Here is a 57,671-nt window from a genome sequence, read left to right as displayed (position 1 = left end):
AAGTGGTCGACGGCGGCGGTAAATTCGACCAGGGCTATCTGCGCGCCGCGCGCCCGGTCCGGGAGGACGACTGGTTCTTCTCCTATCACTTCCACCTCGATCCGGTGATGCCCGGATCGCTCGGCGTGGAGGCGGTGATCCAGGCGATGCAGGAGTGGGCGGTCGACACCGGCCTGGCGGCGGAACTGGTGGCCCCGGAGTTCGTGCTGCCGGTCGGGGTGCCGATGTCCTGGCGGTACCGCGGGCAGATCCTCGCGGACGAGAAGGAGATGTCGCTCGAGGTGCACATCAAGAGCGTCGAGCGGCGGCCCGGCCGGGTCCGGGTGATCGGTGACGCGAGCGTCTGGAAGCCCGGGATGCGGATCTACGAACTGCTCGACGTCGCCATCGAGCTGCGGGGCGTGGGCGCCGGAAACCGGTGACAACAGAAGAATGCGCCCTCGCCGCGGAATCCACTGCGGCGAGGGCGCTTTCGTCTTCGGAAGGAAACAGCTCCCGAATCACGGTGTTTCGTTGATCCACTCCGCGATCAGCTCGCTCAGCACCGGCCCGTCCTTCACCCAGGTGAAGTGATTGAGGTTGCGCACACCCGAGTTCGCGTCCAGGTGCCGGCGGGTGACGTTCGCCGCGCGCAGCCGGTCGGCCAGGAAGTCCACCGTCGACTTCGGGCCCAGCGGATCGGATTCCAGCGACAGCATCAGCACCCGCGCCGGATTGTCGCGCAACAGGCGGTCGTAGTTCACCCGGGAGCCGCGCGGCCGGTACCGTCCGGTCGTCGCGTGCCGCGACCAGTCGACCATCACACCGCCGGCCATCGGCCCCGCCATCAGCTTGCCGCCCGCCCAGTGCCCGCGCAGCCGGGACACCGCGTGCACGTACTGACTGCCGAGCAGCACGATGGGCCATCGCCGCCACGGGAACGAGCGCCAGTAGACGCTGCCGGTCGCCATCGTGACCACACCGGCCAGCTCGCCGGGCACGGTCGCCGAGTACAGCAGCGCCAGCTGACCGCCGAGGCTGTGCCCGAACAGGTACAGCGGCGCCTGCGGGAAGCGTTCCCGCACAGCGGCGACGATCGCCGGCAGATCCGTCTCGAGCATCTGCCGATACCCGTAGTTCGCGGATTCGCCGAGGGCAGGCAGGCTTTCGCCCTGGGCCCGCAGGTCGACCGAGGCCGCGGACAGGCCGCGATCCCGTAGCGCGGCGAGCATCGGCAGATAGAACTTGGCCTTCATCGCGATCGCCGGGATCATGAGCAGCACCGGTGCGGCCGGATCGGCGGCGGGCAGCACGCGCACGACGAACGACGCGGCCGCGCTCGCCGGGGACGCGGCGACCGTGACCGGCAGCGACTCCAGGCCGGTGAAGTCGAGCTTGCGCCCGCCCTCCGGCTTCGCGGTCTCGCTGGGAGTGGACATGGCTCTCCTCGTCTCAGACGGATTCGGCAGGGAGCGCGGCGAATTGGGTCACATAGTCGAACGAGACCTTGCCCACCAGCACATCGTTGTCGTCGTAGAGCATCGCCTTGCCGTCGACATCGAAGCGGCGCTGATCGGTGCGGTTCAGGATCGCCCGGATGGCGCGCTCGTCGATGGTGCCGACGGCGCGGATCCGGCCGATGGCCGGCTTGAAGAACGCGGAACGCGCGTCGCGCACCACCATCCACTCGACCTGGTCGATCTGCGGCGCGGCGGCGCCGACGAACGCCACCGCGCAGGCGACGTCCGCGGCCAGGTAGAGGGCGGCGGCGTGCACGGTCTTGACGTGGTTGGCCAGCCGGGGATCGGCCGGGATCTCGGTGACGGCATGGTCGTTGTCGAGCTCCGTGGTGCGCACGCCCGCGTGGACGGCGAACGGCACCGACTCGTTGGCGATTTCGCGGAGCTTGTCGTAGTCGGGGTTTTCGGTGGCGAACCGGGCGAACGCAGCGAAGGCACGGTCGAAGAACGTAGTTTGCGTCACGCTACGCAGTATTCCGTTGTCTGACACTGTAAAACGCGCCCATAGGCAGATCCGATCGCCGGTCACCGGGTTGCCGAACGAGCATCGGCCGAGTCGGCGGCGGCCGGTAGCCTTCGAATCGGCGGCGTATTCCAGCGCGGGAAATCAACGCGGCCCGGGAAATTCGAAAGAGGCAAAAATCGTGCCCCCAGTGAGCCCGCGTTCCGAGACCGATCTGCATGTGGTTCGCGTCGTGTCCGAAACCGACGAGGTCCGCTCGTTCGACCTGGCCGCCGGATCCGGCGAGGATCTCCCGCGGTGGGATCCCGGCGCGCACATCGACCTTCATCTGCCCGGCGGCCTGACCCGGCAGTACTCGCTGTGCGGTGACCCCGGCGACCGGCGGCGGTGGCGGATCGCGGTCCTGCACGAGCCCGCCGGCCGCGGTGGTTCGCGGTATCTGCACGGGCCGGTGAGGGCGGGGACCGGGCTGCGAGCCGGTATGCCGCGCAACAACTTTCCGCTCGTCGACGCGCCGCGATACCGGTTCGTCGCGGGCGGGATCGGGATCACCCCGCTGCTGCCGATGATCGCCGCGGTGGCGGCGTCCGGCGCGCCGTGGACCCTGTACTACGGCGGACGCAGCCGGGACCGGATGGCGTTCGTCGACGAACTGACCGGTTACGGCGACCGGGTGCGGCTGTACCCGCAGGATCGCTGCGGATTGATCCCGCTGGCAGAGGTTTTCGGTTCCGACGACGCCGCGATCTACTGCTGCGGCCCGGAACCGTTGCTGCAGGCCGCCGAAGCGCAGCAGCGGGCCCGCGGCACCGGGTCGCTGCACCTGGAACGTTTCCAACCGGCCGACATCGCCACCGACCCGGCCGCCGACGGCGCCTTCGAGGTCGAGTTGCGTTACGCCGGTACGACGGTCCCTGTGGCCGCCGGGCAGTCGGTGCTGTCGGCCCTGCAACGGGCCGGGGTCGACGTGCCGTCCTCCTGCGAGGAGGGGACCTGCGGGAGTTGCGAGACCACCGTGCTCGAGGGCGAGGTGGACCACCGTGACTCGGTACTGAACGAGGAGGAGCGGGCGGCCGGCCGCACGATGATGCTGTGCGTGTCACGAGCCCGCACACCGCGGCTGGTCCTGGACCTGTGAAACGCGGTGCGACAGAGAGGATCGTGATGCGGGACCGTGTCGAGGAACTCGGCAAGATCAAACTCGCGGTGCTGGAGGGGCCGGACCCGGCCGCCACCCAGCGCCAGCACGACAAGGGCAAGCTCACCGCCCGCGAGCGGATCGACCTGCTGCTCGATCCGGGCTCGTTCCAGGAAATCGAGGGCCTGCGACGGCATCTCGCCACCGGATTCGGGCTCGAGCAGCGCCGCGCCTACACCGACGGCGTGGTGACCGGCTGGGGAACCGTCGAGGGCCGTACGGTCTTCGTGTTCGCCCAGGACTTCCGGATCCTCGGCGGCGCGCTGGGCGAGGCGCACGCGCAGAAGATCCACAAGATCATGGATCTGGCGCTGTCCGCCGGCGCGCCGCTGGTCGGCCTGTACGACGGCGCCGGCGCCCGCATCCAGGAGGGCGTCAGCGCGCTCGCCGGATTCGGCGGCATCTTCTCGCGAAACACGTTGGCGTCCGGGGTGATTCCGCAGATCAGCGTGATCCTCGGCCCGTGCGCCGGCGGCGCCGCCTACAGCCCGGCCCTCACCGATTTCGTGTTCATGGTGCGCGAGACCGCGCAGATCTTCATCACCGGCCCGGACGTGGTCGCCGCCGTCACCGGCGAGCAGGTGACCATGAACGGGCTCGGCGGCGCGGACGTGCACTCGCGCGAGACCGGCGTCACCCACTTCACCTACGACGACGAGCCGAGCTGCCTGCACGACGTGCGGCACCTGCTGTCGCTGCTGCCGTCCAACAACCGGGAACAGCCGCCGGTCGCGCCGTGCGCCGATCCGCCGGACCGGCGCAGCGAACGGCTCTACGACCTGGTCCCCGTCGACGGCAACCGCCCGTACCCGATGCGCGCGGTCATCGAGGAGATCGTCGACGACGGCGAGATCTTCGAGGTGCACGAGCACTGGGCCACGAACGTGGTGTGCGCGCTGGCCCGTCTCGGCGGGCGGGTGGTCGGCATCGTCGCCAACCAGCCCAGCATGCTCGCCGGGGTGCTCGACATCACCGCCTCGGAGAAGGCCGCCCGCTTCGTGCAGACCTGCGACGCGTTCAACATCCCGCTGGTCACACTGATCGACGTACCGGGCTTCCTGCCCGGGGTGGCGCAGGAACACGGCGGCATCATCCGGCACGGCGCGAAACTGTTGTACGCCTACTGCAATGCGACCGTGCCGCGAGTCTCGGTGGTACTGCGCAAGTCCTACGGCGGCGCCTACATCGTGATGGACTCCCGCTCGATCGGCGCGGATCTGGCGCTGGCCTGGCCCAGCAACGAGATCGCGGTGATGGGCCCCGAGGGCGCCGCCAACGTGATCTTCAAGCGCGAGATCAACGCCGCCGACGATCCGGAAGCCATGCGGCAGTTGAAGATCAAGGAATACCGCAGCGAGCTGATCCACCCGTACTACGCGGCCGAACGCGGCTTGGTCGACGACGTGATCGACCCCGCCGACACCCGCAACGTGCTGATCCGCGCACTGACGATGCTGCACACCAAACACGCCGACCTGCCCATGCGCAAGCACGGGAACCCGCCTCAGTAATCCTATCCGCCAACAGAATTCGAGCGAGACAGAGATGAACGAACCCGTCGTACGGATCGAGCGGGGCAATCCCGACGACCTCGAACTGGCCGCGCTGCTGATCGCCCTCGCGGTGGTGGCCGCCCGGCCCGCCGAATCCGCCGACGACCAGCGGGCTCCGGTTCGCTGGCTGCGCCGGGAACGCCGCACCGCCTTCGTCGCCTCCCACAGCTGGGCCGCGGCGTGATCACGAAAGTCCTTGTCGCCAACCGTGGTGAGATCGCGGTCCGGGTGATCCGCGCCGCCCGGGACGCGGGTATCGCGAGTGTCGCCGTGTACGCGGAGCCGGACGCGGACGCGAGGTTCGTGCGGCTGGCCGACGAGGCGTTCGCGCTCGGCGGGCAGACGTCGGCGGAATCGTATCTGGTGTTCGACAAGATCCTGGACGCGGCGGCGCGCTCCGGAGCCGACGCGGTGCATCCGGGCTACGGATTCCTCTCGGAGAACGCGGATTTCGCCCAGGCGGTGCTCGACGCGGGCCTGATCTGGATCGGCCCGTCCCCGCAGTCGATCCGGGACCTGGGTGACAAGGTCACGGCCCGGCACATCGCGCAGCGCGCGAACGCGCCGATGGCCGCGGGCACCGAGGATCCGGTGCGCGACGCCGCCGAGGTGGTGGCCTTCGCCGAAACCCACGGCGTGCCGGTCGCGATCAAGGCGGCGTTCGGCGGTGGCGGCCGGGGCATGAAGGTCGCGCACACCATCGAGGAGATCCCGGAACTGTTCGAATCCGCGACCCGGGAGGCGACAGCGGCGTTCGGCCGCGGCGAGTGCTTCGTCGAACAGTATCTCGACCAGGCCCGTCACGTCGAAGCCCAGGTGCTGGCCGACCGGCACGGCACCGTGATCGTGGTCGGCACCCGAGACTGCTCACTACAGCGCCGATTTCAGAAGCTGGTCGAGGAGGCCCCGGCCCCGTTCCTGCCGGACGCGGTGCGCACCACGATCCACGAGTCGGCGAAGCGAATCTGCCGCGAGGCGGGCTATTACGGCGCGGGCACCGTCGAATACCTGGTCCAGGGCGAGACGGTGTCCTTCCTGGAGGTGAACACCCGTCTCCAGGTGGAACATCCGGTCACGGAGGAGACCACCGGCTTCGATCTGGTGCGGCAGCAGTTCCGCATCGCGAACGGCGAAAAACTGGCTCTCACCGAGGATCCCGCGCCCCGCGGCCACGCCTTCGAATTCCGCGTCAACGGCGAGGACGCCGGCCGCAACTTCCTGCCCGCACCGGGCCCGGCGCGCGTGTACCGGGAGCCGTCGGGCCCGGGCGTCCGCGTGGATTCCGGTGTGGCCGAGGGCGATGTGATCAGCGGCCGCTTCGATTCGATGCTGGCGAAACTGATCGTGTGGGGCGAGACCCGCGAACAGGCGTTGCAGCGGTCGCGCCGCGCCCTCGCGGAATTCGAGATCGAGGGCCTGGCAACGGTATTGCCGTTCCACCGGCACATCGTGGAGCATCCGGCGTTCATCGGGGACGGCGAGTCGTTCGAGGTGTACACGCGATGGATCGAAACCGATTGGGCCAACCCCATTCCGCCGTATACCGACGGTGAGCCGGCCGAGGAGATCGACGCGGCGAGACAGACCGTGGTCGTGGAGATCGGCGGCCGCCGGTTGGAGGTCTCGCTGCCGGAGCAGTTCTCGGTGGGCGCCGGAGCGGTCACCGGCGCCGCGGCGGCTCGGAAGAAGCCGCGCAAACGCGGGAGTGCGGCCGCCGGCGCCGCGTCCGGTGATGCGGTGACCGCCCCGATGCAGGGCACGGTGGTGAAAGTAGCCGTGGCGGAAGGCGATTCGGTCATCGCCGGCGATTTGATCGTGGTGCTCGAGGCGATGAAGATGGAGAACCCGATCAACGCGCACAAGGATGGTGTGATCACCGGCTTGTCCGTGCAGGTCGGTGCCGCGATCACCCCGGGTAGTGTGCTCACCGAAATCAAGTAGGCGCGAACCACTCTCAATTCCTGACAGCCTCTGTGGCGGACTTCACCGCAGCACGGATATGCGTTACGAACTGATCGACCGAGGATGAAGGGTTGTCCTGCGGGAAATCCGTGCCTTCCTGCTGGTGTTTCTTACGAAGACCTTGCGCATGGAGGACGGCTTTGTCTGTCAGCCTCATGTAGAGCAAGTCATCAATGTGCTTACCGTCGGAACCATCGAGCGCGCGCCTGAGTTGAATTGCTTCGTCAGTGGACAGATGGCGGGTATGGTGGCGGTGGTGGAGGATGAGCCAGATTTCGAAGCAAGGGTTGCTGATCGCCAACTGCACACCGTTGTCCGTCGCCATCTGTCTTGCGCGGGCAAGGTGCGGATGGCGTTGTGGGGACTCGACATCGAACAGACACCAAAAGAAGTCGATATCAAGGTCGGCTCGACGTTTGTCGGCGCAGGCACTTTCCACGAGGCGCATAGGCGTCGCCCCGGCTTCTTCGATAGATATATCGACTGAAACTATATCGGTAAATTCGGGCAGCCTTTTGAGGGCATCGATGTACTCGGGTTCGGTCGACACGCCCTCCGCATAGACGCGAAAGTTGTTCGAACCGGTGTTGTCTCCGTTGTGCGCTGGAGCTTCTTTCCCTTCTTGCCTCGGTCCTTTGCGCTCATCCGATCAAGCCGAGATCGCGCAGAATCTCAGGACGGGATACGTCGGGCAGCGCACCGAAACGGCCACTGAGGTAGCCGCTTTCGAGGTTCGCTGATCGGCGAACGCGTTCTCCTGCGAAGTCTGAGAGCGCCGCGAAGCGGGTCGCCCCGTTCGACGCCTTCTGGGTCAGCCACACTTCGTCTCGGTTGAGATGATTCAAGAGATTGGTGTCGTGCGAGGTGAACAGAAGCTGAGCACCGTGCGGGTTGGAATTCTTCTGTTTGAAAAGCTTGATCAGCTGTGCCGTGAGCGTCGGATGCAGGCTCGCATCGAGCTCGTCGAAGAGTACGGTGGCGCCGGACCGTAGTGCATCGAGCACCGGTTCGATCAATTCGAACCAGGTTTGAGTTCCGGCGGACTCGTGATAGTAATCGAACGGCGCTCGTTCGCCGTCGGCAACATGAACGAGCCGAATGGTGTAGCCGGTAGCGGGCTCGCCGCGCCCGGATTCGATTCGCTTCTCCTCGATCTCGACATCCGCCACCCCTAGATCGGCAAGCTGCAACAATGCTATCGCCTGCTGGCGGTCGGATGGCGATTGAGATTTGTCGAGGAGCGCCTCATCCTCATGAAATTCCAGCTCTTCGTTGCGGGGCATTTGGAAAAGGCTGATCGTCGATCGTATATCGGTCGTGCGCTTGTATTGGTTGAATCGAAAAATGCTCGGTCGATGCCGGCCCACTGGCTGCCCCAGGTCCTTGAACCGAATAACGGACCGCGAGAATGCGGAGGTGATCGGCTCATCGAAGCGTCGCATGATCGAGAGTGCCAGTGACCGATCGGTGAGCAACGCTCGAGTGCCGGAAAGTTCCCCGAGGCCGCGCTGCAGGGTGAGATCGTTCGCTTCGCGTTCGAAGACCCGCCGCCGCCGCCCCTCCGGGTAGTGGAAGAGTGCCTCGTAGCTGACCCGATGTCTGCCGACATCGAGGAGGTACTCGAAGCGGACCCCCTCGATCTCCAGTTCGAGGGCGAAGGACGAATCCCGGCTCTTCGCGTGACCGAACGCAAATGGTTCGACCGGGATCTCGTCGTCCCACGCGCGCAAGGAATGCCGAACTGCTGTGCTGAGCCAACCCAGCGCCGCCAGCATGTTCGATTTTCCCGAGGCATTGGGTCCGAAGATGCCTGCAACCGGCACAAGGGAGGCTCCGAACTTCGGATAGGCCCGCACCTCCGGCCGGTCGTCGACTGCGATCATCGACAGCTCTACGGGCTCGGGTATCGACCGGAAGTTTTCGACTTCGAACCGAATAAGCACCGGGCACCTCGCTGCAGTTTGATGGGCCTCTTCGTCAAAACCCTACCAAATGCAGCCTTTGTCAGCCCTCGGGCTGCGATCTGCACGGTCGAGCGTGTCCCGATGGCTCCGCTGTCGTACCCGCAACTGCGTGGAACCTCGCCGTGGGTTGATGTCCACCGAGGCCAGAGCCTTCTTCAGAGCGGGCGCCGCACGCCTGACAGCCCCACGGCCCTGCGAGTCTCCTAGCGTCGGCAGTCTCAGGCGCTCGACACCGGTCGATGGCAACAGCGATTGAGCCGCGTCGGGCCGTGTCTTCCCTGGTGCGCCGAGCGCCTCATCATGGGAGCGAGGGGAGTGAAGGGCGTTGCGCCAGTATCTGGTGAAGGTTCATTGCTGCGGCAGCCGCTGACTGATCCAGGTGCCGGCGGTGGACCTCTGACCGGCGTTCCGCCGGACTCCTTCGGCATCGACCTGGCCGGGGATCGCGTACTCGCCAGCGTCGAAGAGTACGCCGTCGGTCGGACGGCACTCCTGCGATGGCAGCCAGCCCGGGTCTGATACCCCCTCACGCCATCCAGGACTGCACGAGTATCTCAGTGGCACTCCGCCTTTCGTGTCTTGCTTGTGGCTGACGGCTGCGCTGCCAGCCGATCGGAACGAGTTCACGCATGTCCCAATTCGTAGCTTCACTACAGGCTGAGCACGTTTTACGCGCAGCCCGCATCATCGACCCTGACGAAACACCCGCCGACATGGTGGAGCGCGTCACCCAAACCTTGGCCGACCAGGAAGCCGAATTTTCCGGCCGCCGATCAGCCGCCCAGTTCGCCGAAGCGTTCGAAGGTGCACTCGATCGTGGGGAAATCATCATGAGCACGCCGGTCATGATGAATGCTGGTCGCCACCCGGATCGGCCCCTGACGGCATGCACGGTACCCATCGCAGACCTCGATCCAGCGCGATCACGCCGACTGCGAGAAGAGATCATCACCCTGCACGAGCAGGGCATGGGCACCGGATTCAACCTCGACACCGCTGAAGATCCCGTCGCGATGCTGCGCTTCCTCAACAGCGTCGCCGTCGAAAGCGCCAGCCACGGCAAGGAAGAACGCCCAGTCGGCAACATGGCGATCGTCAATGTCCGGCACCCAGGATCCATGAGTTCGTCCAGGCCAAAGTCGGCGCCACGAGCGACGGCACCGCACCACGTGCCTTGCCATCCGCACCGGTGCGGATGATCCCGGAAATGGACCGTCACCATGAGCCGGCCGCCCAGAAACTGAGCAGACGGCCATCGTGGCGTTGCGGAGGTCTGAGCCGGCGATGAGGCATCCCGAGCGCCCTGTAATAGCCGATGAGCGTACGTTCGGCGGTCGGTGTCCACCCGCGAGTGGAAGCCGCTGTTGTTGTGCCGATCGTCAGTCGGCCGGCCCTCGGGCGGTCAGGACGGTCCTGAGCACGTGCTCGACCGCCGATTCGAACAGCGCTCCCCGTAGCTCGTTTCGCGCAGCCAGGTTGCGGGTGGCGAGATCGAGCACTTGATCAGGGGTCAGCCGGCGAACTACCAGGGCGGCAACGTCTTCCAGATCGAGGTCGCGGTTCGAGTCGTCCAGTCTGATCAGGGCGAACGAGACGACGATCTCCTCGTCGGTCATACTTCGCCTCCGCCGTTCGCTCGCTCGGCTATACCGGGGTAGCCGGGGCCCGATACTACGGTGTCGGGCCGCGCCGAGCCCGAATGAGCCCGCCTCGCACGGGACCGGCGCGGCCACGATGAGTTTCCGACGTCCGACTCGTCCTGACCCATATCGCCGACCGGATGTGTAAGGACGAAGTGGAATGTCTGAAGTATTCCTGACCATGGCAATGTCGCTCGACGGGTTCATCACCGGCCCGGACGACAACGCCGAGAATCCGGCGGGTACCAACGGGATGCGACTGATGGACTGGCTGAGCGGCGGAGGCGCGTCCGACGCGGACGTGTCCCATACATTCCGCCCGACGTATCCCCACAGCCGACTCGTGTTCGACGAGGCCATGGCGACCGGGGCCGTGATCGCAGGGAAGCGGACCGGGGATTTCGCCGGTTACTGGGGCGGGGATCACCACGCCGGGGTCCCGATCTTCGTGCCGACCCACCAGCCACCGGCGGAGAACCCGTACGAGCGGGTGCACTACGTCACCGATGGCATCGCCTCCTGTGTCGCACAGGCAAAGCAGGCCGCGGGCGGCCGGAATGTGATGATGCACGGTGCGTACACCGGCCAGCAGGCATTGAAGGCCGGCGTGCTCGACATGATCGACATCCAGCTTCGGCCGGTACTGCTCGGCCGCGGCCGGCGGCTGTTCGACGGGCTCCCGGCCGAGCACACAGAACTCGACCTGGTACGCACGCTGGAGGATCCCGGCGTCCTGCATCTGCGCTACGTGGTGCGCAAGTAGCCGCAAGCCACGTGCGAACTACCCGGCGAGTCCAGAATCCTGGGCTCGGCGCCGCCGGACAGGGACTCACAGCCGATCTGAATGGTCCCCGTCCGGTAATGCCGCAGGTCGCGCGAAGTCTGTTGCGCCGCACCGCATCCACCCATGCAGACTTCCGTGCGTTCGCTCATCGACTGGCGGTGGAATGGATCGCCACCGCGTGCGCTTGCGCCGAGAAGGCGGTATGGCAGCGGGAGACCCGAGGCCGAGGCCGGAGTCCGCTACCAGGCAAGCGAAGCGGGTCCGACGCCGCGGCCGAGGCCCGTGTCCGGGCGTTGTTCGACCGCCGCGCCGGGACCCCGGGCTCGCGTATCGGTACTCGGCAACGTGTTCATTCGGGGCCGTTGCCGGGGGCAGGTGGTCATACTGTGGGTGTTCGTGGTGTGCCCCGGGTTTGCCCGGGCAGTTTTCGCTCTACCGTCGTCGAATCGTCGAGAGAGGTAGCCGGAATGCTGTGTGCTACACGATTGTCGGGAAAGACGCTGCTCCGCTTGGGATTCGGTGCGATCGCCACAATGGTGGTCGCGTCGTGCTCCAGCGCGCATTCCGCCACGGAGGCGGCAGGGACGCTGGACGCCGGGTTCGGTTCGGCGGGTGCGGTGTCTGCTGATTTCGGTTCCTCGGCCGACCGGGCACGGGCGGTCGCGGTGCAGCCCGATGGGAAGATCGTCGTCGCGGGCTCGACGCAGGATCCGGTGCAGGGCGACAACTTCGCGGTCGCCCGTTTCACGCCGGACGGGCGGCCGGATACCCCCTTCGGTGACCAGGGGAGGGTTTCCACGGATTTCGGTGGCAAGGCCGATGTCGCGAACGCTGTTGCGCTGCAATCCGACGGCGCGATCGTCGTGGTCGGTACCAGTCACGGCACGGCCACCGGTGACAACATCGCGGTTGCCCGCTACACCGCCGGCGGTGTGCTCGACGCCGGGTTCGGCGACGGCGGGAAGGTGTCCACCGATCTCGGAACCCAGGCAGACCACGGCAACACGGTCGTCGTACGACCCGACGGCCGGATCGTCGTCGCCGGGTCGACCCGGGATCCGAATCCGGCGCAGGGCGACAACTTCGCAGTCCTGCGGTATCTGCCGGATGGCAAGCCCGACAACGGATTCGGTAACAACGGCCTGGTGTCGACCGATTTCGGCGGGAAGGCCGACGTCGCGAACGCGGTCGTGTTGCAGCCGGACGGGTCGATCGTCGTGGTGGGTACCAGTCACGGCACGGCCACCGGTGACAACATCGCGGTTGCCCGCTACACCGCCGGCGGTGTGCTCGACGCCGGGTTCGGCGACGGCGGGAAGGTGTCCACCGATCTCGGGACCCGGGCAGACCACGGCAACGCGGTCGTGGTGCAGCCCGACGGCCGGATCGTCGTGGCCGGGTCCACCACCGACCCTGTCCAGGGCGACAATTTCGTGCTGGTCCGGTACACGCCGGACGGTCACCTCGACACCACCTTCGGCGAGCGTGGGAAGGTGGCGACCGATTTCGGCGGCAAGGCCGACATCGCCCTCGGGCTGGGCATAGAACCGGACGGCAAGCTCGTCGCCGCGGGTACCAGTCACGGCGCCGCCACCGGTGACAACATCGCGGTCGCCCGCTACACCGCCGGCGGTGTGCTCGACGCCGGGCTCGGCGACGGCGGGAAGATATCCACCGATCTGGGCACCAAGGCCGATCACGGTAATGCCACGGTGGTGCAGCGCGACGGGAAGATCGTCGTGGCCGGCAGCACAGCCGACCCGCGCCAAGGCGACAACTTCCTGGTTGTCCGGTACAACCGCTGACCGCGACCGAGGCGCCGGGCTGCTACCGTGCTCACCGCGCGGTGGCGGCCATCGGCGCAGGTGATCGGCCGTCGGGCGGCTCGATGGCGGGTGTGCCGCGCAGGACCTGGAATCCGGTCCGTCACCGCTCCAAGGTGCGTCGCCGTCAAGAGACGGCACGATCACTTACGCAGCCTCGACAGGCACGCGCCACCGGCTTCTGCTCATGCCGAGTTGCGTGCGTACCGGATGTTGCCATCGGGCGACCGGTCGTCGTGCATGATCGCGAACGTGTCCACGACATGCGCGTCGTGGAGCCGTTATGCTCGGCGACGATCGATTGATGCTCGGCGTATCGCGAAGAGGTGGTACTGACATGCTGGTATCACGTCGCACCTGTGCAGCGGAGATGACGGCGATGTTGATGATGCCCAGGCGCGCTCATGCAGCCCGGTGACGGCCGGCCGGCATTGCGCGCGCCGGTGCCGGATGGAGCGACATCACGCTATGCGACGGTCAACGGTGTGCGGCTGCACTACGTGATCGCCGGCAGCGGCGATCCGGTTCTCCTGCTTCATGGTTGGCCCGAGACCTGGTATGCGTGGCGCAAGGTCGTCCCGGCACTGGCAGCCCGGTTCACCGTGGTAGCGCCCGACATGCGCGGCTACGGCGATTCCGAGCGCCCCGCCGACGGCTACGACAAAGTGACGGTCGCGACCGACCTGCACGAACTGATGCGATCGCTGGGATTCGGCCGCGTTCACCTCGTCGCCCAGGACATGGGCGGGCCCGTCGGCTTCGCTTATGCGGCAAGCTTTCCGGCGGATGTGCGCGACTTCGTCTTCATCGAGAGCGCTGTTCCGGGGTTCGGCCTCGAAGCGTCGATGGATGTGGCCCACGGCGGCAGCTGGCACATGGGTTTCAACATGGCGCAGGGAATCAACGAGGTGCTGGTCGCCGGGCGCGAGCGGCCGTTTATCGAGTATTTCTACCGGCGCGGCACGCTGCACCCGGACGCGCTGACGCCGACCGACATCGACGAATACGCGCGCAGCTATGCGGCAGGCGGCCTCGTGGCGAGCTTCAACTATTATCGGACCCTCCTCGACGACGCGAAAGTCAATCGCGACCGGCTCGCCGTGAAACAGCTCGCCCTCCCGGTGCTCTCGCTCGCAGCCGAGAAGGGGTTCGGTGACCTCTCCCATGCCTCGATCACGCAGGTAGCCAACCACGTCGAGCGGCGGACCATCGCCGGAGCGAAGCACTTCCTGGTGCAGGATCAGCCACAGGCGGCGGCAGCAGCGATTCTGAGCTTTCTGACGCGCACAGAGTAGGACGCCGCAACCGGATCGGCTGCGCAAACGCATCCGGTCACCTCGGCACCGATACGCTGCAATGCCGCTGCACTACTTGCCGACAGTCCTGGCCGCTGACGTGCGCGTGGTCGCGCAAGCCTTGGTGCCGGACCGCTTGCCCCTGCACGGTTGCAGCGCGTGGGTTCAAGGCGAGTATCTGACCATCCCGTATCGGTTGTGCAATCCCGAACCAATCGGTCGGATCCCGGCTCGGCTTTCGGCAGCACAGACCACGATCCTGCACAGCCGTCACGGCAACGGCAGCGGCAACGGCCATGTCCGCCAACGCCGCCTCGCGCGGATCCTGTCAAGCCGTTCTCGACATCCATGATCTCGGCGAATTCACTCGTGCCGGTTCCGGTTCGAAGCGTGGCGCAGTTCTTCGGCTCGCCTTTTCAGGGGAGTCGTTGATGTGATTCGTCGTCTTTGGTGTGCTTGGCGGTGCTGTGGCGGTCGTAGTAGCGGGCCACGCGGATCCGGTTGCCGCAGCGTTGTGGTGAGCACCAGCGGCGGCGGGGGTGAGCGGGTAGGAACAGCAGGACGCAGTCCTCGGCCTCGCACTGTTTCAGGCGGGCGATGGCCGGGCTTCCCAGCAGTTCCACGGCGGATTCGGCGAGAGCAGCAGCGAGCCGGGTGCCGGCGGAACCGGTGCGGTGCACGGTGGCGGTGAGCGTGGTGCCGTCCCAGTGCAGCTGCCGGATGGCGGGTGCGGCGGATTGCGCATTGTCGAATGCGCGCAGTGCGGCCGCGGGTGGTCGCCGGTCGTGCAGCAAGGCCTCGCACACCGCGGCGATGTGCTCGCGGATTTGCCGCACCTGCCGCAGATCTTCGGCACTCGGATGCTCGGGCGGGGGTTCTGGGAGCCGCTCGGTCTCCTGTCGCAGCCAATCGGCGAGCTGATCGGGGGTGGTCAGCAGGTCGGTGTCAGCCGGATGGGTATTGACCAGATCCAGCGCCAACGGCTCACCGATCAGGAAGGCCGCCTCACTCATGTCGCTAATGCTACATCGTCGATTTGACACATTAGATGTTGGGCGACTTACATCTAATGCATCAACACCGAAAGAAAGCATGTGAAATCATGGACGTGCCGCTGATCAGACACCGCCGTCTCGAGGTCGAGGGCGTGGACGTCTTCTACCGGGAGTCCGTGCCCACTCGCACCGATGCTCCGGCACTGTTGCTGCTGCACGGCTTCCCGTCGGCCTCGCATCAGTTCCGGCGGCTCATCGACGTGCTGGGCGATCGTTACCGGCTGATCGCGCCGGACTACCCCGGTTTCGGAAACACCACCGCACCAGCCGATTTCGACTACACCTTCGACCGTCTGGCCGATATTGCCGAGGGATTCGTGCGACGACTGGAACTGACCCGATTCGCCGTGTATGTCTTCGACTTCGGCGCCCCGGTCGGCTTCCGCCTCGCCGAACGCCACCCGGAATGGATCGCGGGGTTGGTCGTGCAGAACGGAAACGTCTACGCGGCAGGACTTTCCGACGGGGCACGGGCATTCACCGCGCTGCGGCCCGAGCAGGCCGGCGCCGAAGACACGATCCGCGAGCTACTCACCCTCGCGGGCACCCGCAACCAGTACGAAACCGGCGTCGCCGACACCACCGTGCTGTTTCCCGAATCCTGGCTGCTGGACCAGCATTTCCTGGATCTACCCGGCCGCAAGCAGGCACAGGTGGCGCTGGCCTTCGACTACAAATCCAACATCGCCCGCTACCCGGCCTGGCAGGCCTGGCTGCGCGAGCACACCCCACCCACCCTGATCACCTGGGGCGCCAACGATCCCTTCTTCCCCGCACCCGGCGCTCACGCCTACCTGACCGACCTCCCCGACGCCGAACTACATCTGTTCGACACCGGCCACTTCGCCCTGGAAACCCATCTGGGCGAGATAGCCGCACTCATCGCCGCATTCCTGGACCGGCTACCGGGTTCACCCCGGTGAGACCCGCCACGACACGTCACGTCACGCGTGCGTTTCTTGTCCATTGACAAACACCACGTCGCCAATCACGGAGCACACCATGAGGATTCGGCCCCCTGAGCCGGCGGATCGCCATTGAGCTCACCGCCGTCGTCGCTGTGCTGTTCTTCATCGCGATATCGGTTGGCTACGCCTGGAACCCACCGGGTCCGAAAGAGCGGCCCAGCTACCCGGATTCCGGTCGGCACGACGCCAGTCCGGCGGGTCGGTGCAACTCCATCGAGCAATCACGGCCGGACCGTCCTGACTGAGAACTACACCCGCTCGTGAGGGCGGCTCGGCGCCGGGCGGGCCAGCCCGTTCCGACCCGCCGGCTACAGCCGACGCAAGTACGCGCACATGCCTCGTTCCGATCGTTGTCGAAAAGGCCACAGGTGATGTTCGCCGGTCGGTCTCGCGTACTGACCGGTGGTGCCGATTATCGGATGGGTGGTGCAGTCGTTGGCCGATTACTGCCGAATCGCTGTGTCAGCCGAATGGTTCTTCCTCGGGGCTTCTGACCACCCCCGTGACGGTCGGCTCGCCGGCGGTGATCTTTCCGCTGCGGGCTGTGGCCCAGGCTCTGATCGCGGCGCTCTGTTCCGCGGTTATGCGCTGCGTCCAGCAGCCACGTCGCACGATTTCGGCGTTCATTCCGTGTGCGGTGAAAAGCCGTGCGAGTTCCCGGAATTGGGTCGGTGTGAGGAAGACCAGGTAGTAGTCTTCGCCGGAAGACAGCGACGCGAGAACGGTTCCGAGGGCGAAGGCGCGCTCGCCGATCTCTTCGAGGAATGCTTCGATGTAGCCGGGTCGATCGTTCGGGGTGAGGTGGGCCAGTCGTTGCGCCATGATCGCGCGCACGCTGAACTCGAAATCCGATTCCGTCACAACCGCTCGGCCGCGGTAGATGCCGTCGGTGTCTACCGCGTTCGCGAAACCGCCCAGCCCAGGTTTGCCTGGTTGAGGTTGTTTCCACGCTCCACAGTCGATCGGGCACCACCCGGAACGGCGTGTGGACGCTGTCGTCGTAATCCTGGGGTGGCAGGACTCGGACTGCTAGGTACGGACGAGGACTGATCTGCTCGGTAGGTCTGCCATGGGCGAACCCTAACGGCTGGGGCCGACACACTCCGATGTCGGTGCGGCCGAGCCGAATTGCTTTCGGGTTCAAGCTGTCAGCTGCCGGGCGTGGCCGGTGTCCACGGCGCCGAGTGTGTCGCGGAAGAACGAGATCGACGGCATGAAGAAGTACTCGCCGCCGGTGGCCGAGACCCAGCGGTCGGGCAGGGTCATCGCCGTGGCCGGCGGCGAGATCGCGAACGTGAAGTTGCGCGGTCGCGCGGGCTCGCCCATCACCGCGTCGTGTCCGGTCACGCCGAGCTGTACGGGCCGATCATCCTGGTTGGTCCAGCGCTGCATGAGGAACGCGAACTGGTTGTCGATGGAGCTCTGGAAGCACACGAACAGCAGGCCGCGGTCGAGGTCGGCCGAGCCCGGCGTCGCGGCGTCGTAGGGTTCGCCGTACGGAATACCGCGGCGCAGAATCAGTTTCGGTACGGTTTTGCCGGCGCCGCCGATGTCGGTGGCGCTGTCGCGCGGGTTGACCTTGCGGATGTGCGCTGCGGCCGGGCAGGTCGTGCCGCCCTCATCCGCGGCCGCGAGCGGCGCGGGATCGCCGGGTAGCGCGCCGGGCACCGCGTTGTCGTACAGGAAGTAATTCGCGGCCTCCCCGGTGATCCGCAGATCTTCCCGCGGAGCGCGCATGATCGGCGTTCCCGATTTCCAGCGCCCGACCAGGCATGCGCCCACCAGGTCCGCGCTGAACGGCGCCTGCGGGTGGCTCGCGGTGAGGCTCGCCGCGGCGTCCTGGACGAACGTGTCGAATGCGCGCACGTCCTGGCGCAGCCGGCGGAACACCATGAACGAGCCGTTGTCCGCCCATGCCGGGCCGATCGGCCTGAGGTTGTCGGCGACGACGCGCGGGCCCTTCGCCGGATCCTGCCGGCCGTAGCCGAACAGCACGTGTCCCGGCCAGATCAGCGTGCGCCCCGGGGCGGCGTAGTCGAGCGAGTAGTCCTCGAACGGCTCGGTGCGCGGGATCGTTCGGGGCACGAAGTAGTCCTCGGGCGCCTCGGACCTCGTGCCGCGGACCGCCGGCTCCGAGATTCCGTCCTTGAAGCCGAAATGCTCGTGGCCGGCGAGCGCGCCCGGCAGGACCCGGCCGCGCTCGACGTCGACCAGCGCCAGACCCGCGGCCTGCGCCGCCCGATCGATCGTCTGCTCCTGGCTCGCGATCAGCTCGGGATGATCCGACGCCAGCACGATCACGACATCGACCGGGTGCGCGTCGCCGCCGACCCGCCACGTGCTCGTGCTGCCCGCCGGATCGCCGAGTGCGGTCGCCCCCTCGGCCATGCCGTTCTTGAACGCCTCGTCGTCGAACTGGTCGACGTCGCTCGACGCGGTCAGCGCGCGCAGCGCGGTCGCCGACAGCGCGATGTTGAGCCAGACGAAGAACAGGCGATCCGGGTCGGCACCGCGGCGCCGGCGCATCTCGCTGAACAGCCGATTGCCCTGATCGACCTCCTCCGCCGTGCTGAGCTCGGCGTGCATCGACGCGAGCCACGTCCGGGCGCGCGCGACGTCGATCAGCTTGTAGAACAAGAAAGTCTGGCAGTCGTTCTTGAAGCCGGGGATCACGTCGCCCTGGATGTCCTCGAGCGCCAGCCGGGGCTCACGTGGCGTCACGGCAACGAGCTCGCTCGGCTCACGAACGCCGCCGCGTGCGGCTTCGGCGCTGCCTCCGGCCGGGCGCCGAGGCAGCCGATCGCGCGCGGCGCCGGTCTCTGTGATGCCGGGCCGACGAGCACACCGAGCCGCATCTTGATCCGCGCGGCGATCTGGCCGCCGTAGGCCAGCGGCGTGCCGGCGATCTCGAGGTCCGACAGCTGATAGCCCTTGTCCGGCGGCACGCTGAGTTCGGCGTGCACGATCATGTTCTTCGACTCGTCGCCCACCGACGAGCCTCGCGTCACGTTCCAGAACGTCTGCGGATCGGTGCCGTCCGGCGTGGTCCAGCCGGTGGTGTCGAGCGACGCCATGTAGAGCCCCACCGGATTCGCCAGGGTGATGAGCTTGCCGGCCCGCGCCACCGCGTTGACCGCGGCGCCGATCGTCGGGTCGCTCTGCCGTGCCGCGTCACCGTATTGCGCGCACTGGATGAGATCGTCGGCGTCGGTCTTCAACTTGCCGTTGGCATTCCGGCGCAGGATCGCCGCACGCGCCGCGATGTTGACCTCCGCGCCCAGCGAATTGTTGGGCTGCTGCATGTGCACGCACGCCGCGTTGTTCCACTTGTTCCACGGATCGTAGTTGCCGTGGGTGTCCTCGAGGTCCGCGAGTTCGACGGTCGTGTCGTTCGCGATCGTCCGGTAGAGCTCGACGAGCAGCGCGCGCGTCAGCTTCGGGTCGATATGCTCGGGCGGATCGTGCAGGAACGAATAGTATTCCGGCGGCTCCGAGGTGAATGCCACCTTGGTCAGCTTGCCCGCCGCGTCGCGGGTCACCACCCATTCGCAGTACTCGTCCTGGATCCGGGTCGGTGGGGTCAGTCCGGGGAACTTCTGTGGCGTATCGAGGAACTGGTAGATCTTCGTCGTGTTGCCGCCGAACCGCGCGTCGAAGCTGGTCGGCAGCGCGTTCCAGTTCACGTTGACCGGTGCGGCGTCGTCGGGCACCGGTATGACCAACGGGTTGAAGAACCGCAGGTCGCTCGAGCTCAGACCCCACCCCGTCAGCTCCTGGATCGCGAACGGTTGCGGGTCCGTCCCGCCCGGCTTCCAGGCGGTATGGCCGTTGATGTTCTGGTTGTAGAGACTGTCGAGCATGTCGCCCCACGCGGCGCGCAGGCCCGGCACCGCGTCGAAGTCATCCTGCCCGGCGGTCGGATCGAAAACCCACATCTGCACTCCCCCTTCATGACCCGAGAACAGCCAATGTGATCAGAGTATCGATCACGGACACTGACCGCTCCCCGATTCGGGTGATCTGTCCGAACGCGCCCGGGCACAGTATCGCGGGGGAGTCGACCGCACTCAGCGGGTGGCCGCGCGTTCGGTCGGGGTTTCGGCAGGTGGCGGCGACCGGACGGACTCGAGGTCCGGCGGGACGGGCCCGCCGGACCTCAGCCGTGCACCGGGCGCGAGGACCGGGCGTCCGGTGCGGTCTGGTCGACGCGGGTGAGGAACCGGCGGAGCAGGTCCGTGATCGCGTCGGGTTGTTCGAGGGAGCTGCTGTGGCCGCAGGCCGGGATCTCGTGCAGTTCGGAATCGGGGATGAGTTCCGCCAGGCGGCGGGAGTCCGCTGGTGGGGTGGCTCCGTCGTCGGCGCCGACCACGATCAGGGTGGGGACGGTGATCCGGGGGATTTCGGTGGTCATGGGGGTGCGGTCGGCTACTCCGGTGACCGCGTGGCGGGTCGCGGTGCGGTCGATCGCGATCAGGCGGGTCGCGAATTCCTCGGCGGTCGCCCGGCCTTCCGGGGTGGCGAGGAACGTGGGGCCGAACAAGTGGCGGGTGACGCGGGACTTGATGGGCCACAGGCCGATTCGGCGCAGGACCCGGGCCATCAGTTTGTATTCGCTGCCCTTGTCGGGTTTTTCGGCGTCGGCGCTGGTGTCCAGGAGGGTCAGCGATCGCAGGGACCCGCCGTGGCGGGCTGCCAGGCGCTGGCCGACGAAGCCGCCCATGGACAGGCCCACCCAGTGCACCGGGCCCAGGTCGAGGGCGTCGATCAGGCCGAGCGCGTCGGCGGTGAGGGTGTCCATGTCGTAACCGGTTGCGGTGGGCGGGGTTTCGCCCTGGCCGCGCCAGTCGATCGTGACGCAGCGGTATTCGTTGCGGAGGGCCGCTGTCTGGGCGCGGAACATCCAGCCGCCGAACAACAGTCCGTGCCCGAAGACGACGGCCGGGGCGTCCGGGCGGTCGGCGGGAATTCCGGTGTCGGTGTAGGCGATCTGGACGTCGCCGATGGTCAGGGTGGGCACGGGATTCCTCGTTCCGGGGTCGAGAACTTGTGGTCGAGAGGCTGTTTCACACCGAGATCGTCAGGCGCGCGGGGCCTCGGACGTTGATCCGGCCGTTGTGTTCCAGCTCGAGCAGTTCGGCGTGGGGGAAGCGGCGGGCGAAGGCGGCGAAGGCGATCTCGGCCTCCAGGCGCGCCAGGCCCGCGCCCAGGCAGTGGTGGATCCCGGCGCCGAAGGACAGGTGCCGGCCCGCGTCCGGGCGGTCCAGGCGCAGGCGGCCGGCGTCGTCACCCCAGAACGCCGGGTCGCGGTTGGCCGCCCCGAGGCAGGCAACGACCCAACTGCCGGAGGGGATTTCGATATCGTTCGCGGTGAACGGGGTGACGGTCACCCGGCGCATCAGATGGACGGGGGTGTCGTAGCGCAACAGTTCCTCGACGGCGTCGGCGGCGGGGACCGCGCCGGTGCGCAGTTGCCGCGCCTGGCCGGGATGGCGTAGCAGCGCGAGGATTCCGTTGGCCAGCAGGTTCACCGTGGTCTCGTGGCCGGCGATGTAGAGCAGGACCACTTGGGCGGCCAGTTCGTCGGCGTTCAGGACGTCCCCGTCGTGTTCGGCGGCGATCAGGCGGGTGAGCACGTCGTCGGCGAGATGCGCTCGCTTCCAGGCGATCAGGTCGGCGACGAGCGCGAGGACCTCCGTGTCCGCGGCGCGGATCCGGGCCTGGAGGGCGGGATCCGGGAGCGGTTCCAGGGCCAGGACCAGGGTGCCGACGAGTTCTCGCAGGCGGGTGCTCTCCAGCACGGGGATGCCCAGCAGTTCGGAGATCACCGCGAAGGGGAGCGGAAAGGCGAACTCCGGCAGCACATCCGCGCCGCCGGTCGCGGCGATCCGGTCCAGGGCAGTGTCGACGTGGTGTTCGATCCGTGGCCGTAGCGCCTGGACGGCCCTCGGGCCGAATGCCTTGGACACCAGGCGGCGCAGCCGGGTGTGGTCCGGCGGATCCTGGTCCAGCAGCGACAATCCGCCCATCATCCGGTTCCGCTTGCCGAGGGTGCCGCTGTCGCTCTTCCAGGTCGGCAAGCGGGTCAGGTACTGCTCGTCGACCGATTGCGCCGCGCGTTGCAGCGCGGCGACATCGCGGTAGCGGGACACGATCCAGAAGCCCAGCGGATGTTCGTGCACCGGCGCCCGGTCGCGCAGCCGGGCGTAGTGCGGATACGGATCGTCGGCGTACCCGGGCGCGAACGGGTCGAAGACGGGCGGTGTGGCGGCCACGGCGCCGGCTCAGCCCTTGGGCAGGGCCACGTTGCGCAGGGTCACCAGCGCAGTGGCGCACAGGGTTTCGCCGTTCTCGTCCACCGAGTACAGGTCCGCCGCGGCGATCGTGATCAGCGAGCCCGGCTTGACCACCCGGCCGCGGGCGACCACCTGCTTGCCCTTGGCCGGGGCGAGGATCTTGACCGTGTAGTCGATGGTCATGTTCGACCAGCCCACCGGGAGCAGGGTGCCGGCGGCGGAACCCGCGGCGAAGTCGGCCAGCGAGCCGAGCACGCCGCCCTGGAAGAAGCCGTCGTGCTGGGTGAGTTCGGCGCGGTGGGGCTGGACGATCTCCACCTCGCCCGGTTCGACCTTGGCGAATTCGAAGCCGAGATGCCGTGCGGCGGGCATGCTGAGCACCACCGCGGGCACCAGCTCCGCGAAATCGGGATTCTGGGACGGCCAGTTCTGCGTAGCCACGGTTCCTCCGTTGTCGTCGGTCGGGTCGGGCGCGGTTGCCGGGGGAAGCGGGGACCAGATCGCGAAGCCCCCGTCGAGATACTGTTGTCGCGCCGCGGTTCGCATGATCTTGCCGCTGCTGGTTTTTCGCAACTGTTCCGCGCGGGCGAGGACGAGATCGCCGATGGTGAGCTCGTGTTCGGCCAGCACGGCCGCCCGGATCGCGCCCGCCACCTCGGCGGGGTCGGCCTGCGGCTGCGGATCTCGCCGGATCTCCTGTACCACCACGAGTTTCGGGGGTGCGGCCGGATCGGCGGCGTCGGCGGACACCGCGAACGCGGCGCAGCGGCCGGCGCGCAGGGCCGGATGCGCGGTCTGGACGGTGTTCTCGATGTCCTGCGGATAGTGGTTGCGGCCGCGGATGATGATCAGATCCTTCAGCCGGCCGACCACGTACAGTTCGCCGTCGGAGAGGACACCGAGGTCGCCGGTGCGCAGATAGGTGCGCTCGGGCCGATCGGCGCAGCGGGCGCGGAAGGTCTGCTCGGTCTGGTCGGGCCGCTCCCAATAGCCTTGCGCGACATGGTCGCCCGACACCCAGATCTCGCCGGCCCGGTCCGGCGGGCAGGGCTCGCCGGTCTCGGGATCCACGATGCGCACGTGCTCGCCCGGCAGGATCCGCCCGGAGCCGACCAGGGTGCGGGCCCGGTTGCCGCCGGCGGGCAGCCAGCGCCGCTGGGCGAGCGCCTCGACGTCCGCGTCGAAGGTGCGCGGGCCGCGGCCCTTCGCGCTGCCGGTGACCAGCAGGGTCGCCTCGGCCTGGCCGTAGCACGGGTACAGGGCCCGCGCGTCGAATCCGTACGGGGCGAAGACCGCGGCGAATCGGTAGAGGGTCTCGGCGCGGATCGGCTCGGCGCCGTCGAACGCGACCCGCCAGCTGCTCAGATCGAGTTCCGGCACCTTGCCGCCGACCGCTCGCGCGACGCAGGCGTCGAACGCGAAGTTCGGTCCGCCGCTGGTGTGCGCGCGGTAGCGGGAGATGGCCGACAGCCACAGCAGCGGCCGCCGGATGAACGCGCCCGGTGACATGAGCACGGCCCGCGCGCCCACGTAGATCGGTTGCAGCACATTGCCGATCAGGCCCTGGTCGTGGAAGAACGGCGCCCAGCCGACCACCGTCGAATTCCGGTCGTGGCCGAAGGCCAGCCGGATCATCTCCTGGTTGGCGGCCACGTTCCGGTGCGTCACCCGCACGCCCTTCGGCGCCGCGGTCGAACCGGAGGTGTATTGCAGGAAGGCGACGGAATCCGGATCGATCGGCGCCGCAAGGACATCCGGCTGCACGTCGGCGGCGATCGTGTCCACGTCCAGCCAGTGCGCAGCCGGGCACAGCGGTTCCAGCGCCTGCCGCAGCATGCCGGACAGCGGCCGTACGGTGAGGATCGCGGCGGCCCGGCAGTCGACCACGATGGATCGGGTCGCGTCCTGAACCTGGTTGCGGCGCGGCGGATTCACGGGCACGGCCAGCACGTGCGCGTAGAGGCAGCCGAAGTACGCGACGATGAAATCGAGGCACTGCGGGAACACCAGCAGCGCGCGATCGCCGGGCACACAACGCAATCGCAGTTCCTCGGCGACCGCCAGCGCGCGGCTGTACAGCTCGCGGTAGGTGACGGTGACGGTTTCGGCGCCCTCGTCGTCCAGGAACGTGTACGCGATCCGGTCCGGCTGTTCGACGGCGCGGGTGCGCAGCACGTCGGTCACCAGGGTGAGCTGTCCGGGTTCGGCGGTGGTCGTCATCGGGCCCTCCGTATCGCGGCGGGCAGGGTCCGCAGTCCACGGAGGATGAAACTGTGGTCCTGCCACTCGAATTCGTCGCTGTGCGGGGTCAGCTCGGCGGAGTCGCGGTAGAGCCGGTCGAGGGCGATCTCCGCTTGTAGTTCGGCGAGGATCCCCCCGAGGCAGCCGTGGATGCCGTGACCGAAGGCGAGATGGGCGCCGCCGTCGCGGGTGAGGTCGAACTCGTCCGGCCGGTCGAAGATCTCGGGATCGCGATTGGCGGCCCCGAGGCACACCAGCACCTGTTCGCCGGCGTCGATACGCTGCCCGCCGATCTCCGTCGGCCGCGTGGTCAGGCGCTTGGTCAACTGCAACGGGCAGTCGTAGCGCAGGGTTTCGACGACCGCGGCCCGCAGCAGATCCGGTCGCGCCCGCAGCAGGGCCTCCTGCCCGGGGTGGCGGATCAGCGCGAGCACGGCGTTGCCGATCAGCGATTTGGTGGTCTCGGTTCCGGCGACGAAGCACATGACGCAGAGGAAGATCACCTCCTCCTCGCTCAGCGAATCGCCGCCCGCGGTCCGGGCCGCGAGCAGTCCGCTGATCAGGTCGTCGCCCGGCCGGGCGCGGCGCGCGGCGAGGACGGGCCGCAGCGCGTCGCCGAACGCCTCGACGACCTCGCGGACGCGGGCCATGTCCGCGGCCTTCATCAGGCCGGGTTCGAGCAGGAAGCGGATGTCGTGGGTCCAGGGCCCGACCAGATCGTGCAGTTCGGCGGGCAGGTCCAGCCAGGCGCACAGCACCGCGATCGGCAGGGGACCGGCGAAGTCCTCGATCACATCGAAACTGCCTGCCGCCCAGGCTGGTTCGATCAGCCGGGTGGCGACCTCCGCGACCACGGGCCGCAACCGGGCCACCGCGGGGGCGGTGAAGGCGCGGTTGACCAGCCCGCGCAGGCGGGCGTGGGCGGGATTGTCGGTGAACACCAGCGAGGTGTGACCGAGCCGCACGATCCGCGCGACGTCCCCCTGGCCGAGCCGGGCGGCCTGCTCGGCCACCTGGCTCGGGATCAGGCCCGCGCTCGCCGACCGGTCGTGCAGGACAGCGCGGACGTCGGCGTGCCGGGTGACCACCCACATGCCCAGCGTGCGGTGCACGGGCCGGGTGGCCCGCAGCTGCGCGTACTGCGGATACGGGTCGCGGCGGAAGGCCGCGCCGAACGGGTTGAACCGGACCGGCGCCGCCGCGCCCGGGGCTGGGGAACCGGTCATCCGCGAGTGTCCGCACCGCCGAAGAACCGGCTCGGGTACGGTCGCAGCACCAGCCGCAGCAGGCCGATCTTGCCCATCCGGAAACCGAGCGCGGACAGCTTGAGGTAGCGCTCGTACCGGGCCACGACCTCCTCGCCGACCAGGGCGGTGGCCTCCGCGCGCCGGGCGCGCAGCCGGCGCGCCCACTGCTCGCAGGTCCAGGCGTAGTCGAGCCGGTCGTTGCGCAGGGCGACGATCTCGAAGATCCCGTCGGCGGCCGTGACGATCTCGGCCGGGGTCGGCAGGTCCGCGTCGGGGAAGATCTCCTGCTGCATGAACGAACTCGCCTGCTCGCGAGACATGTTCGCGTAGGCGATGGTTTGCAGCGACAGTGTGCCGCCGTCGGTGAGCCAGTCCCGGCACCGGGCGAGGAAATCCCGGTACACGCCGATCTTCTCGTCCGGGCTGTCGGTGGGACGCGCGAAATGTTCGAAGGCGCCGATGGATACGATGCCGTCGAAACGGGTGTCCGGCTCGTACTCCAGCCAGTTCTTCGTGTGCACCTCGACGCCGGAATAGCCTTGCGCCGTGACGAATTCGGCCTGGGCGGGGCTCAGGGTGAGGCCCACCGAGCGGGGCACGCTGTGCCGCCGCGACAGTTCGCGCAGCATCGATCCCCAGCCGCAGCCGATGTCGAGCACCGTCTCGGCCCGCGCCGCCCCGATCGCGTCGAGGTGGAAGCGCAGCTTCCGCTGTTGCGCGAGTTCCAGTGTGTCGTCCGGGCTTTCGCGCAGCGCGCACGAATAGGTGAGCGTCTCGTCCAGCCACAGCCGGTAGAATTCGTTCCCGACGTCGTAGTGGTGCCGGACGGCCGCGGCCGCCGTGCCCATCCGGTCGGTGGTCGGCACGGACATACTAGGCGACGCTCCTGCTGTGCTCGTGCAGATAGGTGGCCATCGCGTTCAGATTCGGGTGCTGATACAGATCCTCCGGCGACAGATCGACGCCGTAACGCTCCTCGACCTCGATCAGCAGCGAGACGGCCAGCGCCGAGTCGACCCCGATGCGGTCGAAGTCCGCGGCGGGATCGATCGACTGCGCCGGCACCTCGAGCAGATCGGCCAGATAGGCCCGGCACCATTCGACGATTGCGTTCTTGCTGGTATCCACGATGTGTCCTCTTATGCTGCGCTGGGCGAGACGTCGGGCGTCCCGGAGTTTCGCTTCGATTCGCGGCGGTCCGCGGTGGGCACTTTCAGGTCCCGGGCGAGACCCACGGCCGCAAGGGTTTTGATCAGCCAGTAGCCGGGATCGAGCCGGTACCAGTCCAATCCGAACGACGGGGATTCGGGGAACGCGTGATGATTGTTGTGCCACGATTCACCGAGGGACACCAGCGCGAAAATCGCGCCGTTGCGGCTGTTCTCGCGCGAATCGTAGGGGCGGGTGCCGAACATGTGCAGGAACGAGTTGATCGCCCAGACGATGTGCTCCAGCAGGAACATCCGCGCGAAGCCGCCCCACAGCAGGCCGCTGACCGCGCCGGTCCAGCTCAGCGTCACCAGGCCGCCGATCAGGGCCGGGAGCAGCAGGCCCAGCGCCACCCACCAGTAGTAGAGCCGGGCGACCCGCACGAGGCCCCGATCGCGGATCAGATCCGGCGCGTAGTGCACGACGTTCGGGTATTCGTGGCGGCGCATCCACAGGAAATGCGAGTGCGCGAGCCCGCGGAGACGGCCGCGCCAGCCGGTCCCGGACAGATTGGGGGAGTGCGGATCTCCGTCCTGGTCGCTGCATTCGTGGTGGCGGCGGTGCAGGGCCACCCAGGACACCACCGCGCCCTGTCCGGCCATCGAGCCGAACACGGCCAGCACCGCGGCGACGGTGGGGGTCGTCTTGAAGGTGCGATGGGTGAACAGCCGATGGTAGCCGACCGTGATACCGAGACCGGTGAGCAGCCACATCCCGAAGATCAGGCCCAGTTCGGTGACACCGAACGGGCGCACGATCAGGAATGCGAAAGCGCCCGCCGTGCCGATGATCGGCAGGATGTCGAACAGCAGGAAATGCCGGCGCTGCAAGCGGTGGATATACGGATTGCTGATCGTCTTCTTGCGTGGAGCGGCATCTTCGATCATATGACTCGAACCTCACGAGAACCGAGCTGGGAACAGGGGATTCGAAATTCCGGCGGTCGCTGCGACTGCGGCGGTTCGATCGTACGTCGGAAACATAGGATGATCACCTATCGCGCGAATGGAATCGGCTATCGCGGCATTGTCACTTCGGGGCTCAGCCGATCGGCAGCGGGCGTCGTGCCCGCACGGCGAAAATCGCCGGGCCGGTGACGAGGTGGGTGCCGGCGCGGGTGAGGGTCCACCAGTGGTTCACGTCCGCGCGGGTGATCAGGTTGCGGTGGACCATCCGGTCGTGGAATTGCTCGACCAGGAATTGCCAAGCGAGCCACGCGCTTTCGTGATCCGATTGCAGGCCGCGATAGCCGGCCTCGACGTCGGTGAAACCGAGGGTGCGGGTGTCGGCGAGCAGGCGGCGGCCGTAGGTGGCGTCGAAACCGCCTTCGCCGCCCATGATCTCGGTGAGGGCCGAGATCATCGCGGTGTGGACGGGGCGTCCGGTTCGACCCGGTCCGCGTACGTCCAGTCGACCTCCTCGACCAGCAGCCAGCCGCCGGGGGCGACCGCGGCCGCGAGGCGGTGCAGCGCGTCCCGGTGCGGATGCAGATGTGCCACCAGCAATCTCGCGTGGACGAGATCGAACTGCGCGGCGGGGAGATCGTCGGTCAGGAGGTCGGCGTGGCGGACCTCCACCTGCGCGGGGAGATCGTCCAGGAAGCGGGTGTCGCGATCGACGGCGAGGACACGGCCCTCGGCGCCGACGATCGCGGCGAGGGCCGCTGCGACGGAACCGGTTCCGGCCCCGGCCTCCAGGCAGCGGTTCCCGGGGCCGATACCCAGCTCCTCGACCAGTCGCATCGTGCCCGCGTCCCAGAGTCGTGCCAGCGCCTCCAGGCGGGCCCGCTCACTGGGGAAGGCCTGATTCAGGACGTATGTCGGCGAGTCCATGATTCCGGATGTCTATCAGGGTCTTTCGCGTGCGGGCAAGGGCCGGGCGCGGGTTCCAATGGCCGGATTCGAAATGTCGATCCGGGCGCCGGTGCGGGCGGAATCCCCGATAGGAAGAGTTCGTACGGGACCGGTGGCGGAGAGGATCTCGAGCATGTCGGCTGAAACGAAGGTCGTGTTCGACGGGTTCCATCCCGCGTACCGGGCCGACCCGTACCCGCGCTACGCGATGGTCCGCGAGGCACTACCGCTGTATCCGTTGCGGCCCGGGATCCATCTGGCCACCCGCTACGCCGAGGTGTCGGACGTGCTCACCGATCCGGACTGGGGACACGGGTACGACGACGGGATCAACCCGCTGCGGCCCGGGGTCGCACCCGACGACGTGCCGGGCGGGATCGTGCGGATGGACCCGCCGCAGCACACACGGGTCCGCGCGATCGTCAACCGGTCCTTCACGCCGCGCAAGGTCGGTGAGCTCGCGGACCGGGTGGAGCGGATCATCGGTGAGCTGCTGGACGAGGCGATCGGGGCGGGTGAGGTGGATCTCGTCGAGGCGTTCGCGCGGCCCGCGCCCTTCACCGTCATCGCGGAACTGCTCGGTGTGCCGAAGGCCGACTACGGCGACGTGATGGCCTGGTCGATGGTGATGGTGCACGGCACCGACCCGGATATCCTGCAGACGCCGGAGCAACTGGCCCGCCGGGACAAGGCGAGGGTCGAATTCGACGCGTACTTCACGGACATGATCGCGGTGCGCCGCACCGCGCCGCGCGACGACATGTTCAGCGACATGGCCGCCGCGCTGGACGCCGGCACCGCCACCGGGCCGGAACTGGCCGGGCTGTGCGTCGCGCTGATGGTCGGCGGGTACGAGACGGCCGCCGACGTGATCGGTACGGGAGTCGTTGCGCTGCTGCGTAATCCGGATCAGACGGCGCTGTGGCGGGAACGGCCCGAGCTCGCCGGATCCGGTGTCGAGGAACTGCTGCGCTACGAGCCGCCGGTGCAGTTCACGCATCGGGTCGCGCTGACCGATCGGGAGCTGGCGGGCCGGACCTTCCCGCGCGGGGAGGGGATCGTGGTCGCGATGGCCGGCGCCAACCGCGACCCGGCCGTGTACACCGATCCGGATCGTCTCGACATCGCCCGCTTCGCGGGCGCCAACCCGCCGCCGCGGGCCCTGTCCTTCGGTGGCGGCGTGCACTTCTGCCTCGGTTCGATCCTGGGAAAGCTCGAGGTCCGGGTCGCGGTGGACACACTGCTGCGCCGCGCACCGGACCTGGCGTTCGCCGGCGACCCGGTGTGGCGGAACACCGCGGCCTTCCACGGGCTCGACTCGCTCCCGGTTCGGTTGCGGGCCTGAGGAATCCGGCAGTAGTTCGTATCTCATCAGCGGCACGAAGGAACGAGGACCCGATGACCGTGGACCACGCCGAGACCACCCGGCAACGCCGGCTGCGCGACCTGAAAGCCTTGGTGGACCACGGGATCGACGCCGGCATCGGGGTCGGTCACTCCCTGGGCGTGCTGCTCGAGACCCTCGAGGAGGGGCGCACGGTGTGGACGCTGAAGCCGTCCCCCGCGGCCGCGAACGCCCTGTTCACCGTGCACGGCGGGGTGATCTCCACACTGCTGGACACCGCGATGGGCAGCGCCGTGTACACGGCGATCGAGGACGGCGCGCTGTACACGACGCTGGAACTGAAGGTCAACTTCATCCGTTCGGTCGGCCTCGAGGACGACGTACTCACCTGTGAGGCAAAGGTTCTGCACGCGGGCCGGCGCACGGCCACCGCGGAGGGCCGGGTCACCGACGCGAAGGGGCGGCTCGTCGCGCACGGCACGACCACCTGCCTGGTGTACTCGCCGAACACCCCGGCCGTCGAGGAGGCGCCGGCGCCACCGAATCCCGGTGCCGCACTGGACGCGTTCGATCCGAAGCACTGGCCCGACCCGTACCCGCGCTACGCCGCGGCGCGGGAGTCGACCCCGCTGGTCGCGACCCCGCTGAACGTGCACCTGGTGACGCGCTACGCGGACTGCGTCGCGATCCTCGAGGACAACACCTGGAGTCACGCCCACGAGGCCGACCTGTTCCATCCCGGCGTCGAGCACGTCGACCTGCCCACCTCGTTCCTGTGGATGGACCCGCCGGACCACACCCGCCTGCGCGGACTGGTGAGCAAGGCGTTCACCGCGCGGACCATCTCCCGGCTGCGGCCCCGCGTCGAGCAACTGGTGAAGGAACTGGTCGACGCGGTCGTCGAGGCCGGCGAGGTCGACGTGATCACCGCGCTGGCCTACCCGCTGCCGCTGACGATCATCGCGGAACTGCTCGGCGCGCCGGCCGAGGACCATCCGGATCTGCAGCGCTGGTCGCACGCGCTGGCCCGCGGATTCGATCCCGACCGGCTGCTCCACCCGGAGGAGCGGCAGGCCCGCACCCAGGCCGCCAAGGAATTCGTGGCCTACTTCCGCGACCTCATCGAGCGGCGCCGCGCCGAACCGCAGGACGACCTGATCAGCGGCCTGGCCCTGGTCGAGGAACAGGGTGACGCGCTCACCCTGGACGAGGTGCTCGCGACCTGCGTCACGCTGCTGGTCGCCGGGCACGAGACGAGCGTCAACCTCGTCGGCAACGGGATCCTCGCGCTGATCCGCAACCCCGACCAATACGAATTGCTCTGTGCGAAACCGGATCTCGCGGGACCCGCCGTCGAGGAGATGCTGCGCTACGACTCGCCGGTGCACATGACCACCCGATTGGCGCACGAGCAGACCGAGATCGCCGGCCACACCTTCGCCGCCGGCGACGGCGTGGCGCTGCTGTTCGGTTCCGCCAACCGCGACCCGGCGGCGTTCCCGGACCCCGACAGGTTCGACATCACCCGCTACGCCGGAACTTCCTCGGTGAAGCGGCATCTCACGTTCAGCCTCGGCATCCACTACTGCCTCGGCGCGCCTTTGGCCCGGCTGGAGATGGAAATCCTGCTGCGGGAACTGGTCCGGCGCGGTCTGACCATGACCCTGACCAGCGACGAGGTGCCCTACCGGCGGAACCTGGTGTTGCGCGGGATCGAAAGGCTCACGGTCCGCTTCGAATAGGGAGGCCTTTGGTCCGGGTGGTGGTATCGCCGGGAGTATCGGCCGTGTCGCACGCCCGATCGGGCTGGCATATATGGCGTGTCGCAGCGAAATGCCGTCTGTTACTTTCGGATTCGGGTCGGATCGGCCGTAGATTGCGATCCCATGGCCGAGACGCCACCCACACCGTATGACTCCTTGTTCAAAAAGTTATTGGGCCGTCCGGGCAACGCCGCCGCGGAATTGCGGCCGGCGTTGCCGGAAGTGGCTGCGGCGCGGATAGATTGGCGCCACCTGAAACCGTATCCGGGCAGCTTCGTGCGCCCGGATCTGCGGCAGCGGCACGCCGATCTGATGCTGGAGACCCGGCTGATCGACGGGCCCCAGGCCTTTCTCTATTGCCTGATCGAGCACCAGAGCAGTCCGGATCCGGTGATGGCGTACCGGCTGGAGGAGTACCGGTTGCGTTTCTGGAGCGCGTGGCTGGACCGCCACCCGGGTGCCGGGAAACTGCCGATGGTGATCCCGCTGGTGATGCACTGCAGCTCCGATGGACGCCGCTGGAACGCCGCGCTGGACTTGGCCGACCTGATCGACCTCGACGAGCACACCCGCGCGGCGCTCGGAGAGTTGGTGCCGCGGTCACCCTACCTGCTCGACGATGTGAACCGGCTGGACGCCTCGGCCATGCTGGCACTGCGCCAGCCACCGGAATTACGGATGCTGAAAGTACTGTTGCGGTTCGGGCCGGGCAACCCGGCGCTGATCGATCTGATCACTCAGGACTATGGTCCCGACCTGCACGCTTCGTTCAACGCTGCAGGTGGGGACCAGCTTTTCGAGTACATCATGCGGTATATTCTCACCGTGACCGCCGGCTCGATCGGCGAGGACGATCTGGAACCGTTATACGATCTACTCGGCCCGAAAGCGAGGGATATCACCGTGACACTTGCCGAAAAATTCGAGGCCCGCGGCGAGGCGCGAGGTCGTGCGGAGTCGCTGCTCGATCTGATGCGGGTGAAGTTCCGGTCGGTGCCCAGCGAGGTGCGCGATGTTGTGCGTGCGGCCGATGTCGCACAGTTGCGTACCTGGACCGAGCGGATGCTCACCGCGGATACGCTCGACGGTGTCTTCGGCTGACCTTTCGACGGGTCCACAGCAGCCGGAGTGTGCCGGGCGTCGCAGTGGTACGGCGAGGAAAACTCGAACAGCGTTCTGCGGGTTCCGACCGCCGCACGGTCACCGCACCGCTATGTCCGCCGTTCGCGCCACACGATGACATCCCACGCCCGGTCCTTCAGCTGTGGGTCACTACGTTGTCTCGGCTACCGGCGGACTCACGCTCGAAGATCCGGTCACCGAGCCGGTGTTCGAGCCAGGCGGCCGGTATGCCATCAGAGCGGTAACGGTTTCTCTGCGATCCTGCTCGCTTGCGCGAGGTTTTCCGAAGTCGGCGCATCCGGGCGCAGTCCCGACGATGAAGGAAATCTGCAAGGCCGAGGACATCGACCGCGCCCAGCGGGCAGTCAAGGCATTCGAAAAAGCCGTTGAGAAGATCACCGCACGCGGATCATTCGGAAAGGCTCAGTGCGCTTCGATCAGCCAGCGGCCTCGGACGTTCACGAAACGTTGTGGGGGTGTGGGAGTTCCGTCGTGGGCGGTGATCAATGCCGTGGCGGTGCCGTGCCGGACGGTCGCGATGACGTGTTCCGGGCCGGAGAAGTCGCGGCCGGCGTTGTGTGCCCGATTCTGTTCGATCCACGACCAGCGTGGCACGGCCTTGCGGCTGCGGGGTGCGAGGTGCCAGTCGTAGATCGCGCCGTACCGATCTTGCTGAATGTACCGATAAATGGCGGCGCGGGCCGCGACCACGGTCTCCGCACCTCCCGTTTCCCCGGTTCGGGATCGTAGCCGCCAGTACAGGGAATCGAGGATGTAGCGCAGGTTGGCCTTCGCGTCCGGCGGTCCGGGAGGGAGTCGTTGCGGGTCGTAACGCACCAGTTGCGCGGAGACGTCGGCCGGGCGCGGTGCCCGCAGATCCGTCGCGACCGCGCTCAGGTGTAGCGAATCACGTTGTACCAGAATGTTTCCCGCTGCGGAGAACAGTGTCTGATATGCGCTGTCGTCGCGGCCGTCCCCGGTGAGCAGGACCGGCCGCCCGTCGTCGCCGATGTACATTCCGAGCAGATATCGGCCGGTGGCCGCGGGGTGGGTGAAATAGTCGGGCGACATGTCCAGCGCGGCGGCGAGAACGACCAAACGTGCGTGCAATTCGGTACCGGACAGCGGTGGGAAGACGAACAGGCATTTGCTCAGGGCCCGGCAGCGCCGGGCTGTAGCCACTTCCCACATCAATGCCGGTGATCGGCCCACCACGAATACGATGATCCGGGCGAACCGGATCTCGGATTCGACCGCGAGTTGCCAATTGTCGTCGCGGTGATATTCCCGGGCCGCGCCCAGCGGCGCGAGGTTGGTGCCGGGCCGGCCGACCGTCCACACCGGGCCGAACTGCCACATCGACCACGCCAAGAGTTCCTCGAAACGCTCGTAGGGCTGGGTGGAGGCGAGTTCGATCGGGTTGTGCCGGATGGTCCGCCGCATTCGCAAAGTCAGCGCGTCGTCCTGGAAGGACCGCAGCACGAATACCCGCGGCTTGTGATCGTCGCGCTGCGCTGCCGCGATACTGCTGCCGGCCAGCCGTTTCGCGAATCTGTACGGGCCCGACGTGCGGGTGAGAATTCGCCACCCGACCAGGACCAGGACCGCCGCCATCACCCAGTACCCGGCACTGCGGGTCAGCACGACGACCGCGATCGCCGCGAACAGAAAGAAATTCGCCGCGTAGATGATCGCCAGCGAACCCACGATGCCGATTGCCGCAGGGACGATCGACGTGCGCTGGAACGGCAGCGGATCCGGCCGTCTCGCGGCGATCAGCAGATCCATGACGACCACGACCGCGACGATGCCCGGCGCGATGGCCAGTCCCAGCAGTGCGGGAGCACTCGCCCAGATGTGCAGGACCAACTCTACGACGCTGAGCACCATGGCGATCAGCAATTGGCTGCCGACCCGGATGCGCCCGCGGCGGCGCAGGCGGGCCGCGGCCGAGGACAGGTCGTGCACCGGTGAACGGCCCGCCGATTCCGGTTCGGGACGGGTGCGCAGAATTCTTTCCAGACTGCCGCGGTCGCGCAATGTCGCGGCTGTCGCCATGCCCGCGCCCAGCAGCGGAATCAGCACGATTTGCAGAACGATCAATCCGATCCGGAGATCGGTCACGTCCACCCGGGTCGTGGACGTGAGGTCCGGTAGCACGGGTATCGCGGCCAGCTGCGCGATGAGCGTGGTGGCTACGATGTCCTCCTGCCGGGATTCGTCGGCGACTGCGGCCGAGTTCGCGGCGATGTAGACGATCACCTCGATCCGGCCCATTACCGAGGAAGCGATGACGGTCGGCCGCCCGTCCTCGGTACCGGCGATCAGGTGGGTATCGGCTGGAAACGCCGGTCCCGGTGCCCGGTTGCCCGCGGCGCGCATGCGGTCGGCCCAATAGTGATTGCTGAATTCGATGAGCCGGATATGTAGTTCGAACTCGTTCCGCTCCGATTCGAAGTATCGGTCGTGCCCTTGGCGCACGTTATCGCCCAGGCGCTGTTCGTCGACTCGGGTGGCTCCGAGCACCTGTGCGATATCCAGCGCCCGATCCTTCGTCTGCCGGAAACCGAGGCTCTGGGAGACCGCCGCCTCGTCCAGCAGCATCGGCTTCAGATCGGGGCTGCCGGCCGTCGGCCCGGGTGCGGCGGCCGCGATCCCGGCCAGGCTCAGAAGCAGCGCTACGAGCAGACCCACCGTCCATACGCGTCGCATCGTCGGTCAGACTCCTCGGGCTTCGATGACTGCGAGATATCCGGCCGCCGAGACCGGTTCGTCGTCGCGCGGCGGCCGATCGCCGTCGACGCGTACCACGGCGGTCGGCGACCAGCGGACCGGCGGAGGCTGCGCGGAGGCGGCGGCCGGAAGGTCCGCTGCGGCCGGCGAATTCGGTTCGGCGAGCACATTGTCGAGGGCGGCCCGGATCCAGGCTGCGACCCGTGCGGGCGTCGCCCACTGCGAGACCTCCGCGGACATCTGCTCGGCTTCCGGCCGCCGTCCGGCGGCCGCCAGCGCGCGGATCGCGATGCCTGCGGCGAAACAGTAAGCGAGAGAACTCGAGTCACGGATGCTGTCGAGCGCCGGCCGCAGCGCCGCCGGTTCCGCGGCGTGGCCCGAACGGATCGCTGCGAAGGCGACGCACAGTCGCTCCGCCGCCGGACCCGGGTACATCCCGAGCAGCCGCTCGGCCTCGGCCGCTCGATCGTCCGCTGTTGCCCACAGCGCCGCAGCGGCCATCGCGACGAGTATCGGCAGCCGGCGATCGGAATCGGGCTCGAACAGCGCCGCGTGTTCGAAGGCCGCCGCGGCGCTGTCGTAATCGCCCAGGCGCAGCAAAGTCCGGCCGAGGGTGGCCGCGGCCGCCGCGGCGATCCGATCGGGCGTGCCGGGGGACCGCCGCAGGGCCGCGACGACAGGCTCGGCGAGGCGAGCCTGCCCAGCTCGGAAATCTGAATTCTCCAGCAATATCGCTGCGGCCAAATAGGATTCGTATCCCGCCAGTTCGGCCCGCCGGCCCTGTTCACAATCGGTGAACGCGGCCCGGTACCGGGTGAGCAGGGCCGCGAGCGCGCGCAGCTGCGGTGTCGTCGCCGGATCCTGATCGAGCGCCGATGGCCGGACTCGAGATCGACAGCGCCACAGCAGTATTCGTTCCGGCCATGGCTCCACCTGCTGAGCCGCGACGACGATGGTGGCGTCGTCGTCGGAAACCCGGTCCGCGTCGGCCAATGCGTGGATACGCGCGAAATCGCGCGCCTCACCGAAGACGGTGGTGCCGATCGCGGTGAATCGGACACTCAGCAATGCTTCGGCGGCGGCGGGATCGACAGCGACCAGGCATTCGGCGCATGCGGCGATCAGCCTGGCGGCGATCGGAACCCGGCGAGCCCCGACGACGCGCGGCACCAGATGCGCCGTGATCTCCACCATCAGCATGATCTGCGCGGGATCCGGATTCGGTTCCGCGGCGATCGATCTCGCTTCGGCCAGGGCCGATTCGCGTAGCACCTCGCGATTGCAGCGCGGCGCGGACCGATAGCGTGCCAGTGCCGCCGCGGCGCCGCGCGCCGGCGGTGCCTCGAGGTCGAGTTGCGCCTGTACCTCCACCGCCGCCCGCAACACCTCGTGATGCACCGCGTCCGGTCCCCCGGCGACCGGCGCCGCCCGGACCGCCGCCACCGCCTCGGCCGGACGGCCGTCCCGCCACAGCACCCACGCCAGCAGCGTGGCGGCCGGATCGGCATGGCTACCCGGTCTCGGCAACGCGGTCAGCAGCGCGGCCGCATCCCGGTATCGGCCGGCCTCGGCCAGCCGATGCGCCCGGCGCAGACCGCGGTTCCCCCGTGTCAGCCGGAACCGGGACGGCGAGGACAGGGGTACGCCGGTCGGCGGGACGCGGTGCAGGCGGGCGATCGCCCCCCACGCGGCACAGCCGCAGGCCACCTGGATCGCGATCGGCACGGCCCCCGCGCCGAGATACCCGGACGCGGTGAAAAGGACCGCACCCCAGACGATGCGTCGACGCCCCAGCAGGATCGTCGCGAACAGCAGTGCCGGTATCGCCGCCGGCGTGACCGGCGTCAACGCCCGGGTGAGCCACAGCCCGGAGAATGCGGCTGCCGCGGCCACGGCCACCCGGGCCAGATACCGTACCGGCTCGGTGACTGCCACGATCGCGGCGATCCGCGGCACGGCGGCGGAGCATCGCCGTTCGGCTCCGGTCCAGGACCGTAGGCATAGTAACGTGGCGAATTCGCCTGTGCCATCCAGTAGTTCGTGCCAGATCGCACCGAGCAGGATGAGCAGCGCCGGCACGGGCGCATGAGCGAGCGACAACGCCAGGACCAGTACGGCGTACCACGGCACTTTCGCGGTGACCGTTTCGCGCCCGGCTCCGCATACTCGTTCGGTGACCGGCTGTAGATCGTAGGGATGCCGGGTGTACCAGATGGCGGACACGGTGAGCGGCACGAGCAGCAGATGTCCGGTCTGTAGCACCATCATGGTCGACAGGTAGGCCAGCGTGACTCGCGACAGTGCGCCGGCCCGCCGGGTGAGGCCGGACAACAGCCCGCCCAGCACCGTGAGATCGGCCCGGCGCGGCGGATCCGCGATCACTCCGGACGACTCCGCCACGCCCGATTCCAGGCGGGACACGACGGTGGGCAGATCCTCCAGATCGCTCTCGCCGAACGAGTCCAGTATGGCCGTGACCACCGTCATGCGGGCCGCCAGTGCGAGGTCGGCCGTCACCGCTACGGCGACGGCCATCATGGTCACCGAGATCGCGGGCAGGTCGTAGACCCGGCACAGCGCACCGGCGACCAGGAGAACACCATCCACCGTCGCCGCCTCGGGCACAGCGGGCGACGCGTGCCCGAGGCACTTCGCCACCTCGTCATCGATCGCGAAGAGGACTCGCGTCCAGTCGATCTCGAGCCGGTCCAGGGCCTGCATCAGATCCTGGCGCGAGGCGGTGTCCTCCGCGATGATGCGAGCCAGCGCGACGACGTTCTCGGCGCGACCGTCCGGTTCCGGGAACTGCTGCAACGACATTCGGTATCCACGTTTCGAAAGGCGGGTATCTGGGCTGCTTTTTCGGCGATCGGTTCAGGGCCCGCTGTGCACCAGGGCCGCCCACAATCGGGGGCTTTCCCGGTGCGCGGAGCGCAGTTCGTGTGCGACGAGATGCAGGGCGGCGGCCGGCGCGTCACTGCTGACCGCGTCCGGCAATTTGGTGTAGAACGCGCCGGCCGCCGCCGCGGCGACGGTGTCGTCCAACGGCCACAGCGAAGCGATCACGTGCCGGAAACCCGCCAGCAGGAAGGCGGCCGCCAGGTGGATCGACTCGTCGGCATGCCGCACCGCGGTATTCGCGGTCGAGCACGCCGAAAGGTAGGCCAACTCGGCTTTTTCGAGGCGGAGACGATTGACGTCGCTGATGGACAGCCGGCCGTCGCGCAGGTGCAACCCGCCGTTGGAGGGTGTGACCGGATCCGTCGTGGCGTGGCAGGCGAAATGAATCCACGTGGCGTTCCGCAACTGCCTCGCGACCGCGGCAACCGTGGCCTGCTCTGTAGCGAGTTCGACGGCGCCGGGGAAGCGCCGGGCGAGTGCGGCCGCCTCCGCAACGGTTCCGGGCAGCGGACTCATGCCTGCCGTGGCCGGCATCGACACCGTCGTCAGGCGCAGCTCGGTCGCGGGCGGACGGCCGCGGATCTCCGACAGGGCGCGCAACGACGGGATATACGACGACACCATCACATCCAGCGCACCGATCGAACCCGGGTGGCCCGCGGCGTGTAATGGCAGCGCCGCGAGCGGGCCGATCGGTATCCACCACACCCGCGCGATCCGGCCGGTCGGCAACGCCTCGGCGATCGGGGCGACCACGCGGTCCCACAACTCACCGAGCAGTTCCGTCAGCCGTTCGCCCGAGGCCGCCGTGTGCGCGAAATCGTGTGTCGCCGTGCGTAACTCCGTGGCCCATCGTTGTGCGTCCCGGCGGGTCAGGGCGGGCAGGGGAACCGTGCGCAATCCGGCGTCCGCACCGACGATGACGGCCTGCCCGTCGCTGCGACCCGCGTTGACCATCACTGCGTATCCGGTGCCCACCGCCGGGCACAGCCGATCCAAGGAGGGTGGCTGCAGAAAGGTTTCCAGCATCGGGACCGTACGGATCCTGTCGAGCACACTCTGGTACCTGTCCCAGTGCAGCCTCGCGTGCGCGGGGTCACCGGTATCGGACTGGTTGTCGAGTCGTGCTCGGGCAGAGCGGAATTCGGTGGCGAGGGCGGGATCGATCCCGTCCAGATCGGTGAGATCGGTCCGCGCGTCCAGGGCCGCGCCGAACAACACCGCGCGGCCCTGTTCCGCAGCCAGCAGCGCACCGCGGGCATCGCCGGTCGCCAGATGGGCAGTGACAGCCTCGGTGACGAGCCCGGCATGGTCGGCCAGCGCGTTCTCCTGGTCACCCCGGGCCAGCTCGTAGGGCGCCACGGACGGCAGCATGCGCACGGCGTGATCGACGGCACGCACGGCAACCGCGTAATTCCCGATGCTGCCGGCGTATTCGCCCAGCACATGCCCGAGCCGGACTCGATGGAAAGCCGTCGGCGCCGTGACGGTTTCGAGCAGATTCGTTACCGCGGTCAGTTCCTCGTCCGGTATCCGTTCGCCGGTCCGCTCGAATTGCCGGAGCAAGCCGTCGAACAGGATGACATACGCGCGAAGGCGATTCGGATGCTCCGGCGGGATCCGGGACAGCGCCCGCCGGCACAGCTCGACGGCGGTGTCGATGTCGGCGGCGTCGAGCGTGTGCCGATACCGCAAGAGCTGGATGATCGCGGTATTCACCAGCCAGCCGACGTGTTCCGGATGGTCGGCCGGCTGATCGGCCAGCGCCCGGGTATACAGCTGCAGGGCGCGTTCGATCGTCGCGGGATCCGATTCTCGTTCGTAGAGGGCCCGGTACGCATTGCCGAGATTCGCCTCCCACCGTGGCCGGTCGGCGTGGTCGGCGTCGATGGTTGCGACGGCGTCCTCTCCCGCACGCACTGCGGCACGCAGATCGTCGATCGAGTTGCGGCGTTCACCACGACGGCGTAACACCAGTCCCAGATTGTTGGCGTAGACCGAGTGGTCGAGATCCTCGCGCCCGGTCCGCGCGACCGCGTCCCGGGTGAGGTCGACGGCTCGATCGATGTCCGCGAGGGCGCCGCTGAATTCGAAGCGGGACATGTACTCCATCGCCAGATTCGACAACTGCCCGGCCAGCAGGACATGCGTCGGCGGCAACGCGGCGGCGCTCTGCTCGGAATATTCGATGGAGAGGTCGAGATCGCGGGCGTCCGCTGTCACCGCGAATTTCGTCTTGTAGACGATACTGATCGCGCCGAGACCGAAGGCCCGCAATGGGCTGTCCGGCGCTGCCGTATCGACCGATTCGTGGGCCAGGCGCAGTGCCGCCTCGAGGTCCGCGGCGGCGTTCAGGCGCCAATACCGGGCGCGGTACATATGACTGAAGTTCGACAGGATCGCGGGACGCTCGTCATCGTCGTCGGCGATGGCCGCGACGACACCGGTGTACAGCTCGATAGCGCGGTCCAGCTGGGTCACGTCACCGCTGCGTTCGAACTGCGCCAGCAGTGACAATCCCAGGTTGTGGTCGGCTGCGTAGGCGAGCTCGTGATCCGGCGCCCCCGCCCGGGCCTGCTCGGCGCAGGTCACCGAGAGTGCCAGATCGTCTGTGTCACCGGATAATTCGTAGCGTGTCCGATAGCAGTGCGACAGGTGTGCCAGCACCACCGGGAACAGCGGATGCCAGGGCGGGCCCGGCACTCGCCGTTCCAGGATGGACCGCGCCGTCTCCGCATCGTCGATGGCCCGCCGCAACAGGTTCCGGTCACCGGTACGCTGGTATTCGCGCAGCAACTCGATCGCCCGGACCGTGTGGGTCGCCGCGTTCGACACATGCAGTCGTTCCCGAAATTTTCCGGCCATCGGTGGTCTCTCCCCCTATCCGCGCAGCCAGCGGGACAGGGCCGCCGACAGCTCGGTGCGAGCGAAGTAGCCGAAATGGTCCACCCCGTCGGCAGCTTCGAAACTCAGCCTATCGCCGGCGTCGAGCCGGAACGTCCGGTCGGCCAGCGCGCTGCCGGTCGGTACCACGAGGTCGTTACGCTCCGCGCCGAAGACCAGATCCATCGCGCCGTTGCGGGCCGCCCGCAACAGCGACCCGCCCGCCGGCGGATCGTAATGCGCTGCGGCGGTGGCATATCGGGCGCGGGCGTCGCGGCCGGTGAGCTGGGTGGTGAGGAAGTCCGAGGCCGGATTCATCGCCATCAACCCGTCGAGGCCGGTCGCCACACCCGCCGCCACCTGTTTGACGAGTGCCAGAACGATGTCCAGCGCCTCGGTCACACCGTTGGTGGGAACCAGTTGGAGCAGGGTGGTGAAGCGGCCCAGCAGATGTTCGAGCCGTTTCACGTCGGCCAGCGGCGTCCCCGCATGGGGTGTTCCGACCATCACCACCCTGCCGACCGATATCGTCTCGCCGCAGTCCCCGAGATCGGGCCGCTCGCTGAGCACCCGGCCGACCAGTCCGCCCCGCGAATGGCATACGACATCGAGGTCCAGTCGAACCTGACTCTGCCGCAAGCGTTCCGACAGCCATCGGACGTTGCCGACCGGCGTCGTGGCGACCGTCGGGTGCTCGAATGCGAAGATCCGGCCGTCGTAGCGGAGATGCAGTTCGCGCAGCGTTTCGGCGGGCAGGTGGCCGAATCCGCCGTGAGCCGTGCTGAAGGTACCGTGAATCATCAGTAGCGCTCGACCGGAGGCCAGGTGCCGCAGTGCCTCTGCGCTGAGGTCTGCCCGGTGCGCGCCGGTGTAGTCGCCGGGGCCGAACTGCCGCAGCCGATGTGGATGGCGGCGCGACTCCACGGCACGGGCGAACTCCGCGCCGGCCCAGCCGGCGCCCTCCCGCACCAGCCGGAAGACGAGGATCCGGATGACCTTGACCCCGATCGTGCCGATCAGCCCGCGGTGCGTGGTGCCGTCGCCGGGGTCCACCCTGACGACCCCACCCGGCAAGCGATAGCGCACCGGAAGGTTCAGCTCCGCAGCCGGTTCCGAGTCCCGGAAATGCCAGGACAGCACGCCGTCCTCGGATTGATAGAGCACGACCTGCTCCCAGCCGGGGCCGGGGTCCTGGACGTCCACGATCATGTCGCCGGGTCCGGATCCCCTGGTGCCGGTGGGAAGTCTGTGCTCGCGGGCGCCCCGGATCTCGATCGTCAGGTCCTGCTCGATATCGTTGGCGGCCAGCGACCTGCGCAGCGCTTCGGTGATCTGTTCGGGTCCTCGCTGATCCGGGGTGCCCGGCCGGTAGGTGCGGGCCACCCCGGACATGCCCGGGGTGCGCAGGCTGACCCTGCGATGTACGGCGACCGCGCGGCCGGTGCGGTCGAGATCTTGATCGTCGGACATGGATCAGTGCCTTTCGGAGGTCGGCAGGTGCAGCAGCATGAGCCCGGGATGACAGAAAGCCAGATAGGCAACGTGAGTCGGGCTCAGCGACTTCGGGTCCGCGGCGACGGCGGCTCGGGTGTATCGCGCCCGGATCCGACGGATCGCTTCGGCTACCGGTACGGGATGCCGGTGATAGACGGCATCGTAGAAGCGCGCTGCGACGTCGGCCGCTGCGTGATCGTCGACCCGCCAGATCGGGGCGACGACTCCGATCGCACCGGTGTGCAGCACCGCCGGAGCGAAACCGACCGAGCTGCCCAATATTTCGTCGCCGGCGCCCACTTCGCAGGCGTTCAGGTAGATGAACGGCGTGGCCGAACGATTACGCATCCCCAGCACCGCCAGCGCACTGAGGAAAGCCGGTTCCGAGGATCCCGGAACGGGAAAGACGAGTCCGTCCTCGCTCAGCGACGCATCGTAGGCACCGTGCAGCGCAATGTGCAGCAGGTCCACCGGGATTCGGCCCTCGAGGCAATCGATGACCGAATCGCGAGTCGCCGCGATCTCCTCCGCCGGGCCGTGCAGTTCGCGGAATCGCTGGGCCTCCCGCACCGTTTCGGTCAGCTCCGGCCAGCTGTGCACCCCTGCGTAGTCGGCGGTGACCACTCCTTGACGGACCACCACATGTTCCCGGCGATCGAATCCTGGCCGCGAGTCCTCGGCGCCGAGCGGCCAGCGCGAAATCGCCACGTGCGCACCGAGAAACCGCGCATCGCCGCCGAACCGGGTATCCAGCGGTGGGTCGAAAACCGCGAGCTCCCACGGTACGAACACCTCTTCTGTCAACAGCAGCACGGTCGGCGCGAACTGCCGACCCGTCAGCAGATTGCGCACGACCTCCTGGATCGCGGTAGGGATCGCCGCACGAATCAGCGCGCCGGTCCCGACGATGTGGTCATAGGCCGGGAGTCCGCCTGACTGCACGACCGTCCTGGTGTTGGCGGCCAAAGTTCTCGCGTCGTGGCCGATTCGGCTGCGGCGGCGGCCGTCGGGTATCGGGATCCGCCCGGTCAGCGGGTACGCGTCCCAGACGAAGGTGTCGGGTTCGTCGGCCCGGAAGATCACGATGACGAGGTCTGGAGGCAATTCGCCGAGTAGTGGAGCGAGGTCGAGCATCCGATGGCGCGGATGCTGCGGGTGCGGGAGGCCGATGACTTCCAGCGGTGACCCGACCACCGTCACGGTCCGGGAGGCGATTCCGATTATCCGGCCCGCCCGGCGGAAGAGTAGTCGTAGGGTCCGTTGCGGGCTGAGTTCGGGATCCGAATGCGGTACCAGCCGGACGAGTACCGACGGAAACGGATCCCGGTGGCTGGGAAACAGGGTGATCGTGGTCGCGTCGTCGGTGGTGAACGATCGGGGATCGAACAGCAATTCCACGTCCAGTTCGAGCGCCGAATCCGACAGATCGATCCGGAGTGAACCCGTGGTGGCCACCCCGTCGTCGTAGGTCGGGGCAATTCCGATCCGGGTGTCGAACGGGTCGTCCGCGACCACGAAAGGGACGACGTCGAGGCGGGGATATGCGGTGTAGGCACCGCCCGGGCCGACGTCGCCGGAACCGTTACGCTGCGCGGCGGCTTTCCGGCGTAATCGCCCGAGCCATTGTCGTGGCGACAGGGACATCAATTCGGACAATGCCGACGAAGTCGCGAAGGGGCTGAGCGCGATGGCTGAGTCACCGCGAGAGCCTCCGGGAATCGGAACCGACGCCACGGACGCATCGGCACCCAGTTCGCCGGACAGCATGCCCGCGAAATCGGCATCCGCGACGGCAGCGGTGATCAGCAACGCCCGCATCGCCGCGCGGCTGGGCGCGGTAACATCACCGCGGGTCCGGGCCTCCTGCAACAGTTGCCGAAGGGCCGGTGCGTCACCGAATTTGCTTGTGACGATGCGCGTGATTCGCTGCGCCGGAGCCGTGAGCAGATCCATATCCTCCGGGTGCTCGGATCCGAATTCACCGTATGGCCGCCCCGTCTCTGCCGAGATGAGAAGTGCCACCACGACATCCATGTACCGACCCTTTCGCTGGAACTGTGAGCTGTATCGCGAGTCGCCCGCGGCCGATACACCGCAGGCGTGTCGTGTAGCTCCGCGCGTGTCGAATACAACCGCACGGTCTGTACGGAACTTCGATCGTGCGCGCCCGGCAGGAAAGTCGTGCCAGGCTCTGAAAGCGTGCCGAACGCTCTGTCCGCGGGCATGCGTAGTCGGCTACTTGTTTTCGAATTGGAGTGATTTTTCGGCGCGATTCGCTGATCAACTCGAAGCGGTTGCGCGGAATTCGGCCGGCTGAACTGCATAACTGACGGATTTCGCACTCGTCGCAGGCCGACGGCGGCGCCGAACTTTCCACCGACACGCGCGGAGTCCTGGCCTGGAGGTGAATTCAGTTGTCCTGCAACTGTTCTGGATTGGCTACGCTCGTTCGCGGCGGTTCACATCGTACAGCGATGTGACAGCGCCGCACCAGAGGTCCGAGTCGAAGTTCGAGGACAGTTCGCCGGAGCGTGATTGGGCGATCGTGGTGGCGGCGCGTGATCTGTCGTCCGTAGGCGTCGCGGTCGCCGAGGATATTCGTTCGTTAGGACCGACTCGGTCAATCGGCGCTGATCGGGAGACCGGGACAGAGCTCGATGTAGGGCTGGTTCGGAATGTGTACCCATTGCGCCCAATCCCGTCGGCTCATATTGGATGTGAGTTTGGCGCACAGTTTCCCGGGGTCGGCCTCGAAGACGGACCACACGCGCACGGTGGTATCCCAGCTTCCGGAGGCGGCCAGCATTCCGTCCGGGCTGAACGCCACGCTCCATATGATGTTGGTGTGGCCGGTCATCGGGCCGCCGAGCGGCTGTCCGGACTCGGCATCCCACAGCCGCACGGTCTTGTCGTGGCTGCCGGACACTATCCGTTTCCCGTCCGGGCTGAAGGCGACGGTTTTCACGATGTCGCCGTGGCCGACCATGGGGCCGCCGAGCGGTCGTCCGGACTCGACATCCCATGTCCGTAGCGTGTGGTCGGCCCCGATGATGACCAATCGCTTGCCGTCGGGACTGAATGCCATGGTGGTCACGGACTGGCTGTCGATGTCCGACAGTGCCCCGGCCTGCTTCCCGGATTCGAGATCCCACAACCGCACTGTCCGGTCGCGACCGCGGGTCGCGGCCCGCTTGCCGTCCGGAGTGAAGACCGTACTGTTCGCATCGACCGTGCCGACCGCCACCTCCCCGGCTCTTCGGCCGGACTCGGCGTCCCAGAACAGCAACTGCGTGTCGGAACTGGAGACCACGCGCTTACCGTCCCGAGTGAACACCGCATTCGGTACCCCGTTGCCGAGATCGGTGAGCGGGGCCCCGATCGGCTGTCCGGTGCCGGTATCCCACAAGCGCATCGTCCTGTCGTAGGAGACAGAGACGAGTTTCCGCCCGTCGGGGCCGAAGGCCACATGCTCCACACCTTTGGTGTGCCCGACCAGCGGATCCCCTATCGGTTGTCCTGAGCGGACATCCCACAGCCGTACGGTCGTGTCCTCACTACCGGAGGCGATACGTTTTCCGTCGGGGCTGAACGCCACGCTCGAAACGATCCCGTGGTGGCCGATCAGCGCCCGCCCGACCAGATACCCCGGGTCGGTATCCCACAACCGCACCGTCCCGTCCTGGCTGCCGGAGACCAGCCGATTGCCGTCCGGACTGAACGCCACCTTCTGCACACCGGCGGTGTGGCCGATCAGTGGCCGGCCGATCATCTGCCCCGTTTCGGTGTCCCAGAAGCGCAGGATCCCGCCCCAGTCGCCGGTGACGACCCATCGCCCGTCCGGACTGAACGCCACACTCGATACGTAATCGGTGTGGCCCGTCAGCGGCGGGCCGATTTGCCGGCCTGATTCGGCATCCCACAACCGGGCCGTCCGGTCGGAACTGCCCGAGACGACCCGCCGACCGTCCGGGCTGAAGGCCACGCGCCGCACGATGTAGGTGTGGCCGATCAGCGGTTGGCCGATCGGTTGCTGGGATTCCGTGTCCCACAACCGCACCGTCGCGTCGAAACTACCGGAGACGACGCGCCGCCCGTCCGGGCTGAAGGCCACGCTGCTCACGGCATTGGTGTGGCCGATCAGCGGTTGGCCGATCGGTTGCCCGGATTCGAGATCCCACAACCGCACTGTCCTGTCTTGACCGCCGGTGATGATCCGCCGGCCGTCCGGGCTGACGTCCACAGATCCCAGCAGGCCGATGTCGACGTTCAGCGGTCTGCCGATCGGCCGGCCGGATGCCACATCCCACACCCGCAGCGGCCCACCCAGACCGTCGACCGTGACGGCCGCATGCCCATCGGAACTGAATCGTTTGAACTGGATCCCCGCCAAGGCCCGGCCGGAATCGGCGATTCGCGGCTGGGCGACGAGTGTGCCGGACGCGGCGTCCCAGACCCGCAACTTCACACCGAGGTCGCTGGTCGTGACCCGACGCCCATCCTGGCTGAGGGTCACATCCCAGACTGCCGAACCGGTGTCCACGATCTTGCCGGTCTGCCGCCGCTCGTAGAGGGCTCCGACGAGCGCGCTCGCCGTCTCGGGACTCGGTGCCAGCGAATGGGCTGCGAGAATTTCCTGCAGTGCTCGAATGTCCCCGCCGGATCGACGCTGTTCGAGTATGGCCTGGGCTTCCGCGACCAATTGCCGCCCGACCGCCTCGCGGGTGCGGGCCTGCGCCTGGACGCTCGCAGCCCTCGCCTGATTACTCGCGGTACCGGCCCGCCAGAACCCGACTCCGGCCAGCCCTGCCACCACGACGGCGACGACGAGCAGTGCCGTCAGTGCCTGAGCTCGGCGACGCAATGCGGTGAGGCGGTCCTGCTGGCGATGGCGGGACGCGTGCAGGAATTCCCGGACGGGCTGGAGGCGTCGCCGATATTCCGTTTTCGCCGAAAGGGTTTCGGCTTCGGCCAGTCGAGATCCTTCCCACAGCCACGACTCGTCGCGACCGTTGCGGTCCCAGCTGTCGGCAGCACGCTCGAGCCGGTCGACCGCCTTGAGGTCGTCCGCTTGCGCGCTCAGCCATGCGGCCAGCGAATCCCACTGCCGCAACAGACTTTCCAATGCCACCTCGACGACCACTTCGCCGTCGCGGCGGTCCTTGACCAACAGTCGCTTGTCCACGAACCCGCCGAGCAGCCGGTGGGCCTCCTCGGGGAGCTCGTCCCAGCGGGCGATGCGGCGCATCGGCTGATCGGTGTCGGGATCCACGGTCGCCAGCGCCGGGACGAACGCCGAACGCAGTATCTCCAGTTGACGCAGCCGCAACTGCGGATCGGTGGCCAGTAGCGATTCGATCTCGGTGTGAACCACCCGGTCGATGCCGCCCATCGCGCGGTAGTTCTCGACGGTGAGTACTCCGCTCGTGGCGTAGTCGTCGTAGAGTCGCGACAGCGTCAATGCCAGCAGCGGCAGAGTATCCGCGCCGTGATTGCCGTCGGTCAGGAGCCGGTCCACCAACTCCGGTTCGATGCGCAGCGGCGCGGTGTCGTCGGCACGAGCCGCCGGGGCGGTGATGACCTCCTTGAATTGTGTGCGCGGCAGCGGCTCGAGCGCATCGAAGACGAAGCGCGGCACGGTCTTCAGCTGCACGGCGTTCTGTAGTTGCTCGTAGCGATCGGTGCGGATGGTGACCGCCGCCTTGATCGATACTTGTTGTGTGCCGGCCTCTTCCGGCTCGGCGAGCAGCAGCCCGAGCAATGTCAGGAATTGCTCGCCCTGCGTTCCGGCGTCGGCGAGAAACAGCTCTTCGGCTTGGTCGACAGGGAGCAACAATGTCGGCGGCGGTGCGTCTGCGCCGCCGGACGGCCACCTCTCTCGCGCGGCATGCTGGATTTGGACGAGCAATTCCCGGACTCGATCGATATCGGGCAGCGCGGATTTGATCTCCCCGAATGCCGGGGTCGTCAGCCCGAGGCGAGTGCGAGTGGAGTGCAGGACCGCGGCCAGGCCGTGCGCACCGGTGAGTGCACGACGTTCGGGGCGCATGATGTCCAGCACGAGGAAGTGCCGATCCTCCCGGGCCAGCCGCGGCAACAATCCCGCGCGCAGGAACGACGATTTCCCTGTCCCGGACGCGCCCAGCACGACGAACATCGCCTCGCCGCCGGCCGACCGCATCCGCCGGACAGCTTCCAGACCCGCCTTGATCTGAACGTCGCGCCCGAAATACACGGCGGCGTCCACGGCGTCGAACGGACGCCAACCCCGGTACGGGGAGCGATCCGGGTCCTTCGCGGGCGGCCACGGAAAGTTTTCGGCGCCGATCCCGGCATCTCCCAAGCCATCCAGCAACCGGTGCAAACCCTCGGTCTGCCAACGCATCGGCTCGCCGTCCCCATCGACCGGGAGCTCGGTGACCGGACCGTCGCCGAACAGGTCGCATCGTTGCCATTCACGAGTCGGATCCGGGTCGGTGATCGGCTCCAGACGGACAACGAAGACTCGCTTGCCCAGATTCACCGCCGTCAGATATTCGGCGACACACTCGGTCGAGGTGTGCCAATCCCGTGAGGTAAGGCAGATCGTCGCTTCGCAGCGCGCCAAGGCTCGAGCCATGGCATCTCGCCACCGCACGCCCTGGGCGATCCCGGAATTCTCGTCCAGATCCAGGAAGATGTTGTCCGCCAACGCGGGCCGCTGTTCGACCAGCCATCGCAGGAGAGCCACAGCCTGCACGTTGTTGCGACTCGAATGGCTCAAGAACAGCCGCATCGACATACCCCCTGCCGCAGAGATCATCTCGCGCCGCCCACGCTACCCGCCGGTCGGCAACGGGACCGAAGACTCTGCCGGATGTATCGCGGTGGGGCGCGCCGCCGTGCCGGTCGTGCTATCCCTGACATGTGGAGGCAACTGCGCGAGGTGGGTCGATCGAGGATCTGGTCCGGGAACGGCTGGAAGATCAGCTGGACTACTACCGATCTCGTAGCCGTGCGGCGAAATCGGCCTACCTGAGGGTGAAAGTGGTGCAGATCGTGGTCGGGGCGGCGGTCCCGGTCCTCGCGGCCGCCGGCGCGACGGGCTGGGTGACCGCGGCGGTAGCGGCGGTTCCGGTGGTGGCCGAAGGTATTCAGCAACTGTTCCAGTGGCACAGCACGTGGCTGCGGTGCAGGTCCACAGCCGAGGCGTTGAAAACGGAGAAATTCCTCTACGCGACCGAAGCCGGCCCTTATGCCGACGGCACGCGTTCGAGCCTGCTGGCGGAACGGATCACCGCGATCACGGGCAAGGAAGCCGATGGCTGGGCGGAATCGGCCGCGGTCGGGATCGGGAAGCAGGAGGAGTCTTGACCGGACCCCGCGGACGAACCCGTCGCGCAGCCGGCCGGGCCGGAATCGGAGATGTCGTCGCTGTGGCGTGAATTCAGTTGTCCGGCTGGAGGATCAGGATGGTTGTCGAACCGTGGGCGATGAGTTTGCCGGCGGCGTCGGTGATCCGGCCCTCGGCGGTGGCGGTGCGGCGGCCCACGTGGACGGCCTCGGCGTCGCAGGTCAGGCGGGAGCCCTCCGGGGTGACCGAGCGGATGAAGTTCACCTTCAGTTCCAGGGTCGTGTAGGCCACGCCGTCGGCGAGGCGGGTGAAGACGGCGCTGCCCATCGCGGTGTCGAGCAGGGTGGCCAGGACTCCGCCGTGGACGGTGAACATGGCGTTGATGGTGGCCGGGTTGGGGTCGAGGTAATAGCGGGCGAAACCGTCTCCGGCGCTGTGCATCCGGAGGCCGAGGGAGGCGCCGACGCCCAGATTCTCCCGCAGGCCGCGCTCGAAGATCGTGGTGAGTTCGTCGACGCGGGCGGCGACGGTTCCGGTGGGCGGGACGGTGGCGGTCATCAGTCGTTCTCCTCGGGAAACGGGAAACGCCCCGGCCGGTGGGTGCGGCCGGGGCGGTCGGGGTGGGTCGTCAGCGTACGGCGCGGCACTGGGCGATGAAGTCGAGCAGTTCGTCGACTCGGTCGGTGGGGGTGTCCACGGCCCGGTCGATCACCTTGAGCAGATGTTCGTAGGCGGCGGTGTGGTCGTAGTCGGCGACGTCGGCGATGCGCAGGGCCCATCGCCAGTAGCCGCGCATCGTATCCGCCAGCGGCATGCGGAAATTGGCGACCACATCGCGGATCGGGCCGACCGCGGCGTCGCCGTGCACCCGGAGGTAGCGGGTGACCACGTCGGCGAAGAAGGTGAAATGTCTTGCCTCGTCGCGGGACAGCCGGGTCAGCACCGAGGCGAGCACCGGATCGCCTACCACGTCCCGCAACTGCTGGTAGTACATCTGGGTCGCCTTCTCCTGCACCAGGGCGTAGGCGAAGAACTGCACCGGGTGCTCGTAGGGCAGGTCGAAGTGCTTGCGGCCCTCGATCGCCAATTCTTCTCGTAGCGGGGCGGGTTCGGCGATGCCCGCGGCCGTCTGGTAGCGAGCGAGCGCTCGGGCGTGGGTGTCCTCCTCCAGGGCCCAGCGGACGGTGAAGTGGTAGAGCTCGCGGTTGTGCACGAACAGCTCCGGCGCCACGGTGTCGTCCACCGGGAAATTGCGGTGGTACACATCGAAATAGCCGGGCAGGTGGTCCTCGATGAGGGTGATGAACCGCACCGCGGATCGCTGGCCCTCGGTGAGCAGGCCGGCGTCGGCGGCGGACCAGTCGAAGGCGGTTTCCACGTCCCAGGCGCGGGCCGCGGGGGAGGCCGCGAGGAAATCGTCCACGGCCGTGGACATCTCGCCGACGGGAAGCCGGGTTTCGTCAAGAGTCATTCCGCTGCGATCCTTCCCGGGGTCAGCGGCCGTTGCGGCAGGTCAGCGCGTAGTGCTTGGTGGTGTAACCCCAGCCGGCGTTGGCGATCTCGAGGTAGCGCCGCAGGTGGGCGGCGGAGCCCGCGCCGTGCGCCTCGATCCGGTCGGCGGCCGCGTCCACGTTGGCGATCCAGTCGTCGATGGTGCGGCGGTAGTGGTCGGTGAGGTCGTCGACGGCGACGACCGAGAAGCCGGCGTCCTCGGCGGCGGCCACCAGTTCCGACAGGGGGCGCAGCTCGCCGAACCCGAAGATGTCGCCGCGGATGAACCTCGTGCCGTCGCGGTCGTCGAAGGCGGTGCGCGCCTTCTCGTTCCGGAAGCAGCTCTCCGACACGTACAGCATGCCGCCGCGGCGCAGGGCGGCGCGGGCCCGGCGCAGCACGGCCGGGGCGTCGGGCATGTGCACGATCGAGCCGAGCATGGTCACGGCGTCGAAATGCTTCTGCGGCAGATCGATACGCTCGAAGTGACCGACCCGGGTGTGTACCCGGCCGGTGAGACCGCGGGCGGCCGCCTGACCCGCGATGTATTCGTGCTGGCGCGGGGCGGGGCTGATACCGAGTGTGTCGCACTCGAATTCGGCGGCCATGAACAGGATCAGCGAACCCCAGCCGCAGCCGGCGTCGAGCAGCTTCTCGCCGCCGCGCAGGCCGAGGCGGCCCGCGACCCAGGTCAGTTTCTGGCGCTGCGCCTGCTCCAGGGTGTCGGTGTCGGAGAGGTACAGGCCGGAGCTGTATTTCCGCAGCGGGTCCAGGAACTCGCCGAACAGGTCCGGGTCGAGGTCGTAGTGCTGGTTGGTATCGGCGACCGGAGCGCTCACGCTGTGTCCATGGGGCGTGAGCGGGGCGCCTCCATGGTGACGCTGCGCTGCCGCTTGCGGCGCCTGACCGCTCACGCCGCCGCCTCCTGCCGGGCCCGGTCCACCACGGTGACGACGTCGGCGAGGGTGGACAGGCCGAACACGTCCTCGTCCTCGAGCTCGATGTCGTAGGTGCGCTCGATGCGGGCGATCATGCGCAGCACCCGCACGGAATCCACCCCGGCCAGGCCGCGGAGGTCGACCTGCGGACCCAGATCCGCGGCGGGGATGCCGGTCTCGGCGGCGGCGATGTCGGTGACGGTGCGCAGGGTGTCGTCGGTGAGCACGCTCATCGGGTGACTCCGTTCTGGGAGAAGTGGTTCGGTGCGGACAGGGCCTCGGCGAGGCGGTCGACGTCGGTGTCGTCGAGGGTCAGCTGATGGCGGACGTCGGCCAGGGCGAACGGCTGATATCCGGCGGTGGAGGTGGCGCAGACCGCGCCGTCGGTGTCGCGGATCTCCGCGGCGGCCGCGATGATGCCGGTGCGCGACGGCTGAGTCTGCTCCGGAAGCGTTGCGACACAGAGGTAATCGCGGTCGATCAGCAGCGGGGTGAGGAACCGGGTGCGCTGGGTGACGGTGAAGGCGGGTACCCGGCGCGCGAGCACGATCAGGTTGCCCATCACCTCGTCGCAGATCACGCCGATGAGCCCGCCGTGCACCACACCGGGATACGACTCGAAGGCGCGGCCGAGCCGGACGCGGGACTGGAGGCCGTCGGGGTGCGGGGTGAAGGTCAGGTTCAGGCCGGCCGGATTGTGCGGTGAGCAGCCGAAGCAGCGGTAGTCCGGGATCACCGACCACGGGACATGCAGGGATTCGTCCATCGGTTCAGGAGATCGCCTCGGCCAGCGCCCGGCGCACCTTGGCGTTGCTGGACAGGTCCAGGCCGGTGATGCCGGCGAAGGTGCGGCGCACCTTGTCGTGCAGCACCTCCAGTTCGCCTGTGGCGGCGATCTTCTCGAGGAACAGCTCGAAACCGGTGTCGATCGTCTCGTGGTCGCCGAGTTCGGCGATGCCGCTCTTGAACGTGCTCACCGGATGCTTGATCCGCGCCTCGGAGCTGTAGACGTACAGGGTCTCCAGCACCGACGGCAGTTCCTCGGGCAGGCGGGCCAGGCGCGCGGTGGTGTAGTGGATGAACTCCCGCGCGTGCCCGGACTCGTCGCGGCTGGCGTTGAGCAGCAACGTCTTCAGCACCGGCTCGTGCACCCACTGCGAGACCGCGCGGTACACGTGGTTGACCGTGAGCTCGGAGATGATGTTGGTGGCCAGGGTCGCCGACGGGGTGGTGCCGGGCGCGTACGGCGCCCGCATGGCGCCGACGACGGCGTCGTCCACGCTCTCGCCGATCGCGGCCAGCCAGGACCGGAACGCGTAGTGGTGCTGGACCTCCTGATAGCCCCACACGACCGCGAAGGTGGAGAAGTCGTAGTCGTCGACGAACTCGTCGAGGAATCCGTGCACGGCGGCGATCACGTTCGATTCGCCCATGGCCGCGCTCTTGGCGAGCGTCACGTACTCGGGCTCGACCAGGGCCGGGTCGACGGTGTCGAGGGTGAGATCGGCGACGTTCCAATGCAGCCGCTCGTAGTGGCGGAAGACGTCGAAGCTGTGCACGGGGACTCTCCGGTTTCTGCTGCTGATGGTTCGGCTACGAGAGAGGAAGGGCGACACTGCCGTTCGAGATGAGTTCGCGGGCGGCCAGGCGTTGCAGCTTGCCGCTCGAGGTGCGCGGGATGGTGCGCGGCGGCACCGGGTACACGCGCACGCCGGCCAGGCCGAGTTCCGCGGTGATCCGGGCACGGACCGCTTCGGTCAGCGCGTCGGCTTCGGCTGCCGTGCGGTCGGTTTCGACGACGACGGCCATCGCGTCGCGTTCGGGATCGGCGACGGCGATACAGCGGCCGCGGTAGATGCCGTCGAGACCCTCGACGGCGGCCTCGATGTCCAGCGCGTAGTGGTTCTCGCCCCGGACGGTGATCATCTCCTTGAGCCGGCCGGTGATGAACAGCTCACCGTCCCTGCGGTATCCGAGGTCGCCGGTGCGCAGCCACCCGTCGGTGAACAGCCGGTCGGCGACGTCCGGGTCCGCGGTGAGATAGCCGCCGGTGACCGAATCTCCGCGCAGCAGGATCTCGCCGACGGTCCCGTCGAGGACGTCCAGCCCGGATTCGGGCTCCACGAGGCGCAACCGCATCCCGGCGACCGGATACCCGACCCCGGCGATCGCCCGCGCGCCGGGCGATCCCGGCGGCACCGGCACCGCGCGCCCGGACCGGCCCAGCGGCTCGCGGTCCACCCATTCGAAGTGCGGTTCCCGGTGCAGCGGTGGGAAAGTCACCGCGAGGGTCGCTTCGGCCATGCCGTACACGCCGAACATCGTCGTGGGGGCGAATCCGGCCGGGCCGAACCGGGCACAGAATTCGCGCACGACCGGCTGCGAGATCGGTTCCGCGCCGTTGAAGGCGATCCGCCAGTGCCGCAGGTCGTACTCGGTGGCCCGGTCCGCCGGCACCGCGTCCAGCAGCGCCTGGTAGCCGAAGCTGGGCATCGCGGTGATCGTGACCCCGGCCTCGGCGAACTCCCGCAGCCAGCGCGCGGGATCCTTGACGAAGGACGTCGGCGACCACAGGTGCGCGGGAATGCCCCGCAGGATCGCCGACAGCGTGCCGAACAGGCCCATGTCGTGGAACAGCGGCAGCCAGAACCCGCCCTGGTCGGTGCGATCGAGCGCGATGCCCCGCCGGATCGCCGCGAGCCCCGCGAGTGCGTTGCGATGGGTCAGCAGCACGCCTTTCGGCGCGGCGGTGCTGCCGGAGGTGAACTGCACGATCGCCGGATCTCCGGGGCCGACCGCGGGCAGCGTCACCGGGTCGTCGTGCTCGTCGAAAAGAGTTGTGGTGTCGATGAATTCGACGTCCACCGCGCCGGTGAGCGCGGCGACCGGGCCGGCCAGCCGCGGCGACACCAGGATCGAGCGCATCCCGGACGCCGCGGCGATCGCCGCCAATCGTTGTGGGTAGGAACGCAACTGCTGCGCACCGCTGGGCAGCGGCAGCGGCGCCGCCGCGCCACCGGCCGCGGTCACCGCGAACAGGCCGATGAGGAATTCCGGCGCGTTGGGGCTCAGGATGCCGACCGGCTCACCCCGGCGCACACCCCGCCGGACCAGTGCCGCCGCCGCCTCGACGGAGCGGGCGTGCAGATCGGCGTAACTCAACGACTGGCGCAGCGACCAGAATGTGGCCGACACCTCCGGCCGCTCTTCCGCGATCCCGGCGAGCCGGCTCGGTAGCGTCCCGTCCGATTCCGACGAATTCATGCCGCTCACGACAACAGCGCCGGATGACCGTGCCCTGAACGGATTCTTAACTGTGCCCGCCGATAATCGATGTCGATCGGGCAATTCTCCGCGGCGATGCAGCGTAATGCGATGACGCGATAGATATTCGCGATCGCGGGCCGCGAGCGAACCGCCCGTGCCGCACGATGGTCGCCGGTGGCCGCGGTTGCCGCCGAAATCGAATTCGACCGGTATTTCATCCCATGTCCTCGGCAGGAGTCGCTCGGTGAGTTCCGACGGTGCCACAGTGCAGGAATCCGATACGGTGCTGACGGCGGTGGTGGACAGCGTCGCACCCCACAGCCGGCACAACCCCTACGACAGCTACCGGATCCTGCGGGCGGCCGGCCCGTTCGTACCCGGTCCGCACGATGCCCGGCTGGTCGCCGGATACGCCGAGGCCCGCGCGATCCTGCAGGACGCGCGCTGGAGCCACGCGGAGGAACCCCAACTGTTGCACGGCGACAGCGATGTGGAACTGCCCGGATCGTTCCTGTGGCAGGAGCCGCCGGAGCACACCCGGTTGCGCGGTCTGGTCGGGCAGGCGTTCACCGCGCGCACCGTGGCCGGATTACGTGACCGCGCCGAGGAATTGGCGGCGCGGCTCGTGGACGGGATCCTGTCCCGGGAACGAGCCGACCTGATCGAGGAATTGGCGTATCCGCTGCCGCTCACCATGATCTGCGAATTGCTCGGTGTTCCGGCGGAATCGCACGACCATGTCCGGGACATGTCCGCGGCGATCTCCCGCGGCCTGGATCCCGATTTCCTGCTGGCGCCGGAGGAATTGGCGGCCCGTTCCCGCGCGGTGCGGGAATTCGAGGAATTCTTCGGCGATCTGCTGCGGCAGCGTACCCGCGATCCGCGCGAGGATCTGATCAGCGCGCTGGTGCGCGCCGAGGCCGAGGGCGCGCGGCTGACCCCCGCCGAACTGCTCGGCACGCTGCTGATTCTGGTGGTGGCCGGGCACGAGACGACGGTCAATCTGATCGCCAACGGAGTACTCGCGCTGATCCGCCACCCCGCCGAATTCGACCGGCTGCGCGCCGATCCCGCCACCCTGTGCGCTCCGGCGGTGGACGAGATCCTGCGGTACGACCCGCCGGTTCATCTGACCACCCGCACGGCGCACGACGAAATCACCGTCAGTGGAACGACATTCGTCCCCGGCGAGGCGGTGATCGTGATGATGGGCTCGGCGAACCGCGATGCGGCGGCCTTCGACGAGCCGGACCGGTTCGACATCACCCGCTACCTGCCCGGCCGCGGCACCCAGCGGCATCTGTCCTTCGGCCTGGGCCTGCACTACTGCCTGGGCGCCCCGCTGGCGCGGCTCGAG

46 protein-coding genes and 1 pseudogene (2 of these 47 running past the window's edge) are annotated in these 57,671 nt (G+C 68.0%); 15 read left to right on the top strand and 32 right to left on the bottom strand.

Annotated features, from left to right (window positions below):
* On the top strand, positions 1-422 hold the final stretch of the coding sequence (locus NRB56_RS14910; protein WP_319943021.1) for a beta-hydroxydecanoyl-ACP dehydratase. Its footprint begins 1,471 nt before the window's first position; 422 of the gene's 1,893 nt are visible here — the last part of the coding sequence; the start codon falls outside the window, past its left edge; the stop codon is at positions 420-422.
* Positions 423-500: 78 nt separating this feature from the next.
* On the opposite strand, the gene NRB56_RS14905 is transcribed toward NRB56_RS14910, so the two are convergent.
* Both NRB56_RS14905 and NRB56_RS14900 read right to left on the bottom strand, forming a co-directional pair.
* Positions 501-1,418: an alpha/beta hydrolase family protein gene (locus tag NRB56_RS14905; protein WP_153342516.1), complete on the bottom strand. Its 918-nt coding sequence runs from the start codon at positions 1,416-1,418 to the stop codon at positions 501-503.
* Between the two features lie 13 nt (positions 1,419-1,431).
* Positions 1,432-1,962, bottom strand: a complete 531-nt coding sequence (locus NRB56_RS14900; protein WP_319943020.1) for a PaaI family thioesterase — start codon at positions 1,960-1,962, stop codon at positions 1,432-1,434.
* Between the two features lie 232 nt (positions 1,963-2,194).
* Here NRB56_RS14900 and NRB56_RS14895 point away from each other — a divergent pair, with 232 nt between their 5' ends.
* The 4 genes from NRB56_RS14895 to NRB56_RS14880 are packed head-to-tail and all read left to right on the top strand — an operon-like array spanning position 2,195 to position 6,654.
* Entirely contained in the window at positions 2,195-3,100 is a 906-nt protein-coding gene (locus NRB56_RS14895; protein ID WP_319943019.1) for a PDR/VanB family oxidoreductase, read from the top strand.
* 26 nt (positions 3,101-3,126) lie between these two features.
* Positions 3,127-4,671 carry an acyl-CoA carboxylase subunit beta gene (locus NRB56_RS14890; RefSeq protein WP_153342514.1) on the top strand — a complete coding sequence of 515 codons (1,545 nt, stop codon included), beginning with the start codon at positions 3,127-3,129 and terminating at the stop codon, positions 4,669-4,671.
* A 34-nt stretch (positions 4,672-4,705) separates the two neighbouring features.
* Entirely contained in the window at positions 4,706-4,897 is a 192-nt protein-coding gene (locus NRB56_RS14885) for an acyl-CoA carboxylase epsilon subunit (protein ID WP_153342512.1), read from the top strand.
* On the top strand, positions 4,894-6,654 hold the full coding sequence (locus NRB56_RS14880) for an acetyl/propionyl/methylcrotonyl-CoA carboxylase subunit alpha (RefSeq protein ID WP_319943018.1): 1,761 nt from the start codon (positions 4,894-4,896) through the stop codon (positions 6,652-6,654). The genes NRB56_RS14885 and NRB56_RS14880 overlap by 4 nt, the downstream gene beginning before the upstream one ends.
* 13 nt (positions 6,655-6,667) lie before the next feature.
* Here NRB56_RS14880 and NRB56_RS14875 read toward each other — a convergent pair.
* Positions 6,668-7,228 (bottom strand): annotated as a pseudogene (locus tag NRB56_RS14875) (RloB family protein); the annotation flags it as partial.
* A gap of 88 nt (positions 7,229-7,316) precedes the next feature.
* The gene (locus NRB56_RS14870) at positions 7,317-8,558 is read right to left on the bottom strand and encodes an AAA family ATPase (protein WP_153343033.1); all 1,242 of its coding nucleotides are present in this window, start codon (positions 8,556-8,558) and stop codon (positions 7,317-7,319) included.
* Positions 8,559-9,268: 710 nt separating this feature from the next.
* On the opposite strand from NRB56_RS14870, the gene NRB56_RS14865 reads away from it, so the two are divergent.
* On the top strand, positions 9,269-9,838 hold the full coding sequence (locus NRB56_RS14865; RefSeq protein ID WP_153342508.1) for a ribonucleotide reductase N-terminal alpha domain-containing protein: 570 nt from the start codon (positions 9,269-9,271) through the stop codon (positions 9,836-9,838).
* Between the two features lie 180 nt (positions 9,839-10,018).
* On the opposite strand, the gene NRB56_RS14860 is transcribed toward NRB56_RS14865, so the two are convergent.
* A complete protein-coding gene (locus tag NRB56_RS14860) occupies positions 10,019-10,255 on the bottom strand; it encodes a hypothetical protein (protein ID WP_153342506.1) in 237 nt (78 codons plus the stop codon).
* Positions 10,256-10,439: 184 nt separating this feature from the next.
* On the opposite strand from NRB56_RS14860, the gene NRB56_RS14855 reads away from it, so the two are divergent.
* The 3 genes from NRB56_RS14855 to NRB56_RS14845 all read left to right on the top strand — a co-directional run bounded on the left by NRB56_RS14855 (position 10,440) and on the right by NRB56_RS14845 (position 14,181).
* On the top strand, positions 10,440-11,042 hold the full coding sequence (locus NRB56_RS14855) for a dihydrofolate reductase family protein (protein ID WP_153342504.1): 603 nt from the start codon (positions 10,440-10,442) through the stop codon (positions 11,040-11,042).
* A 530-nt stretch (positions 11,043-11,572) separates the two neighbouring features.
* Positions 11,573-12,868, top strand: coding sequence for an NHL repeat-containing protein (locus tag NRB56_RS14850; protein WP_227837743.1), 1,296 nt, complete (start codon positions 11,573-11,575; stop codon positions 12,866-12,868).
* A gap of 422 nt (positions 12,869-13,290) precedes the next feature.
* Positions 13,291-14,181, top strand: coding sequence for an alpha/beta fold hydrolase (locus NRB56_RS14845; protein ID WP_153342500.1), 891 nt, complete (start codon positions 13,291-13,293; stop codon positions 14,179-14,181).
* 416 nt (positions 14,182-14,597) lie between these two features.
* Here NRB56_RS14845 and NRB56_RS14840 read toward each other — a convergent pair whose 3' ends face one another.
* Complete coding sequence (locus tag NRB56_RS14840; protein ID WP_153342498.1) at positions 14,598-15,194, bottom strand: CGNR zinc finger domain-containing protein; 597 nt, start codon at positions 15,192-15,194, stop codon at positions 14,598-14,600.
* Between the two features lie 89 nt (positions 15,195-15,283).
* On the opposite strand from NRB56_RS14840, the gene NRB56_RS14835 reads away from it, so the two are divergent.
* Entirely contained in the window at positions 15,284-16,159 is an 876-nt protein-coding gene (locus tag NRB56_RS14835; protein WP_153342497.1) for an alpha/beta fold hydrolase, read from the top strand.
* Between the two features lie 507 nt (positions 16,160-16,666).
* On the opposite strand, the gene NRB56_RS14830 is transcribed toward NRB56_RS14835, so the two are convergent.
* From NRB56_RS14830 to NRB56_RS38990, 12 genes are all read right to left on the bottom strand, one after another.
* Positions 16,667-17,038, bottom strand: coding sequence for a hypothetical protein (locus NRB56_RS14830; protein ID WP_153342495.1), 372 nt, complete (start codon positions 17,036-17,038; stop codon positions 16,667-16,669).
* Positions 17,039-17,344: 306 nt separating this feature from the next.
* Positions 17,345-18,925 (bottom strand): Dyp-type peroxidase, encoded by a 1,581-nt coding sequence (locus NRB56_RS14825; RefSeq protein ID WP_153342493.1) that lies wholly within the window; start codon positions 18,923-18,925, stop codon positions 17,345-17,347.
* The gene (locus NRB56_RS14820) at positions 18,922-20,139 is read right to left on the bottom strand and encodes a hypothetical protein (protein ID WP_153342491.1); all 1,218 of its coding nucleotides are present in this window, start codon (positions 20,137-20,139) and stop codon (positions 18,922-18,924) included. Before NRB56_RS14820 ends, NRB56_RS14825 begins: the two co-directional genes overlap by 4 nt.
* A 221-nt stretch (positions 20,140-20,360) precedes the next feature.
* Positions 20,361-21,221, bottom strand: a complete 861-nt coding sequence (locus NRB56_RS14815; protein ID WP_319943017.1) for an alpha/beta fold hydrolase — start codon at positions 21,219-21,221, stop codon at positions 20,361-20,363.
* Between the two features lie 46 nt (positions 21,222-21,267).
* Positions 21,268-22,476, bottom strand: coding sequence for a cytochrome P450 (locus NRB56_RS14810; RefSeq protein ID WP_319943016.1), 1,209 nt, complete (start codon positions 22,474-22,476; stop codon positions 21,268-21,270).
* A 9-nt stretch (positions 22,477-22,485) separates the two neighbouring features.
* Positions 22,486-24,717 (bottom strand): AMP-binding protein, encoded by a 2,232-nt coding sequence (locus NRB56_RS14805; RefSeq protein WP_153342489.1) that lies wholly within the window; start codon positions 24,715-24,717, stop codon positions 22,486-22,488.
* Positions 24,714-25,964, bottom strand: coding sequence for a cytochrome P450 (locus NRB56_RS14800; RefSeq protein WP_153342487.1), 1,251 nt, complete (start codon positions 25,962-25,964; stop codon positions 24,714-24,716). The genes NRB56_RS14805 and NRB56_RS14800 overlap by 4 nt, the downstream gene beginning before the upstream one ends.
* Positions 25,961-26,857 carry an SAM-dependent methyltransferase gene (locus NRB56_RS14795; protein WP_153342485.1) on the bottom strand — a complete coding sequence of 299 codons (897 nt, stop codon included), beginning with the start codon at positions 26,855-26,857 and terminating at the stop codon, positions 25,961-25,963. The genes NRB56_RS14800 and NRB56_RS14795 overlap by 4 nt, the downstream gene beginning before the upstream one ends.
* Before the next feature lies 1 nt (position 26,858).
* Positions 26,859-27,113, bottom strand: coding sequence for an acyl carrier protein (locus NRB56_RS14790; RefSeq protein WP_319943015.1), 255 nt, complete (start codon positions 27,111-27,113; stop codon positions 26,859-26,861).
* A gap of 11 nt (positions 27,114-27,124) precedes the next feature.
* Positions 27,125-28,081: an acyl-CoA desaturase gene (locus NRB56_RS14785; protein WP_153342483.1), complete on the bottom strand. Its 957-nt coding sequence runs from the start codon at positions 28,079-28,081 to the stop codon at positions 27,125-27,127.
* A gap of 154 nt (positions 28,082-28,235) precedes the next feature.
* Positions 28,236-28,556, bottom strand: a complete 321-nt coding sequence (locus NRB56_RS38995) for a hypothetical protein (protein ID WP_227837741.1) — start codon at positions 28,554-28,556, stop codon at positions 28,236-28,238.
* Positions 28,553-29,026, bottom strand: coding sequence for a class I SAM-dependent methyltransferase (locus NRB56_RS38990; RefSeq protein WP_227837739.1), 474 nt, complete (start codon positions 29,024-29,026; stop codon positions 28,553-28,555). The genes NRB56_RS38995 and NRB56_RS38990 overlap by 4 nt, the downstream gene beginning before the upstream one ends.
* A gap of 154 nt (positions 29,027-29,180) precedes the next feature.
* Between NRB56_RS38990 and NRB56_RS14775 the strand changes: the two genes are divergently transcribed.
* The 3 genes from NRB56_RS14775 (at position 29,181) to NRB56_RS14765 (ending at position 33,256) form a co-directional block, all read left to right on the top strand.
* Complete coding sequence (locus NRB56_RS14775; RefSeq protein ID WP_153342481.1) at positions 29,181-30,392, top strand: cytochrome P450; 1,212 nt, start codon at positions 29,181-29,183, stop codon at positions 30,390-30,392.
* Positions 30,393-30,445: 53 nt separating this feature from the next.
* The gene (locus tag NRB56_RS14770) at positions 30,446-32,134 is read left to right on the top strand and encodes a cytochrome P450 (RefSeq protein WP_153342479.1); all 1,689 of its coding nucleotides are present in this window, start codon (positions 30,446-30,448) and stop codon (positions 32,132-32,134) included.
* A gap of 144 nt (positions 32,135-32,278) precedes the next feature.
* A complete protein-coding gene (locus NRB56_RS14765) occupies positions 32,279-33,256 on the top strand; it encodes an Rpn family recombination-promoting nuclease/putative transposase (protein WP_153342477.1) in 978 nt (325 codons plus the stop codon).
* Between the two features lie 444 nt (positions 33,257-33,700).
* Here NRB56_RS14765 and NRB56_RS38340 read toward each other — a convergent pair whose 3' ends face one another.
* The 6 genes from NRB56_RS38340 to NRB56_RS14735 form a co-directional block, all read right to left on the bottom strand.
* A complete protein-coding gene (locus NRB56_RS38340) occupies positions 33,701-35,989 on the bottom strand; it encodes a hypothetical protein (RefSeq protein WP_194290860.1) in 2,289 nt (762 codons plus the stop codon).
* A gap of 6 nt (positions 35,990-35,995) precedes the next feature.
* Positions 35,996-38,830 carry a hypothetical protein gene (locus NRB56_RS14755; RefSeq protein WP_153342473.1) on the bottom strand — a complete coding sequence of 945 codons (2,835 nt, stop codon included), beginning with the start codon at positions 38,828-38,830 and terminating at the stop codon, positions 35,996-35,998.
* A gap of 54 nt (positions 38,831-38,884) precedes the next feature.
* A complete protein-coding gene (locus NRB56_RS14750; protein ID WP_153342472.1) occupies positions 38,885-41,776 on the bottom strand; it encodes a CHAT domain-containing protein in 2,892 nt (963 codons plus the stop codon).
* Positions 41,777-41,791: 15 nt separating this feature from the next.
* Complete coding sequence (locus tag NRB56_RS14745; RefSeq protein WP_153342470.1) at positions 41,792-43,264, bottom strand: esterase/lipase family protein; 1,473 nt, start codon at positions 43,262-43,264, stop codon at positions 41,792-41,794.
* Between the two features lie 3 nt (positions 43,265-43,267).
* Positions 43,268-45,241, bottom strand: a complete 1,974-nt coding sequence (locus NRB56_RS14740) for a CHAT domain-containing protein (RefSeq protein WP_194290859.1) — start codon at positions 45,239-45,241, stop codon at positions 43,268-43,270.
* A 667-nt stretch (positions 45,242-45,908) separates the two neighbouring features.
* On the bottom strand, positions 45,909-50,060 hold the full coding sequence (locus NRB56_RS14735; RefSeq protein WP_153342467.1) for an nSTAND1 domain-containing NTPase: 4,152 nt from the start codon (positions 50,058-50,060) through the stop codon (positions 45,909-45,911).
* A gap of 131 nt (positions 50,061-50,191) precedes the next feature.
* On the opposite strand from NRB56_RS14735, the gene NRB56_RS14730 reads away from it, so the two are divergent.
* The gene (locus tag NRB56_RS14730) at positions 50,192-50,638 is read left to right on the top strand and encodes a DUF4231 domain-containing protein (protein ID WP_153342465.1); all 447 of its coding nucleotides are present in this window, start codon (positions 50,192-50,194) and stop codon (positions 50,636-50,638) included.
* 73 nt (positions 50,639-50,711) lie between these two features.
* Here the strand turns inward: NRB56_RS14730 and NRB56_RS14725 are convergent, their stop codons facing one another.
* The 8 genes from NRB56_RS14725 to NRB56_RS14690 form a co-directional block, all read right to left on the bottom strand.
* Positions 50,712-51,176 carry a PaaI family thioesterase gene (locus tag NRB56_RS14725; RefSeq protein WP_406603483.1) on the bottom strand — a complete coding sequence of 155 codons (465 nt, stop codon included), beginning with the start codon at positions 51,174-51,176 and terminating at the stop codon, positions 50,712-50,714.
* 70 nt (positions 51,177-51,246) lie between these two features.
* Positions 51,247-52,089, bottom strand: coding sequence for an acyl-ACP desaturase (locus NRB56_RS14720; RefSeq protein ID WP_153342463.1), 843 nt, complete (start codon positions 52,087-52,089; stop codon positions 51,247-51,249).
* Between the two features lie 22 nt (positions 52,090-52,111).
* Positions 52,112-52,948, bottom strand: a complete 837-nt coding sequence (locus tag NRB56_RS14715; protein WP_319943014.1) for an SAM-dependent methyltransferase — start codon at positions 52,946-52,948, stop codon at positions 52,112-52,114.
* Positions 52,949-53,019: 71 nt separating this feature from the next.
* A complete protein-coding gene (locus tag NRB56_RS14710; protein ID WP_153342461.1) occupies positions 53,020-53,280 on the bottom strand; it encodes an acyl carrier protein in 261 nt (86 codons plus the stop codon).
* Positions 53,277-53,813 carry a PaaI family thioesterase gene (locus NRB56_RS14705; protein ID WP_153342459.1) on the bottom strand — a complete coding sequence of 179 codons (537 nt, stop codon included), beginning with the start codon at positions 53,811-53,813 and terminating at the stop codon, positions 53,277-53,279. Before NRB56_RS14705 ends, NRB56_RS14710 begins: the two co-directional genes overlap by 4 nt.
* Positions 53,814-53,817: 4 nt before the next feature.
* Positions 53,818-54,606 carry a ferritin-like domain-containing protein gene (locus NRB56_RS14700; RefSeq protein WP_319943013.1) on the bottom strand — a complete coding sequence of 263 codons (789 nt, stop codon included), beginning with the start codon at positions 54,604-54,606 and terminating at the stop codon, positions 53,818-53,820.
* Between the two features lie 34 nt (positions 54,607-54,640).
* Complete coding sequence (locus tag NRB56_RS14695; protein WP_153342457.1) at positions 54,641-56,311, bottom strand: AMP-binding protein; 1,671 nt, start codon at positions 56,309-56,311, stop codon at positions 54,641-54,643.
* Positions 56,312-56,316: 5 nt separating this feature from the next.
* Complete coding sequence (locus NRB56_RS14690) at positions 56,317-56,532, bottom strand: hypothetical protein (RefSeq protein WP_153342455.1); 216 nt, start codon at positions 56,530-56,532, stop codon at positions 56,317-56,319.
* A gap of 26 nt (positions 56,533-56,558) precedes the next feature.
* Between NRB56_RS14690 and NRB56_RS14685 the strand changes: the two genes are divergently transcribed.
* Positions 56,559-57,671: the 5' portion of a cytochrome P450 gene (locus tag NRB56_RS14685; protein WP_319943012.1), read on the top strand. It continues 129 nt past the right edge of the window; 1,113 of the gene's 1,242 nt are visible here — the first part of the coding sequence; it begins with the start codon at positions 56,559-56,561; the stop codon falls past the right edge of the window.

The sequence above is a fragment of the Nocardia aurantia genome (assembly GCF_009604425.1).
Lineage (GTDB): Bacteria > Actinomycetota > Actinomycetes > Mycobacteriales > Mycobacteriaceae > Nocardia > Nocardia aurantia.
Note: the sequence above shows the minus strand (reverse complement) of the source record. Positions and strands in the feature narration are given on the sequence as shown.

Excerpts from the sequence above, each read along its gene's own strand:
- NRB56_RS14725 (WP_406603483.1), bottom strand. The coding sequence starts at position 51,176 with ATGACCGCCACCGTCCCGCCCACCGGAACCGTCGCCGCCCGCGTCGAC.
- NRB56_RS14840 (WP_153342498.1), bottom strand. The coding sequence starts at position 15,194 with ATGAGTGAGGCGGCCTTCCTGATCGGTGAGCCGTTGGCGCTGGATCTG.
- NRB56_RS14750 (WP_153342472.1), bottom strand. The coding sequence starts at position 41,776 with ATGGCCGGAAAATTTCGGGAACGACTGCATGTGTCGAACGCGGCGACC.
- NRB56_RS14785 (WP_153342483.1), bottom strand. The coding sequence starts at position 28,081 with ATGATCGAAGATGCCGCTCCACGCAAGAAGACGATCAGCAATCCGTAT.
- NRB56_RS14710 (WP_153342461.1), bottom strand. The coding sequence starts at position 53,280 with ATGAGCGTGCTCACCGACGACACCCTGCGCACCGTCACCGACATCGCC.
- NRB56_RS14805 (WP_153342489.1), bottom strand. The coding sequence starts at position 24,717 with ATGACGACCACCGCCGAACCCGGACAGCTCACCCTGGTGACCGACGTG.
- NRB56_RS38995 (WP_227837741.1), bottom strand. The coding sequence starts at position 28,556 with ATGATCTCGGCCCTCACCGAGATCATGGGCGGCGAAGGCGGTTTCGAC.
- NRB56_RS38990 (WP_227837739.1), bottom strand. The coding sequence starts at position 29,026 with ATGGACTCGCCGACATACGTCCTGAATCAGGCCTTCCCCAGTGAGCGG.
- NRB56_RS14835 (WP_153342497.1), top strand. The coding sequence starts at position 15,284 with ATGGACGTGCCGCTGATCAGACACCGCCGTCTCGAGGTCGAGGGCGTG.
- NRB56_RS14905 (WP_153342516.1), bottom strand. The coding sequence starts at position 1,418 with ATGTCCACTCCCAGCGAGACCGCGAAGCCGGAGGGCGGGCGCAAGCTC.
- NRB56_RS14705 (WP_153342459.1), bottom strand. The coding sequence starts at position 53,813 with ATGGACGAATCCCTGCATGTCCCGTGGTCGGTGATCCCGGACTACCGC.
- NRB56_RS14755 (WP_153342473.1), bottom strand. The coding sequence starts at position 38,830 with ATGTCGTTGCAGCAGTTCCCGGAACCGGACGGTCGCGCCGAGAACGTC.
- NRB56_RS38340 (WP_194290860.1), bottom strand. The coding sequence starts at position 35,989 with ATGCGACGCGTATGGACGGTGGGTCTGCTCGTAGCGCTGCTTCTGAGC.
- NRB56_RS14800 (WP_153342487.1), bottom strand. The coding sequence starts at position 25,964 with ATGACCGGTTCCCCAGCCCCGGGCGCGGCGGCGCCGGTCCGGTTCAAC.
- NRB56_RS14795 (WP_153342485.1), bottom strand. The coding sequence starts at position 26,857 with ATGTCCGTGCCGACCACCGACCGGATGGGCACGGCGGCCGCGGCCGTC.
- NRB56_RS14765 (WP_153342477.1), top strand. The coding sequence starts at position 32,279 with ATGGCCGAGACGCCACCCACACCGTATGACTCCTTGTTCAAAAAGTTA.
- NRB56_RS14860 (WP_153342506.1), bottom strand. The coding sequence starts at position 10,255 with ATGACCGACGAGGAGATCGTCGTCTCGTTCGCCCTGATCAGACTGGAC.
- NRB56_RS14865 (WP_153342508.1), top strand. The coding sequence starts at position 9,269 with ATGTCCCAATTCGTAGCTTCACTACAGGCTGAGCACGTTTTACGCGCA.
- NRB56_RS14845 (WP_153342500.1), top strand. The coding sequence starts at position 13,291 with ATGCAGCCCGGTGACGGCCGGCCGGCATTGCGCGCGCCGGTGCCGGAT.
- NRB56_RS14885 (WP_153342512.1), top strand. The coding sequence starts at position 4,706 with ATGAACGAACCCGTCGTACGGATCGAGCGGGGCAATCCCGACGACCTC.
- NRB56_RS14740 (WP_194290859.1), bottom strand. The coding sequence starts at position 45,241 with ATGGATCTGCTCACGGCTCCGGCGCAGCGAATCACGCGCATCGTCACA.
- NRB56_RS14735 (WP_153342467.1), bottom strand. The coding sequence starts at position 50,060 with ATGCGGCTGTTCTTGAGCCATTCGAGTCGCAACAACGTGCAGGCTGTG.
- NRB56_RS14890 (WP_153342514.1), top strand. The coding sequence starts at position 3,127 with ATGCGGGACCGTGTCGAGGAACTCGGCAAGATCAAACTCGCGGTGCTG.
- NRB56_RS14855 (WP_153342504.1), top strand. The coding sequence starts at position 10,440 with ATGTCTGAAGTATTCCTGACCATGGCAATGTCGCTCGACGGGTTCATC.
- NRB56_RS14770 (WP_153342479.1), top strand. The coding sequence starts at position 30,446 with ATGACCGTGGACCACGCCGAGACCACCCGGCAACGCCGGCTGCGCGAC.
- NRB56_RS14745 (WP_153342470.1), bottom strand. The coding sequence starts at position 43,264 with ATGTCCGACGATCAAGATCTCGACCGCACCGGCCGCGCGGTCGCCGTA.
- NRB56_RS14695 (WP_153342457.1), bottom strand. The coding sequence starts at position 56,311 with ATGAATTCGTCGGAATCGGACGGGACGCTACCGAGCCGGCTCGCCGGG.
- NRB56_RS14720 (WP_153342463.1), bottom strand. The coding sequence starts at position 52,089 with ATGACTCTTGACGAAACCCGGCTTCCCGTCGGCGAGATGTCCACGGCC.
- NRB56_RS14690 (WP_153342455.1), bottom strand. The coding sequence starts at position 56,532 with ATGAAATACCGGTCGAATTCGATTTCGGCGGCAACCGCGGCCACCGGC.
- NRB56_RS14870 (WP_153343033.1), bottom strand. The coding sequence starts at position 8,558 with ATGATCGCAGTCGACGACCGGCCGGAGGTGCGGGCCTATCCGAAGTTC.
- NRB56_RS14820 (WP_153342491.1), bottom strand. The coding sequence starts at position 20,139 with ATGTGGGTTTTCGATCCGACCGCCGGGCAGGATGACTTCGACGCGGTG.
- NRB56_RS14775 (WP_153342481.1), top strand. The coding sequence starts at position 29,181 with ATGTCGGCTGAAACGAAGGTCGTGTTCGACGGGTTCCATCCCGCGTAC.